The sequence below is a fragment of the [Clostridium] scindens genome (genome assembly GCF_019597925.1).
In the GTDB taxonomy this organism is placed as follows: domain Bacteria; phylum Bacillota; class Clostridia; order Lachnospirales; family Lachnospiraceae; genus Clostridium_AP.
Window position 1 is genome coordinate 17501 of record NZ_CP080442.1, and the last position, 57671, is coordinate 75171.

Below are 57671 nucleotides of genomic sequence, written 5' to 3' on the forward strand. Positions count from 1 at the left end.
TATCTAGATCAAGACATCCGAGGTAATCGCGGAAGCGATTATTCATAACAAACCAGATTCGAGGCAACGAATAGAAAAAATGCCGACTGGCCAACGCCGGCAACGCTATGCCGACGTAGGACGCAAGGCGACGCCCGTGCGCCGCTGTCCGCTTGGTCATGCTAGAAAGAGCATATGGTGGATGCCTTGGCACTAAGAGCCGACGAAAGACGCGATAAGCTGCGAAAAGCTTCGGGGAGGGGCAAATACCCTTTGATCCGGAGGTGTCTGAATGGGGAAACCCGCATGAGAAGCCCTCATGCATCCCTGCGCCAATCCATAACGCAGGGAGGGGAACCCGGCGAACTGAAACATCTAAGTAGCCGGAGGAAGAGAAAACAACAAGTGATTCCGTAAGTAGCGGCGAGCGAACACGGAAGAGCCCAAACCGGGGCGCGTGCGCCCCGGGGTTCGGACCGCATAATTGATCCGCGAGAGGTAGCAGAACGGCTTTGGGAAAGCCGGCCAGAGAGGGTGAAAGCCCCGTAAGCGAAACCGGGAGCGGCAAGGCGGGATCCAGAGTACCACGAGACACGAGAAACCTTGTGGGAAGACGCGGGGACCACCCCGCAAGGCTAAATACTCCTTAGTGACCGATAGCGCATAGTACTGTGAAGGAACGGTGAAAAGAACCCCGGGAGGGGAGTGAAAGAGAACCTGAAACCATATGTTTACAAGCTGTGGAAGGGCCTTACGTGCCCAACCGCGTACTTTTTGTAGAACGGTCCGGCGAGTTACGCCGGCTGGCAAGGTTAAGGGCCTTAGGCCCGGAGCCGAAGGGAAACCGAGTCTGAATAGGGCGAGCGAGTCAGCCGGAGTAGACCCGAAACCGGGTGATCTATCCATGTCCAGGTTGAAGTTGCCGTAAAAGGCAATGGAGGACCGAACCCACATCCGTTGAAAAGGGTGGGGATGAGGTGTGGATAGGGGAGAAATTCCAATCGAACCCGGAGATAGCTGGTTCTCCTCGAAATAGCTTTAGGGCTAGCCTCATACGAGTCTTGCGGAGGTAGAGCACTGAATTTCCTAGGGGGCGTCAAAGCTTACCGAAGAATATCAAACTCCGAATGCCGCGTAGATGATGTATGGGAGTCAGACTGCACGAGATAAGTTGGGCAGTCGAAAGGGAAAGAGCCCAGACCTGCGGCTAAGGCCCCAAAATGTGTGTTAAGTGGAAAAGGATGTGGGATTTCGAAGACAACTAGGATGTTGGCTCAGAAGCAGCCATGCATTCAAAGAGTGCGTAATAGCTCACTAGTCGAGAGGTCCCGCGCCGAAAATGTCCGGGGCTGAAACACACTGCCGAAGCCCAGGGATGTACGAGGTACATCGGTAGAGGAGCATTGGATGCGGGAGGAAGCGGCACCGGAAGGAGCCGTGGACCGCATCGAAGAGAGAATGCCGGAATGAGTAGCGAGAGGAAGGTGGGAATCCTTCCGGCCGAATATCCAAGGTTTCCAGAGTAAAGCTGATCTGCTCTGGGTAAGTCGGGGCCTAAGGCGAGGGCGGGAGCCGTAGCCGATGGACAACAGGTTGAGATTCCTGTACCGCGATATGACAGAACTGTGGGGACACGCGTGGAAAGCATAAGCCGGGAATGGAAAGACCGGCGCAAGCGGGGTAGGGGCTGCATAGGCAAATCCGTGCAGCGCAACCCGAAGCCGCGACGCGAACCGAACTACGAGTAGGGAAGTATGCGAGCCATGCGTCAAGAAAAGCCGCTATCGCTCATATCGCGCCCGTACCGCAAACCGACACAGGTAGATGAGGAGAGAATCCTAAGGCCGACGGGAGAAGCATTGTCAAGGAACTCGGCAAAATGACTCCGTAACTTCGGGAGAAGGAGTGCCATAGAGATATGGCCGCAGAGAATTGGCCCAAGCAACTGTTTAGCAAAAACACAGGTCTATGCGAAGCCGCAAGGCGAGGTATATGGGCTGACGCCTGCCCGGTGCTGGAAGGTTAAGGGGAGAGGTTAGGAGCGATCCGAAGCCTTGAACTTAAGCCCCAGTAAACGGCGGCCGTAACTATAACGGTCCTAAGGTAGCGAAATTCCTTGTCGGGTAAGTTCCGACCCGCACGAAAGGCGTAATGATTTGGGCACTGTCTCGACAATGCACCCGGTGAAATTGAAGTACCAGTGAAGATGCTGGTTACCCGCGCCAGGACGGAAAGACCCCATGGAGCTTTACTCCAGCTTGATACTGGGATCCGGTATTGCATGTACAGGATAGGTGGGAGGCTAGGAAGCGATGACGCCAGTCGTCGCGGAGCCGCTGTTGGGATACCACCCTTGCAGTGCTGGGTTTCTAACCAGCAGCCGTGAACCGGCTGGGGGACAATGTCAGGCGGGGAGTTTGACTGGGGCGGTCGCCTCCGAAAGGGTATCGGAGGCGCTCAAAGGTCCTCTCAGAATGGTCGGAAACCATTCGCAGAGCGCAAAGGCAGAAGAGGGCTTGACTGCGACACCGACGGGTGGAGCAGGTACGAAAGTAGGACTTAGTGATCCGGTGGTATAAAGTGGGATTGCCATCGCTCAACGGATAAAAGCTACCCTGGGGATAACAGGCTTATCACTCCCAAGAGTTCACATCGACGGAGTGGTTTGGCACCTCGATGTCGGCTCATCGCATCCTGGGGCTGAAGTAGGTCCCAAGGGTTGGGCTGTTCGCCCATTAAAGCGGTACGCGAGCTGGGTTCAGAACGTCGTGAGACAGTTCGGTCCCTATCCGGCGCGGGCGCAGGATATTTGAGAGGAGCTGTCCTTAGTACGAGAGGACCGGGATGGACTGGCCGCTGGTGGATCTGTTGCGCCTCCAGGCGCATGGCAGAGTAGCCAAGCCGGGACGGGATAAACGCTGAAGGCATCTAAGCGTGAAGCCCCCCTCGAGATGAGATATCCCTGGCGACAAGCCAGTAAGACCCCTTGAAGACGACGAGGTGGATAGGATAGAGGTGGAAGTGCAGCAATGCATGGAGCTGACTATTACTAATCGGTCGAGGGCATGACCAGAGAGGCCGGAAGGCAGAAGGAGGCTCGGGCCTGGGGCGTTTGGATGGAAGTATTTCCCGTATGCGGTTTTGAAGGTATATATGTACCTTTTAATAAGGCCCAGTGGCTCAGTTGGTTAGAGCGCCGCCCTGTCACGGCGGAGGTCGAGAGTTCGAGTCTCTTCTGGGTCGTTTAAATGGGATCATAGCTCAGCTGGGAGAGCATCTGCCTTACAAGCAGAGGGTCATAGGTTCGAGCCCTATTGGTCCCACTTAAACAAAATGGATGGATTCCCGAGTGGCCAAAGGGGGCAGACTGTAAATCTGTTGGCGACGCCTTCGAAGGTTCGAATCCTTCTCCATCCACTAAGATGTAGAATATACATCTTTTAAGCCAAAGGCTTGTGCCGATGTGGCTCAATTGGCAGAGCAGCTGATTTGTAATCAGCAGGTTATCGGTTCGAGTCCGATCATCGGCTTAGTCTTTCATAAGACATTAAATATAATATCGCGGGGTGGAGCAGTCTGGAAGCTCGTCGGGCTCATAACCCGAAGGTCGTAGGTTCAAATCCTGCCCCCGCAACTCGCACGAATGTGCATAATTGAATACTTTATGTATTAGCCCAGATAGCTCAGTCGGTAGAGCAGAGGACTGAAAATCCTCGTGTCGCTGGTTCGATTCCGGCTCTGGGCATTTTATTTACCAAATATTCGATATGGGCGTGTAGCTCAGGTGGTAGAGCACTTGACTTTTAATCAAGTTGTCCGGGGTTCGAATCCCCGCACGCTCATGGAATGAGAGGGAGACAGATACCAAATAGGTACTGTCTCTTTTTACTTTAATAAGTAAATGTGTTGACATAAGGAATATTTTCTTGTATATTAGGTAATAATAAAAGGGAGTAACTGGCGCTTAGGTCTAATAGTCCGGCGTTTGCGATGTCGTCAGTACGATGAGCAATCATCCGTATCGTAATGAAATGGTGAGACTTTTATTGCATAGTAATTCTGTGCAATAGGGGTCTATTTTTTTTATCCCATTGCAGGAGGAAAGAGAGGGCAAGCAATGCTAACAAGTGAACAAGCAAGAAAAAACCAAGAGATTTATGGATTTAATGAACTGGTAGAAGGCAAGAAAAAAAGCATGGTCCAGATATTCCTGGAGCAATTCAAAGATTTTCTTGTCATTATTCTGATTATTGCAGCAATCGTATCAGGCTTTCTGGGAGATGCAGAGAGCGCGGCCGTTATATTTATCGTCATTACTATTAATGCGATTCTAGGGACCGTGCAGACGGTAAAGGCAGAGCAGTCGCTAAACAGTCTAAAACAACTGTCAGCGCCTGAGGCAAAGGTAATCAGAGATGGCGTGGTGATACAGATACCATCCAGAGAAGTAACTGTTGGAGATGAGGTAGTAATTGAGGCAGGTGACTGTATTCCTGCGGACGGAAAACTTTTGGAGTGTGCAAGCCTCAAGGTCGATGAGAGCGCGCTAACAGGAGAGAGCCTGTCCGTGGAGAAGTCGTTGGAAGAGGTGCCGGAGGGCGCTGCATTGGGAGACCAGACGAACAGAGTGTTCTCTGGAAGTTTTTCCACATATGGAAGAGGGACATTTGAAGTTACGGCAATTGGAATGGAGACGGAAGTAGGAAAGATTGCCAAACTATTGAAGACAACATCGGAAAAACGAACGCCCCTCCAGATAAATCTGGATGATTTTGGAAAGAAACTGTCTATCATTATACTTGTATTCTGCGCAGTTCTATTTGCCATCAATGTGATAAGGGGCGGTTCTGCGGTAGATGCATTCTTATTTGCGGTAGCCCTGGCCGTAGCAGCGATTCCGGAGGCGCTTAGTTCTATCGTAACGATCGTACTGTCATTTGGCACCCAGAAAATGGCCAAGGAGCATGCAATTATAAGAAAACTTCAAGCGGTTGAGGGCCTGGGGAGCGTATCCATCATCTGCTCGGATAAGACAGGAACTCTGACGCAGAATAAAATGACAGTGGAAGACTATTATGTGGATGGAAAGAGAATCTCCGTGGCTGATATTAATCTTGATAACAGAAACCAGAAGATGCTTCTTAATTGCAGCATGCTCTGTAATGATTCCACTAATACAGATGGACAGGAAATAGGAGATCCGACGGAAACGGCATTGATCAATCTTGGAAGCAATCTTGGCATGGAAGCGGCTATGACCAGGGAACGGTATCCTCGTATGTCGGAAGTCCCATTTGACAGTGACAGGAAATTGATGTCTACAGCACATGTCTTCGATGATCGATATGTGATGGTAGTCAAGGGGGCGGTAGATGTCCTTCTGAGGCGTATGAGCCACATCAGGATTGGCGATACTGTTAGGGAGATAACGGACGAGGATCAAATGCAGATCGAGATACAGAATCTGGAGTTTTCCAGAGACGGGTTGAGAGTCCTGGCATTCGCATATAAAGAACTGGATGGAGAGAAAGAATTATCTATAGAAGATGAAGAGGGCCTTACATTCCTGGGATTGATCGCAATGATGGATCCGCCGAGAGAAGAATCCAAAGCGGCGGTAGAAGAATGTATAAAAGCAGGAATCAGGCCTATAATGATCACCGGCGATCATAAGATTACCGCGGCGGCAATTGCAAAAAGGATCGGCATACTGAAGGATGAATCAGAGGCTTGCGAAGGCGCTGTGATAGAAGAAATGTCAGATGAAGAACTGAAAGATTTTGTAGAGAAGATATCAGTATATGCCAGGGTATCCCCGGAGCATAAGATCAGAATTGTGCGGGCATGGCAGGAGAAAGGAAATATCGTAGCCATGACTGGGGACGGGGTAAATGATGCGCCGGCTCTGAAGCAGGCCAATATAGGCGTTGCCATGGGAATTACAGGAAGCGAAGTATCCAAGGACGCGGCGGCAATGGTTTTGACGGATGATAACTTTGCAACAATTATTAAGGCAGTTGAGAATGGACGAAATATATATCAGAATATCAAGAATTCCATACAATTTCTGCTGTCTGGAAACTTTGGCGCAATATTGGCCGTACTGTATGCATCAATTGCCGGACTTCCAGTACCATTTGCGCCAGTGCATCTGCTTTTTATCAACCTTCTGACCGATAGTCTTCCAGCCATTGCATTGGGACTGGAGCCGCATTCCAAGGAAGTCATGAAGCAGAAGCCGCGCCCCATGAATGAATCTATCCTTACAAAGCAGTATCTTCTGAGCATAGGCACTGAGGGGCTTGGCATAGGCATTATGACGATGGCGGCATTTTTGATTGGATACAGAAGCGGTGATGCCGTTCTGGCAAGCACGATGGCATTTGGTACTTTGTGCACCAGCCGGCTTGTCCATGGATTTAACTGTAAATCCAGCCGTCCGGTATTATTTACGAAAAGATTTTTTAATAATATCTACCTGATCGGAGCATTTTTAATTGGGCTTGTGCTGATTACAGGCGTACTGATGATTCCGGGGCTGCAGGGAATATTCAAAGTAGCAAGCCTAAATATTGGGCAGCTGCTTACAGTATATGGACTTGCATTATTGAATCTGCCTGTGGTACAGTTGTTGAAATGGATTAGAAATTCTAGATAGGAACAGGAGATTTTATGGAATTAAGTAGAGAGACGGTAAAAAGAATAAAAGGATTGATTGTGTTTGCCGCATTGGTTGTAGCCTGTCTGTGGAAGTATGATGTGGTGGTATCGGTTCTTGCATTTATCTTTCATGTCATATTTCCATTCGTGCTTGGCGGAGCGATCGCATTCATTTTGAATGTGCCGATGAATTTTATACAGAGGCATCTATTCGCGCCGGAGAGGGTAGAAAGGCATAAGATACAGAAGAAGATTGCCCGTCCGGTCAGTATGCTGATCGTAATATTCGGAGTGTTTGGCATTGTGGCACTTGTAATGTTTGTTTTGATTCCACAATTAGGGGATACATTCTCTAATCTTGGAAGCAGCATTCAGGCTTTTATCCCAAAAGTACAGGAATGGGCGGAAAAATTATTCCATGACAATAAGGAGATTATGACCTGGGTCAACAGCCTGAAATTCGATTGGAATAAGATCATGGACGCAGGCATAGATTTCTTCAAGAATGGGGCAGGGAGCGTGCTTGATTCTACGATTACTGCCGCAAAGAGCATTGTGAGCGGGATTACGACCTTCTTTATCGCATTTGTATTTGCGGTCTATATCCTGCTTCAAAAGGAAAAACTGGGTATTCAGGCTAAAAAGGTCTTATTTGCCTTTGTAAGGAAAGGCCGGGCTGAGGCTGCAATGGAAGTATTGTCTCTGACCTACAATACGTTCTCAAACTTCCTGACCGGCCAGTGCCTGGAGGCCATTATCTTAGGAAGCATGTTTGTCATAACCATGACGCTTTTCAAACTACCCTATGCTTTGCTGGTGGGGATTGTGATCGCGTTTACGGCCTTGATCCCAATATTCGGCGCATTTATCGGCTGTGCCTTGGGAACCTTCCTGATATTTATGGTAGATCCATTTAAGGCGCTTATGTTTGTAATCTTGTTCCTGGTACTCCAGCAGATAGAGGGGAATCTGATCTATCCTCACGTAGTAGGTAATTCAGTAGGACTTCCATCCATCTGGGTATTGGCGGCAGTCAGCATCGGAGGAAGCCTGTTGGGGATCGTTGGAATGCTGATTTTTATACCGATTATCTCTGTAGTATATGCGCTGTTCAGGGAAATCGTCTACTTGAAATTAAGACAAAAGAAGATTAATCCCAAAGAACTTGAATAACCGATCCAAGAAAATCTGTTATAATATTGTAGTGTTAAAAAATTTTAGCGTTGCGAATGGGATCGTGCGGCAGGATATGGTACAGATATATTATGTACATCAATAAAGAAGACAGACGGAGCAGGGCCATAGGCAAGGGTCCTGCTCTATATTACTCTATTGCGCCTGCTACGAACGGTCCATAATTTTACAGTAAATGACGGCAACAGCCGTACTTATGGCAGTGGAAATGATTCCGGCGCCTACGATGGCAGCAGGATTGACGCTTCCATACTGGCTCCGGTAGGCAATGACATTTACCGGAATTAATTGCAGGGAGGAGATGTTGATAATCAGAAAGGTGCACATCTCATTACTGGCAATTCCCTTTGGACGTACCGGACCTGGAAGCCGGTGGCTTCGCCTGTCTTCCTCTAATTTACCGAGTTCGTCCATGGCGCGCAGTCCGGCTGGCGTTGCTGCCCAGCCCAGGCCCAGGACATTGGCTATGATATTGGTGGTGATGTGTTCCTCGGCAGGGTGCCCGGCGGGGAGTCTTGGGAATAAGAAGCGTATAATCGGACGGATCTTTTTGGAAGCGCCCTTAATGATTCCGGCCTTCGTCGCAATCTCCATAAGACCCACCCAGAAGGACATGACGCCCATCATAGTGATGCACAAGGTAATGGCCTCTTTGGAAGAGTCAATGGCTGCATTGGTAATATCCGGCATGCGTCCGGTAAAGGCGGCAAAGATAATGCCAATCAGTATCATGCCGGCCCACAGATAATTCAGCATATAAAATCCTCGTCTGGCTTTTTAATATAACGTATGAGCCGGGATGGATATTTATCACAAAGACATAAGAAAGAGGCGGAAGCAATTGGTTCCTTGCTTCCGCCATCCTTTATGTCTACTATTTGATTACTTCTTTGATAATTCTGTGCCAGTTCTTATAGGCAATCTTTTCAATCTCATCTTCGTGGAATCCGACGCGCTTCATTTCTTCAATGACATTTGGTACATAAGAAGCATCCTCAAGTCCGATGGTAAAAGGAGTAGACTGGCTGCTGAAAGAGCCCAAGGTATCTCCCTCCAGGAATTCAGAAAAGTCAAATCCGAAACCGACATGATCAATGCCCATTACTTCCACCATATGGACAAGATGTTTTACCAGGTTTTCCAGAGTCTGCTTATCTTCCTCCATATGAACGAATTCGTTGAATGAATTGAGCCCGACTATGCCGCCTGTGCGTGCCAGTTCTTTTAACTGGTCATCCATCAGATTCCGCGGGCGGTTGCACAGTGCCCGGCAGTTCGAGTGGGTTGCTACAACAGGGCCTGTGGCAGTGTCAAGGAGATCCCAGAAGGACGCATCATTTAGATGGGATACATCCAGTATCATTCCCAGATCCTGAATCTTTCTCACCGCCCTGCGTCCTACGTCTGTTAACCCACGCTCCGGGGTGCCAAGGGCTCCGGTAGCCAGAGGATTTTCCTCATTCCAGGTAAGCCCTGCATGCCTTGCGCCAAATTGGTAGAACTCGTCGATAAGGTCTAAGTCTTCCCCAATGCTCTTTAAACCTTCCAGTCCGATAAATGCATACATCTTTCCTTCGCTTCTTGCAGTCATCATATCGGAGTATGAGCGCGATACCTTAAGGATATCAGCACAATCAGGCTCTTCGCAGGCAATGGCCTCCATCATCTGGCGGGTACGCTTCAGCGGGTCCTTGTCATAGGGAGGATCATTCCATATTACGAAGATGCCTCCTTCGATCTGCCCTTTTTTCAGCCGTTCATAATGATATTTACGGAAGATATCACGTTCTCCCTTTAGATGGTGCTGCGTTACATCGGTCCAAATATCAGAATGTGCATCAAAGTTCATAAAAACACTTCCTTTCTTTTGTGTAGATAAGTCTAAATAAATCAGGGACGGACAGTTGTCCGTCCCTGATCATTTTCCTGGATTCAGGATGTTATTCAGTTTTATAATCCTAAGATGCTGCCTACAATCAATCCAAAGTATGTTCCAAGCACATATCCCAGAGTACCAATCAGTACGATAGGTCCTACCAGCTTGGTCCAGCCCTTAGATACAGCCATAGCAACGGCCGTTGTTGGTCCGCCGATGTTAGCATTGGAAGCAAGGATAATATCTTCCAGATTGAACTTCAGTAACTTTCCAGCGATCAGGCTGAAAAGCATATTTACGATTACGATGATAGCCGCAAATAAGAGCAGTAACGGCGAATTCTTGATAATCATAGGTACGGATGCCGGAACACCGATTACGAAGAAGAACAGGTAGATTAAGAATGTACCCAGTTCCTGCGTACCTTTGATCTCGCCAAAGAACTTAGGTGCAAATGTTGCACAAAGCATGGCAATTGTCGTAATCCATAAGTACATATTTCCGAACAGCGTATTGATTATCTGCAGGAATGTATTAGATGTCGGTATCACGCCTGCAAGTCCTGTAGATATTACGTTAGACAGCGCAACAATGACAAATCCTGTTGCAGCGGCCAATGCGATATCTTTCAGGGAGATTTCTTTTCTGCCCCAGAACGCAGAAGCATTTGTCTCATTTTCCTTTACATTGGCTCCGGCAGCCGCTTCCACTTCATCCACATATGGATGCTTGAAATGCTTGCGGAAGAATCCGATAGATGGCATTGCTATCAGTACGAAGAAGTACAGTACCATCAGCAAGTTATCTGCAACCGTTGCAGCAGATATCATGTCGCCAGATACATCGAATGCTGCTCCAAGAGCGGCAAAGTTTACCGTGCCTCCGATATAGGTTCCGGTAAATACGCCCGCAAGTCCGGCAAGTTCCGGAATAAATTTGTGGAGCGCCGCATAAGCAAGAAGCGCGCCGCAAGCGGTACCTACCGAGCCGATCAGGAATATAATCAGGATACGTCCGGATTCCTTTCCGATCTTTCTCATATCGCACTGCAGTAATAACAGAGGAATGGAAAGTGGTACAACGTAACCCCATACGGCATCCCATACAGGAGCGTCCATTGGAATAATTCCAAAGTTCGATAAGATGATTGCGAAAATCAGTGCAACGATGGCACCGGTCATTTTTGCTGCCCATTTATATCTCTGCTCCAGATATATTGCGGCAGCGGCGCCGGTAGCACAGATAGCCCACAGCACCCATGTGTTATCCGCTCCAACCAGCGGATTTTGTAGATCGAATATATGTCCCCACATACTCTCGTCCTCCTTTCAAAAATCCTTTTTTGAAGAATTTTCGTCAATTTTTACAATTGAACTAATAACAGTATACAAAAATTGTCAATAAAAGTCAATGAATGTGAAGAAAGGACAGGATTATGCTTGGAAAATCAAAGGAAATCATTGAATTTTACAGAAAATTACTTTCGTTTGTCCAGAGTCCTCCATACAGTCAGAAGCATGGTGACGAAACAGGCCGTTCCTCCGATAAAATTAGATACAGGCTCTGCAAGGAATACTCCGTCTGTACCAAGACTGGCTATGGTAGGAAGCCATAACGTCAGAGGAATTACGATGATAACCTTGCGGAATAAGGAAAAAAATACAGCCTGCCTGGATTTGCCAAGCGCTACAAAGGTTGACTGGCCAGCAAACTGCAAGGCCATCATAAAGATGCCGAAGAAGTACAGATGCATGGCAGGCACGCCTTCTTTTAACAGTTTCGGATCGCTATTGAACATCCGGATGAAGACGTGCGGGAAAAAGAATAGGAATGCCCACATTACCAGAGTAAATACAATACAGGATATAGCAGTAAAGGAAATGGCAGACTTCACCCTTCCATATTTTTTCGCCCCATAATTGAAACTCATAATGGGCTGTGCCCCGCTGGTAATTCCCATGACTGGCATGGTTATAATCTCCCGAACGGAATTGATTACCGTCATGATTCCTACATACAGGTCGCCTCCGTATCTCTGCAGGGTAGCATTGCACATGATCTGGACAGAACTGTTGGTAATTGACATGACAAATCCAGATAAGCCCAGGGCGGAGATTTCCCTTATAAGCGAGAAATTTAAATGTAATTGTTTTCTTGTTAATTTTATAATTGCTTTTTTCCTGTAAGAAAATGAAGTACCCAGATGCAGGAGACACATTGGGATAGGATAGTGGCGGTTGCGGCGCCACGGACGCCCATATGAAATACGAAGATAAACAGTGGATCCAGTACAAGATTCAAAAGCGCTCCGATTGAGACGGTCAACATTCCTGTTACGCCGAATCCCTGAGCGTTAATAAAATTATTCATGCCAAGACTGACCATGACGAACAAGGTGCCCAGAAGATAAATACTAATATAGGCATTCGCATATGGATAGGTCACGTCGCTTGCTCCAAAAAGATAGAGGAGCGGATGCTTGAACAGGTAGCAGAAGACAGCAAGAAGAGCGCCGGATGCAAGGAGCATGGCAAAAGAATTCCCCATAATCCGTTCTGCCCTCTCTGGCTCGTCTGCTCCGCGCGCCATGGAAAACAGAGGCGCACCGCCCATTCCGAACAGATTGGCGAATGCGGTAATAATAGTGATGACAGGCAGGGTAAGACCGATGCCTGTCAATGCTTGCGTGGATGTATGCGGAATGTGGCCGATATAGATGCGGTCCACAACGTTATATAAGACATTAATTAACTGGGCCAGCGTCATGGGAATGGCCAGACGCAGAATATTGGCCGAGACGCTTCCCTGGCCAAAGTCCTTTTCTTTGTTCATGAAATCACCGCTTTTTCCAGAGCCAGAGTGCAGCAATGATTCCAATCGTATACAGGATGCTGACTAGGATGGAAGGATTATCTTTTAATAAATAAGTAACTGCAACGACGGCTGCAAGAGAAACCGTTAGCTGGAATGCAGTGAAGATACGTTTTTCGCGGGTTTCTTTTGCCTGCTGGCTCATTTCTGCTCTCTTCTGCTCTAATTCCAGGTATTTCATAAGATCCTTTTCATTGAGGTGGGAAAGGATCCATTGATCCCTGGAAAATCCGTCCTCATCGTCTTCCGATGAATAAGAATCCATTATTTTTTTATCTGGCTTTTCCTTTTTGAAAAAATGAAAGTCTTTTTGCCGATCAGATTGTGGCTCGTCAGAAGAAGACTTTTCCTCTTTCACTTTGTCTTCTTTGGCTTCTGCTTCAGGCGATGTGGCTGCCTTTGGCTCATCAGAAGTATCAGGGGCAGTCTTTGGTTCTTCAGATGCCTTCACTTCTCCAGTGGTCTCGGGTGCTGCGTTCTTTTGTTCTTCAGTCATAGGATGTTCCTCCGTTAGGTATTTTATATATGCTACATGTATTGCAGATTTATCTTCATGATATAGATTGTAGACGTTTTTCCACATATTTTCAAGGCTATTCAGCATATATTGGGAATAGACTTCACACGGAAATGAGGATACCCGATGAAATTATTCATGTATGTCACGGATTTTATCGTTCCGCTGGTAATATTCGGAATTGTCAGTTATGGAGTGCTGATGAAGGTAAATGTCTATGATACCTTCATCAAAGGAGCCAAAAGCGGCTTTTTCACGGTAATTAAAATAATGCCGACGCTGATTGGGCTTATGGTGGCAGTAGGGGTGCTGCGCGCTTCGGGATTCCTTGACTTTCTGTCAGGAATTATCGGGCAGTTCACGGAATACATCGGATTTCCAGGAGAACTGGTGCCGCTTACGGTGGTAAAGATGTTTTCATCTTCGGCGGCCACGGGGCTGCTTCTGGATGCGTTCAAGGAGTATGGAACGGACTCGTACATAGGACTGGTGGCATCCATCAGCATGTCCTGCACGGAGACTATATTCTACACCATGAGCGTCTACTTTATGACAGCCAAAGTCACGAAGACCAGATATACTCTGGGGGGGCGCCATGCTTGCGACCTTTGCCGGGCTTGTGGCCAGCGCGGTGCTGGCTGGTATGATGGTGGCCGGGTAAAGGGGTGCCTGTCTTTCATCAGGGAATCCGGCATAAAGACGCTTTTAGGGACTCTACGAATAATTGGGCCAGATGAGTAAGATAAGCATCCTTTTGATATACGGCGGCCAAGGACCAGGACAAGTCAGGAAGATCAAGGGCGAAGTAAGTAACGTTTCCAGGATGATTGCAGACTTTGGCCCCTTCTTCTGGAACCAAGGTACAGGCAATACCGGTGGCCACCAGGTTAATTGCGGTGGTCAAATTGCCAGTTTCCAGGAGAATCTCTGGTTCAATGTGATGCTTTCCAAGAATATGGTTGATTTCATGAGTGAGATTCTGCCCTGGCTTAGTCTTTATAAGCGGAAGCTGAAGAAGCGTCTTGGCAGGCGCGATGGGATACCCATCGGAAATGCGGGCAGCATCCAATAAGGTACGAATGTATGGATGCCGTGTAGGCGCCGCCAGAAGAATTCGTTCTTCAAAGATAATATCGCTGGTCAATTTTCGGTAATCCAAGGTATGGGGGAGATTCATGACCGCAATATCCAGTTTTCCATTCATCAAAGCTAAGGCAAGCTTGTCAGAATGATCTTCCATCAATTCAATGCGGATGCCAGGATACTGACGATGAAATTCAGGAAAGATATCTGGAAGCAGGCAGGCTCCGCGCCAGAAAGCGACGCCAAGCCTCAGACATCCGCTTTCCTGGTTCTTGATATCCTGGAATTCTTTTTTTATATTTTCTTCTAATCTCATCATCTGTTTTACAGACTCATAATATCGTTCTCCCGTATAAGTCAATTTTAATGGAGATGTCCTGTGGTTAAACAGCTCTACACCAAGTTCAGATTCCAGACGCCGCAGATACTGGCTGAGGGAAGGCTGGGAGACATATAGGATTTCTGCCGCCCTGGTAAGGCTTCCAGCTTCTGCAATTGCAACAAAGTATTCATAATTCCGAAACATCATGACACATATCCCTTCTAATAATTATAATATTAATATTATAATCATTATATCACTTTATGTCTTTGACTGAAAGCAATATAATGGGTAAAATAAGAATTGAAAACAACATTGTGCACAAAATACTGTTGTATAATTAATTAGAGATTAGCAAAATGACAAAAACATAACAAAGATTAGTAAATTAATAAATATAATATTTTTGTTATGAACAATTGTGAGGGATAATATGTTTGATCTGATCATAAGTAATGGGCACTTGATGGATCCCCGCTGTAATCTGGACAAGCAGGCGGACATTGGAATAAAAGGCCAGCATATTGCGGACATTGGGAATCTGGCAGACAAGGAGTGCTTACAGTCGATAGATGCCGATGGCTGTATGGTGGTACCTGGATTCATTGATTTCCATGCCCACGCAGCATATGGAATCAGTGATTTTTCTATGCCGGCCGATCTCGTACAGATTCCAAGCGGAGTTACATCTATGGTGGATGCTGGATCCACGGGAGTCACAGATTTTGAGGCGTTTTATCACCGTAATATTATTACCAGTATAATGACGGTCAAAAGTTTTCTGCATGTGGCAAGCGAAGGGCAAAGGACGCATCTGAAATACGAAAATCCGGACCCTGCACGATATGACCGGGAAAAGATAAAAATGCTGTGTGAAACATATAAGGATAATATTATAGGCTTAAAACTTCGGCAAAGCAGGGACATAGTAGGGGAACTCGGACTTAAGCCGCTTAAAGGCGCGCTTTTACTGGGAGAAGAAGTAGGGCTTAGACTGTCGGTACATGCTACAGACTCGCCGGGAGATATCAGGGATACGCTTAGTCTGCTGCGCCCGGGGGATATTTTCTGTCATATGTATCATCAGAAGGGACAGACAATCCTGGATGAAAAAGGGAATGTGCTGCCGGAAGCCTGGGAAGCCAGGGAAAGAGGAGTCCTGTTTGAGTTAGGGCACGGGGCGTTTAATTTTTCGGGAAAGATAGCGAAGGCTGCTATAGAGCAAGGATTTCTGCCGGATATTATTAGTTCGGATTTGAGCCTGCTGTCTGCGTTTAAAGAGCCGACGTACTCATTTTCATATATCTTGTCAGAACTTTTGAATCTTGGAATAGGATTGAAAGATATTATTACCAGATGTACAGACATCCCCGGACGCCTGATGGGGATGGAGCAGGAGGGATTTCTGATGGCAGGAGGCATTGCGGACATAGCAGTGTTTAAAATTATAGATAAAGAGCTTCATTATATAGACCGCTACCATAACCAATATGAAGGTAATCGGCTGATCAAGCCGCAGTTAACGGTCAAGGAAGGACATATCGTATACCGCCAGGCAGATTATGTATCATCCCTTGCAGATAAAAAGGAGGAAACCAGAGAATGAAAAAAGCAATCAGCATTCTGACGGTCATCTGCATGATGCTTGCGCTGGCCGGATGTAACAGCAAAACCGTACTTTCAAACGGAGAAACAGTCACGGCGAAGCGAGTATATCAGCTGGGACATGTCAATACCAGTGCAGAGGATGACCAATACCAATATTTTGCTATGGTCTTTGCAAATAAAATAAAGGAACTTTCAAAAGGAGAGATCGCAATTGATATAGTGACGGACTCCGTTCTGGGTGGAGAAAGAGATATGATGGAAGGCATGAAACTTGGAACCATCGATATGGCGCTTATCACGAACTTCAGCTTGGGTTCTTTTTCTACCGAATGGGAGATATTTGATCTGCCTTATATCTTTCAGGACAGAGAGGAGGCATATTCTATATTGGATAATGAGAAAATTATGGGACCAATGGAGAAGAGGCTGTATGATCAATGGTCAGTAAAAGTTCTGTCGTATGGAGATGGAGGATTTCGCCATACCATGAATAACGTGCGTCCGATCAACAAGGCTGAGGATATGAAGGGAATGCGGCTGCGTCTTCCAGAGACAGCGATATATGTGGACGCATTTAAGGCTATGAACGCGAATCCTACGACATTGGCATTTAGCGAGACATTTACTGCGGTGGAGCAGGGAACTGTGGATGGCCTGGAATTGCCAATCTCCTCATTCCACTCTACCGGCTATGGAGAAATCTGCGATTATCTTTCGCTGACAGGCCATTTTTATTCTCCTTACCAAATGGATGTTTCCAGTTTTGTATGGGAAAACCTGACGAAAGAAGAGCAAGGATGGTTCGAGGAGGCAGCAAAAGAAGCCATGGAAAAGGAGAGGGTGTTTGTACAGGAAAAGGAAGAAGAGTTCCTCGCACAGATGGCGGATAATGGCCTGAAAATTAATGAGTTAGAGGATAAAGACTCCCTGGCAAAAGCAGCCACAGCAATTTATGAAGATTATCGTGATGAAATAGGTTCTGACCTTTTAGATAATGTACTTGGCGAACTTGGCCGTAACTGATGAGAGGAGAGAGAATATGCTGAATATAATGAAGAAAGCAAACGCCATGCTGAATAAAGTCTTTACCGGCCTGTCCGTAGCATTGCTGGCGGTGGTGATAGTGGCGACGGCGCTTCAGGTCTTTACCAGATATATTATGAATGCATCCTTATCTGGAACAGACGAAGTAGCCAGATTCGCATTTGTGTGGATGAGTATGATGGGAGCCAGCCTGTGTGTCAGAAACCATGGACATGCAGTCGTCTCCGTTTTGACTGATTCGCTTAAGAATAAGCCAAAAGCGCAGGCCATTCATAGTGTTGCGGTTCAGATACTGATTATGATAGGCGCTGCGGTACTAGTCGTATGCGGCATTCAGCTAGTGATCGCTACGGGAGAACAGAGCAGCGCAGGCCTTGGGATACCGATATCCTACACGTATGCCTGTATTCCTGTGGGCGGAGCAGGTATGGTAATAAATAGTTTTGTAAACATTTTGGAAGAGATATCTTGCAGGAAAGGGGGAGATGCTTCATGAGCCTTACATATGCATTGATTATATTTGCGATCTTACTGATTTTAATATTCTTTGGCGTGCCAATTGCATACAGTATTGAACTGTCCGTGGTTGTGCTGCTTGTCATTACGCATTTGAAGCCACTGATCCTCATTCCCCAGAAATTAGAGATAGGAATGGATACATTCGTCTACCTGGCAATTCCTTTATTTACTCTGGCAGGGTATCTGATGGAGCAGGGAGGGCTATCTGACCGCCTTGTAGACTGTGTGGAGAAGTTGTTTGGCTGGTTTCCTGGAAGCATGGGAACGATAACGATTATATGCTGTCTGTTCTTTGCATCCCTGACGGGATCCGGTCCGGCAACAGTCGCTGCTATAGGCGCGATTATGGTTCCTACGATGCTAAAAAACGGGTATTCCCGGCGGGAAGCCGCCGGACTTCTGGCCGCGGGAGGGGCCCTGGGACCGATTATTCCACCGAGCATTGCGATGATCGTCTATGCGACAACGATGGGCTTGTCCGTACCGGAGATGTTTATGGCCGCCCTGCTTCCAGGCATTCTTCTAGGAGCAGCATTTATTGTTACAAATACGGTGCTGGTAGTCCGCAAGGGAATGAAAGGAGAGCGGCCGCATTTTACGGCAAAAGAACTGGGGAGATCTATCTGGAGGGCGCTGGGGGTTATCTTTCTTCCTATTCTGGTTCTAGGAGGCATCTACGGGGGAATCTTTACGCCTACAGAAGCAGCAACGATTGCTGCCGTATATGCGCTGATACTGGGACTGGCATACCGGGAACTGAATCTCGGGAAGATTATCACTGCCATGAAGAAAACAGTAACGACATCAGCAATGGTTATATTTATTGTCGGAATATCCAATGCATTTGGAACTGTGCTGGCAGCAGCGAATATTCCCAAGACGATTGCCAGCGTGATCATTCCATATCTGAATAGCCGGGTTGTCTATCTGCTGCTTTTGATGGTGCTCCTCTTCCTGGTCGGATGCGTTATGGAGACGGTATCTTCTATTGTAATCCTTGCGCCGATTCTCGTTCCCATCGGCATATCTATGGGAATCAATGAGATGCACCTGGGAATCTTATTCAGCATCTGCCTGATTGTAGGATTTATCACGCCTCCATTCGGACTGAACCTGTTTACATCAGCGGCGACTTCAGAAGTAAGCTTCCAAGAGGTGGTAAAGGGAGTCCTTCCCTATCTGGCGGCGGCTCTGGCCGTGGTAGTGCTGATAGCATTCATTCCGCAGATATCGCTGGCATTGCCTGAACTTTTGGGATACTAAATATTAGAATATATACATAAGGAGTTTGAATCATGAAAGCAATTGTAGTAGATAAAGATTATGGGAGCGTAAGCGCCCGGGAACTTATGGAAGTGCAGGAATCCTATAAGCAGGCTGGCATTGAACTCGAAGCATATCATTTTCAGACAGAGGAAGAAATCATGGAAGGATGCAGAGGTGCAGACGCAATTCTTGCAACGGGCAATCCTCCTATAACCAGAAAAGTTATGGAGGCGCTGCCGGAATTAAAGTTTATACAGAGATTTGGGGCAGGGGTTAATTCCATAGATCTTCATGCAGCGGCAGAGATGGGGAAGATTGTCCTTAATCTTCCTGGATTCTGCGCGAAAGAACTTGCAGATCTTGCAACTGCGATGATTCTGGGATTGATCCGCAATACGGCATATTATGACCGTGAAATTCGCAAGGGAAAATGGCCGAAGTGCCAATATCTTCTTCCGGGGGATGTTCGGGAGATGACCCTTGGCCTATATGGATTCGGCGCGGCAGGACGTTATCTGCATGATATTTTTCATGGAGGATTTGGGACAAAAGTAATCGCATGTGACCCATACGTGACGGAAGACGTAAAAAGACGGTATCCGGATGTAGAATTCGTGGAATTCAATCGAATGCTTAAGGAAAGCGATATCATATCCATTCATGTGGTCCTGACGCCTGAGACAACGCATGTGTTCAACGAAGATGCGTTCCGGCAGATGAAGAAGACATCGATGATTATCAATGTATCCCGCGGCCCGGTGATAGATCAAAAGGCGCTTGCATGGGCGCTTGACGAAGGAGAAATTCTTTATGCGGGACTTGATACGGTAGAAAAGGAGCCGATTGATCCGGATGATCCGCTTCTTCAAATGGATAATGTAATACTTAGCCCTCACAGCGGCTCTTATGGAGCAGGCGCAAAGAAGACACAGATTCAGATGGTGTGCGGCCTGCTTCCGGAGGCAGTGAAAAATGGAAGGATTCCCGCCAGAAATATAGCGAATAAGGGCGTAATAGAAAAAATAACGGAATATGAGTTTGTTTAGAGGAGGAGAGTATAGATGGCAGCAGGATGTAAGATTATAAAAGAGTTTTGCAGACCAGAGAAAGATCTGGTTATGCGCTTTAAAGATATGCCGGTAGCGAATATTGATGATAACATGGGAAGGGTAGCAGCTGTAGACAATTCTATCCTGCCAGTGGGAAAAGGACAGCTTCTTGGTACCGCGTTTACAGTGAGGGTTCCCCAGGGAGATAATCTGATGTTCCATGCGGCTATGGATTTGGCAAAACCCGGGGATGTAATTGTCATTGATGCAGGAGGCTTTGAAGACCGCGCGATATTTGGAGAACTGATGGCATCCTATTGTAAGAAACGAGGAATAAGAGGCATTGTATGTGATGGAGCGATTCGCGACAGAGGAGGCCTTGCGGCAATGGAAGATTTTCCGGTATATGCCAGGGCGACGACGCCTAACGGGCCATATAAGAACGGGCCGGGAGAAATTAATGTGCCAGTATGTATTGGCGGAAAGGTAGTATATCCCGGAGATATCGTGGTGGGAGACGAGGATGGAGTACTCTTTATACGCCCTCAGGATGCCGGCAAAATTGCTGATGCAACCCTTGCAGTTGAAAGGAAAGAGGCAGATATTATGGAACATATTATAAAAGATGGGACCTATATAAGACCTTGGGTGAATAAGAAGCTTGAAGAGATTGGATGCGAGATAGTCGAATAGTCAAAGGGTAAATTTAATACAATGTGGCAAGTCAGGGATGGAGACCTATTAAAAAGGCTTCATCCCTGCTTGGCATTTATCCAGACTATAACGGTAGAAATAGTCCGGCAAAAATGATAAAATTAGAAAGATCTATGAAATCAAGGACAAATTGGAGAATACATATGCAGTTACGCAATGAGATCCCGGATACGTTCTGGGGCCTGTTCCGGTCCGTGAACCGGGAGATATACATTGATGCGCTATTATATATCAATGAAGAATACCAATATAATAACTATTTCCTTACCAAAGAAGCATGCATCCAGGTTTTAGGCGATATGAACGCCAGGAAGCGGTACGAGCTTCAATGGGAAGAAAGCGAGTCGGAATTTGATATGCTGGAGACGCCGTCATCCCGTATCTTGAACTGGCTTCTTCGGACCGGATGGCTTAAACGGATAGAGGATTATAATACGCTGGTGACCAATATCGTGATCCCGGACTATTCCGCCATATTTATTGACGCTTTTGAACGTCTTAGTTCCGAGGATATGGAGGAGACAGACATCTATATTCAGAATGTCTATGCCACGTTATTTTCCTTTCAGAACGATGCCAGAGCCAATCTGGGCATGCTTCGCACTGCCTTGGTGAATACACGCAGGCTTAATAAGGCGCTGCAGGATATGCTCCATAATATGGACAAGTTTTTTGCACGGCTGTTGGATCAAAAGTCTTATGGCGATCTTCTAAGAGAGCATCTGGACGGGTATGTGGAGGAAATCGTCAGGAAGAAGTATCATATCTTGAAGACTTCGGACAATTTCTATATCTATAAGATGGATATTAAGAAGTGCCTGCGCGATATGCGGGAAGATGAAGCGTGGATAGAGCAGGTAAGAGACCGTTCAAGGGCCATGGGAGATACAGGAGAGGATGTATTGGAACTTCTGGATCAGATCGAGAGGGGATTCGATGATATCGAGCACAGAATCGCCAACATGGACAAAGAACATACCAAATACGTCCGCGCGACAGTAACCAGGCTTAACTATCTGCTGAGCGGAGAGTCGGATACGAAAGGCATGGTCATAAAACTTCTGAACCGTATGTCAGAGAGCGCGGATTATGATGAGGTGCTGGCAAAGACAGGGGAGAAGATGAATCTCTCCCTGCTGGAGATCTTATCGGAGAAGTCCTTGTATAAAAGGCGGAAGGGCCGAAGAGACTTTATCAGCCAGATGGAGCCGGATGAAGAGATTGCGGACCTTGACAAGGAAGATGTGCTGAAGCTTAACCGCATCCAGGTACGCTATACCAAGGAACAGATAGAGGCATTCATTGAATCCCACATGAATCAGGACGAGATTATGGATGCGGCTCAGGTAGATATCATGGATGAGGAAACCTTTGAAAAACTGATCTTGGCCTATGATTACAGTACCAGAAGGAGCAGCAAGTACATGGTGCTGGAAGAAGAGCCAAATATGATAGAAAAAGGGCCGTATAAGTATCCGGCGCTGAAGTTTGTAAGGAGAAGATTATGATAGACTATTTTGAACAGCTAAGCCAGGAAGAGCAGGAGGATATCACGGAGGTAATCCAGATCCTGTACCGCCAGACATTTCTGCTGGAGAGGAAGTATGACAAAAGATCCGGGCGCATGCAGTATGTGCGGGAGTATCGGATATGCAGCAAGCATATGGAATTCTTAAGGGCATATTATAAAGTCGCGGGAATTACCTTGAAAGAGAATGCCCATATGGGCCTGATCTATATCCAGGGGGAGGCTTTGTGGGGAGAGAAGTTGCCAAGGCTTGCAACCATCTATCTGCTGGTATTAAAACTCATCTATGATGAGCAGATGGCGGCGGTATCTTCCAGCAGCCATATTGTCACCACGCTGGGGGCAGTCAATGGAAAGGCGGGAGACTTCCGGGTGCTCCACGGTCTGCCTTCTCCTACGGAAATGCGCCGGACCATCGCGCTTCTTAAGAAATATCAGATCATAGAGCCGCTGGACGTTCTGGAGGAATTGAACGAGCACACGAGGCTTATCATATATCCCTGCATTCACGCGGTGCTGATGGGGGATGATATTAAGGAACTGTTAGAGACATTTGGCGAGGAGGAGAACATTGGAGACGAAGCAGCCATTCAAAGCACTCTCGAGGATATGCCTGAATAACTGGCATTATATAGATAAGAAGATACTGACTTTAAGCGAAGGGATTAATTTCTTTACCGGCCATTCTGGAAGCGGCAAGTCTACGGTGATCGACGCGATCCAGATCGTTCTGTATGCCAATACGGATGGCCGCGGGTTCTTTAACAAGGCGGCGGCAGACGATTCTGACCGGAGCCTGATCGAGTACCTGCGGGGCATGGTAAATATCAGTGAGAATAATGAATCCCAGTATCTTAGGAATAAGAACTTTTCCAGCACCATCGTACTGGAACTGGAACAGACCAATACAAGAGAAAAGCAGTGCGTGGGCGTCGTATTTGACGTGGAGACGGCTACCAATGAGATTAGCAGGCTGTTCTTCTGGCATACGGGAGAACTTTTAAATAACCATTACCGTACGGAAAAAAGATGTCTGACGACCATAGAAATGCGGGAGTATCTGCAAAGGACATTTCCGCCGGAAGGATTCTACTGCGGTCCCAGCAATGAGAGATTCCGCCGCCAGCTCTATGACATTTATCTGGGCGGGCTGGACATGGAGAAGTTTCCCAGGCTATTTAAACGGGCGATCCCGTTCCGCATGAATATCAAGCTGGAGGACTTTGTCAAAGAGTATATCTGCATGGAACAGGATATCCAGATTGAGGACCTTCAGGAGAGCGTCATGCAGTATGGACGGATGCAGAATAAGATCGAAGAGACGCAAGAAGAGATCAGAAGGCTTAATCTGATTCGGGAGCAGTATGAGGAATTCTGCAAAGATCACCGGGAAGTGGAAGCCTGCACGTACCAGATTGACCGGCTGGAAGAACTCTGGCTGGAAGCAAAGATCCAGGAATGCCGGGATAAGACGCTGGGACGCCAGGAAGAGATCGGCAAACAGGAAATGGTTAAGGAACAGCTGGAATCACAGGCCAGAATCCTGCAGAAGGAATATGAGGATATAATTCTCAGGATCGCCGACAGCGGATATGCCAATCTGGAGTCAGAACTGGCTGGCATTAATGAGACGCTTGAGAGGCTGGGTGCCAGCAAGGCACGCTGGGGGCAGACGGCCGACCGCCTGAAAGAGTGGAAGCAGCAGGATGTGACGCCCAACCAGACCATCTGGGATATCGACAAATTCGCGGACGGAAGCATTTCTGAAGGAGAACTTGAGAGGCTCAAGGAGAGCCTTCTGGACATTCAGGAAGAATTAGAAGAGCAGTGCCGGGAGGCAGACTCCGACCTGCGCAAGATCAAGAAGGAAGAAAAGGATGCCAGAGAGGAATTGAAGGAACTGAAGCAGGGGAAGAAGGCATATCCCAGGGAACTGGAGGAGGCCAGATACGAACTGCGCAACCGTCTCCACGAGCGATGCGGGAAATTCGTCAACGTACAGATACTGGCAGACCTTCTGGATATTAAGGATGAGCGGTGGCACAATGCCATCGAAGGCTATCTGGGCGGCAATAAGCTGCTGCTTGTGGTGGAGCCGGGCTATGCCAGGGAAGCCATGGACATCTACCAAGGGATGGACAGGAAGAAGTATTACCGTGCGGCTGTTCTGGACACGGAGAAGGTCATGGAGGATGGGCACCAGGCAAAGGCAGGTTCTCTCGCAGAAGAAATTGTGGCAAAAGAGCCCTATGTCAGGGCCTACATCGACTTTTTCCTGGGAAATGTGATGAAATGCGAATCCATAGAGGAACTGCGGGAGCACCGGATTGGAATTACGCCGGACTGCGTCTTGTATCACAGCTATCGTCTGCAGCATATCAATCCGGAGAATTATACCAGAAGGGCCTATATCGGAGAGACGAGTATGCGAAAGCGTATCCGCCAGCTGGAAGAGAAATGCCAGAAACTACAGGAAGAGCGTCTGCCTCTGCAGGAGATGCTGGAGGAAATCCGAAAGACTATGCAGCTGGAAATGCTGATGCAGCCGATCTCCGATTATCTGGGCTGGCTGTCTGATATGGAACAGATTCCGGCAAAAGAACGAAGGAAGAAGCAGATCATAGAGAAAATGCAGCGCTTAAAAGAAGAATCCGTGGATACCTGGAATCGTCAGAAAGAGGAAATCCAGCGGCAGCAGGAGGATAAAAAAGCGCAGATCGATCAGGTGCAGAAGGACATCTGGAACAACCAGAGGGATATTGAACGATTCCGGGAGGAACTTATACAGTCCGAGTCCGCATTGGCGCAGCAGAAGCAAAAGACCGTGGAAAATCCTGTATATGAGCAGGAATTCCAGGAGTACCTTGCAGGGAAGAAATCTTCCAATTATGAATATCTAAAGCGGCAGAGGATTGCGGAGCGCTATCCGAAGCAGGAACGGGAGGAGCAGGCATACCAGAAACTGGTGGACATCCGGGGCGAATACCTGAGGAATTATCCGAACCGTACCTACTCCGCGGCAATCAAGAATAACGAGGCTTACGACAAACTGCTGAACACGCTGCAGTGCGATGATCTGGAAGCCTACCGGGAGTCGGCGAAAGAACAGGCGCGCCAGGCGGTGGAACACTTTAAGGATGACTTTATCTTTAAGATACGAAGCGCCATCCGGGAAGCCTACCAGCGCAGGGACGAGCTGAACCGCATCATTAGCAGGCTGGACTTCGGAAAAGACAAGTATCAGTTCGTAATTACCAGAAATAAAGGGGCCGACGGGAAATATTACAAGATGTTCATGGACGATTCGCTGCAGATCAATCCAAGCCAGCTGACTAATACTATAGACAATCAGCTTAATATGTTCACCATGGAGCATGAGGATCAGTACGGGGACCTGATGAATGAACTGATCAACATCTTCATCCCGCCGGAAAACGCAACCAAGGAAGAACTGGACGAGGCGAAGAAGAACATGGACAAGTATGCAGATTATCGCACCTATCTGTCTTTCGATATGCAGCAGATCGTAAGAGGCGATAAAGATATGACCATCGGTCTTAGCAAGATGATTAAGAAGAACTCCGGCGGCGAGGGACAGAATCCGCTGTACGTAGCGCTTCTTGCCAGTTTCGCGCAAGTTTACCGCATCAACCTATCGCCCAAAATCCACAGAAGCCCCACCATACGGCTGGTCGTACTGGACGAAGCCTTCTCCAAGATGGACGCGGAAAAAGTGGCCAGCTGCATCTCGCTGATCCGGGGACTCGGCTTCCAGGCCATCATCAGCGCCACCAATGATAAGATACAGAATTACCTGGAAAATGTAGATAAGACATTTGTGTATGCCAATCCGAACAAGCGGCATATCTCGATACAGGAATTTGAGAAAAAAGATTTTGGGGAACTGAAAGATTGAAAGATAACACGTAACAATATTAAGATGTGCACGTAACACTTTTCAAAAGTGTTACGTGCACATCTTAATTTTGTTACGTGTCAAACCGCACTAACTGGTGTGTAAAATTGAAAGGAGCGTGCCAGAATGTATACGGTGGAAGTGCCGGAGTTTCAAGGGCTGATAGGCCGTATGCTGGAGACAGGACTTGTGATTGGGCAGGAAAGTTTTTTGATTTAGCTATCTTTTGAAATAAAGAAACTGGAAGAGGTATTGGAAGAAGAACCGCTGCCTTCACCAATGGCAGCGGTTCTTCTTCAATAAGGAACTTTTGAGAGAGGGAAAAACGTTATACGCTTTCTGCGATTTTTTTTGTTATTCTCAGGAATTCATCGATATCTTCCGTGCTGTTGCAATGCAGCGGGGATACGCGGATCGCGCCTTCGATCCCGAGGGCTTCTACGATTCTCTTGGAGTACATGCTGCTTCTTAAGCGCTCGAATACGGTAACGCCGTGATCGAGATATTTCTGTACGCATTCAGAGTACTCGATTCCTTTAATGCCCATGGCGACAATCAGGTCTTTATATGTAAGGTCTTCCATATCTACATATACTTCGACATTATCAATGTGTCTTAAGCCTGGAACTTCGTCGGTTCCTTCCAGCATGCGGTAGAGAAGCGCTCTTTCCTGGAGATGGATCCGGTTCATGCCTTCCACATACAGGGCCCGCTTATCAGCCTTATCGGCATCCTCTAAGAAATGCGCGCCGATGTCGCATACATAGTCGATGACAGCCATCATTGCCGCATAGTTTGCCGGCGCAGGGGTTCCGAGATTCCATACATCCGCTTCTTTATGGATCAGCTTGTGGTGGGGCAGTTTTGCAACACGGTCGGATACATAGGCATAGCCGCAGCCGCGGATTCCGAAGAACTTGTAAGGCGCGAAGTTTGCCACATCTACGCCCCAGTCTTCTACATCAATGACCGCATGCGGCGCATGCTGAACGGCATCGCTGATGACATAGATGTCTGGGTTGATCTCCTTTGCACGGCGCGTGATCTCCTTGATATCCATGATATTTCCGGAAATGTTTGAGGCAGCCATAATGCTTAGAAGGCAGGTGTCTTTATCTACATACTTCATGACTTCGTCAGGATCGATGCCGCCGGTCGCCTTGTCGGCAGGAACTACCCGGAATTCCCGGCCAGTCTTGTTGCAATAGTACTCCACCGCATCATGGGCGGAAGGGTGCTCCAGGGAAGATGTGACCGCGTTGGTTCCCCATTTCACATTTTCCATGATGGCGCCCACAGCCTGGTACATTGCCTGGGAAGCTGAGAGTTCCGTCACCAGCGCGCCGCTTTTTGCGCCGAATACAACTTCCAGAATTTCCTTTGTGCCGTCTTTTACATAAGATTGTAACTCATAGCCTCTTCCACGGACACGCTCCGGACAGTCGGGAAACTGTTCTACCGCGCATTTGACCTCTACCGCCTTTTTAAGCCTTAAAGAGCCGCCGGAGTTTTCAAAAAAGAGCCGGTGGCCATATTCCGGGTCTTCATCCCCATAGTAGAATTGTTCTTTTAAGCTTTTCTGATATTCATCTGAGAATAAGATTCCATGTTCAGTATTCATTTTTCATCCTCCTTATCTGGACGTTTTCATTAACTTTAAATCCATCATAGCACGTAGAATATAAATTGAGAAATGAATAATTTCATTGTATAATATTAATAAAATTTATATTTAACCGTTAATTGGAAAATGTGCAGGATATCGTAGGAGGAAAAAGATGAATCTGTCTGAAATCGAAACTTTTTTAATGATTGTGAAAACGAAAAATATTACAAAAACTGCGGAGAATCTGTTCTTATCCCAGCCCACGGTCAGCCACAGGCTTAAGTCTCTGGAGAATGAGCTTCAGGTGAACCTTATAACAAGGAAGAAAGGCTATAAGCAGATCGAGCTTACCACGCAGGGGGAGGAGTTCATTCCGATTGCAGAGCGCTGGGTATCCATCTGGCAGGAAATGCAGCGTCTCAAGGACAGCCAGGAAAAACTATATCTGACGATCGGATGCACGGACACGCTGAACAGCGCCATTTTATTTGACCTGTACAGGGATATGCTTAATGACAAGGATCAGGTCATGAACCTGCATATCAAGACCCACTATTCCTATGAGGTCTACGGGCTGCTGGAAAACCATGACATAGACTTGGGATTCGTATACCACCATCTGCATTTCAAGAACATCGTGGCGGAGCCGGTCTTAAGGGAGAAGATGTTCCTGATCCAGGCGGCAGATACGGAATTGAAAAAACCAATCATCTATACGGACGAACTGGACCCTGAACGGGAAATATTCGTCAGCTGGGAGGCAAACTATCAGATCTGGCACGACCAGTGGGTTGGCAAAGGAGAGCGGCCACGCCTCCAGGTAGATACCTTTGAATTGTTATTCCACCTTCTTTCCAGCGAGAAAATGTGGGCGATCGCGCCAGTTTCCGTGGTGGACCGCATCCGGAGCCTGCGGCCGGTATATGTAAGCGAGATTGGAAATCCGATCCAGCCGCCAGAGAGGATTACTTATAAAATCAAGCACAAATATCCGAATGAGGCGACCTTGAAAGCAGTACAGCTTTTTGAAGACAAGATGGATGAATATCTGCGCGAAAGGGATTGGGGATATGTTGGATAAATATAGAAAAAGTTAATATATTATAGTTAAATAATTTATTTTATTAAATAATGCCCCTATGCTATACTGTAACCAATCAATAAAAAAGAGCGAAAAAAAACGGGTAAAATAGTAATATTATACAAAAAGGAGGATGCCGGATGGAAGCAAAATTTCTAATATCAGGTGATTCAGCTATTTCTGTCCAGATGGGTAGCGAGATCAGCCTGGAAGTAAACCAGCTGGTGCGCATGCTTTTTCTGGACCTTACGAAGAATCCTATAGAAGGGATTGTGGAAATGGTTCCTACATACGCTTCTTTGATGGTTCATTACCGGCCTGAGAAGATTCGGTACGATCAACTCAAAGAAGAGATAGAGAGACGGCTTCTTAGCATGGAGCAGGTGGAGGAGGAATCCCATATTGTCAAGGAGATACCCATCTGCTACGGCGGAGAGCTGGGACCGGATCTTGAGGACTGCGCTGCTTATGAAAATGTATCCGTTGAAGAATTCATCCGCATGCATTCCGGGCACGAATACTATTCGTATATGTTAGGCTTTGCGCCGGGACATGCCTATATGGCAAGATTCGAAGAGCCCTTTCATTTTAAGCGAAGGGAGACGCCAAGAGTCAGAATTCCGGGACAGTCCATTGTAGTCCAGTTGAATCTGTCTAACCTGATTCCTTTTGACCAGCCCTGCGGATGGAATATCATAGGCGCAACGCCGCTTACAATCTGTGATTATACAAAGGAAGACCCGTTCCTGGTACACGCTGGGGAGTGGGTAAGATACGTGCCGGTAAGCCTGCGGGAGTATCACAAGATCAAAGAGGATGTAAGAAAAGGAACCTATCGTCTGAAAACATATACAAAGGCGGTGAGATAATGGGAATTATAGTTGAGAATCCAGGGATACTGACTACGGTGCAGGATGAGGGAAGGTTTGGCTTCCAGCAGTTCGGCGTATCGCCGGCAGGGCCGATGGACACCCAGTCCTTTTATCTGGCCAACATCCTGGCAGGGAATAAAAGAAGCGAAGGCGTGCTGGAAATGACGTTTTCCGGCCCGACGTTAAGGTTTGAAAAGGATAATATCATAGCAATTACCGGCGCGAGCATGTCGCCCTGCGTGAATGGGAATCCGATACCGATGTACCGGGCGGTGCTTGTAAGAGCCGGGGAAACGCTTTCCTTTGGCATGACCAATGGGAATGGAAGCAGGGCTTACCTTGCATTTGCAGGAGGCCTGGACGTACCGCTTGTCATGGGAAGCAAATCCACGCTGATGAGAAACCAGCTGGGAGGCATAGAGGGACGGAAACTGGAAAAGGGAGACTCCATTGGATTCGTAAGTCCGAAGACAACGCTTCCGAATATGGAGATGCGTAAGCTTGAGCCGGAAGTATTTCCGAAAAAGGAATTGACTCTCAGAGTAGTGACCGGCCCGCAGGATACGGATTTTACCGAGGAAGAGTTAAGGCGCTTCTTCTGGTATGGTGCAGAGATCACCAATGAATTTGATCGTATGGGATGCAGGCTTCAAAGGGAAGAGCCGCTTAAGCACATCGGCGACGGCAATATCATTACCGACGGAATCGCATTTGGCTCGATCCAGGTACCTTCGAATGGGCAGCCGATCATTATGCTGGCAGACCGGCAGAGCACGGGCGGCTACAGCAAGATCGGAACCGTCATTTCCGTGGATTTGCCGAAACTGACACAGAGCGTGCCGGGATACAGAGTGCGTTTCGTAAGGATCGGCATTGAGCTGGCGCAGAATCTTTATATAAGGCGGCAGCAGAAATTAAGGAACCTGGAGAAGCAGTTAGGAAAATAGGGTTAATATTGGAGACTGAGAAGATCATAGATTTGATTCATGAAATAGAGAGTTCCAGTATCACGGACTTTGCACTTCAGAAGGGAGAGTTCCGGATCTCAATTAAAAAGGAAGGGACTAAGGAACCGAAGGCAGAGGATGACAGGACAATAGATATAGAAGAAAGAGGCAATCGCAAGCGAGAAACTCAGGAACAGGATGTCCTGATAGAAGAGGGCACGATGATAAGGTCCCCGCTGGTAGGAGTCTTCCATGCAGCCAAAACACAGGATGGTGAAGCGCAAGTGGCGATCGGCAGCCATATTGATGAGGGGCAGATCCTGGGAGCGATAGAAGCAATGAAACTGATGAATGACGTAGTGGCAGCTTGTTCCGGTACTGTAGCGGAGGTCCTGGTTAAGGATGGAGACTTGGTGGAGTACGGACAGCCATTATTTGTGATCGAGGGATAAAAGTCATGTTTAGAAAAATACTGATTGCCAACCGGGGCGAGATAGCGGTGCGGATTATCCGCGCCTGCCGGGAAATGGGAATCCGTACGGTGGCGGTATACTCGCAGGCGGATGAGGCGGCAATGCATACAAGGCTTGCAGATGAAGCGGTCTGCATCGGGCCGGCGGCCCCTCTTAAGAGTTATCTGGATATGAGCCAGATTCTCGCGGCAGCCATAGCCACAAAAGCGGAAGCAATACATCCCGGATTCGGATTCCTGTCGGAAAATGCAGAGTTTGCAAAACGGTGCGAAGAATATGGAATTGCCTTTATCGGACCGAGCGGCCATCTGATTGAAAAGATGGGAAATAAGTCTGAGGCGAAAAGAACTATGAAAGAGGCCGGCGTGCCGGTGGTGCCAGGGACGGAACTGCCGGTGTATGAAGAAGCGGAAGCGATTGCAAAGGCCAGGGAGATCGGATATCCGGTCATGATAAAGGCCTCTTCCGGCGGAGGGGGCAAGGGAATGCGGCTTGCCTATTCTGAGGAAGAGTTTGCGGCGGCATTTCATACGGCCCAGCAGGAATCGATCAGCGCATTTGGCGATCATACCATGTACCTGGAACGCTATATCCAGTCCCCGCGCCATATCGAGGTTCAGATTATGGCGGATAAATATGGGAATGTAGTGCATCTGGGAGAACGTGACTGTTCCATACAGAGGCGGCACCAGAAGATGATAGAAGAATCACCCTGCGCCTTTATTTCCCCGGAATTAAGGGAGCGGCTGGGAGATACGGCAGTACGCGCTGCCAAGGCAGTGGGGTATGAAAATGCTGGAACGATAGAGTTTCTGGTAGACCGGTCCGGAGAGTTCTTCTTTATGGAGATGAATACCAGGATTCAGGTGGAACATCCGATCAGCGAGCTGGTTTCCGGAGTGGACTTGATCCGGGAGCAGATCCGGGTGGCGGCAGGCCTTACGCTCAGCGTAAAGCAGGAAGATATCGTTCTTCGAGGGCATGCCATCGAGTGCCGGATCAATGCGGAAGACCCGGTACACAACTTCATGCCCTGCCCGGGGACTATAAGGAAGATGCATCTTCCGGGAGGAAATGGCATCCGGATGGATACGGCCATATATCCCGGATATACCATACCGCCTTATTATGATTCCATGATCGTCAAAGTCATTGCCTATGACAGCGACAGGCAGGGAGCGATCCGCAAGATGATCAGCACGCTGGGAGAATTGGAGATTGAAGGGATCCAGACAAACTTGAATTTCCAGTACGATGTGCTGAATCAGCCGGATTTCCAGAATGGAATGTTTGATACGGATTTTATAGCCAGTCATTATGACTTGTAAATAAAAAATAATACGAAAATGGATATGTGAAAATGGAGGGAATCAGAATGAAAATTGTAGTATTGGATGGTTACACTTTAAACCCTGGCGATATCAGCTGGGTAGGATTGGAGGCATTGGGAGAGGTTACCGTATATGATCGTACCAAGCCGGAAGAAGTGGTGGAAAGAATCGGCGACGCAGAGGTGGTATATACCAATAAGACGCCTATCACAAGGGATACATTGGATCAATGCGGGAATATTCGTTTTATCGGGGTCCTTGCAACCGGATATAATATCATAGACATAGAGGCTGCAAAGGAAAAAGGAATTCCGGTATCCAACATCCCTACATATGGAACTGCAGCAGTATCCCAGTTTGCCATCGCGCTGCTTCTGGAATTATGCCACCATATCGGGGAGCATTCCGATGCAGTGAAGAATGGAGAATGGACCAGCAATCCGGATTGGTGCTTCTGGAAACATCCGCTGGTAGAACTGGCAGGAAAGACCATGGGAATTATCGGATTCGGAAGAATCGGGCAGGATACGGGAAAGATCGCACAGGCGCTTGGAATGAAGGTGCTGGCATTCGACGCATATAAAAGGCCGGAGCTGGAGAGCGAGACTTGCCGCTACGCAGACCTGGATACGCTGCTTGCCGAGTCGGACGTGATCTCTCTTCATTGCCCGTTATTCCCGGATACCGAAGGTATCATCAACAAGGATACGATTGCCAAGATGAAGACCGGAGTCATGATTATCAACGATTCCAGAGGGCCGCTGATCGTAGAAGAGGACTTAAGGGATGCGCTTAACAGTGGAAAAGTGGCAGGAGCCGCACTGGATGTAGTATCTACAGAACCAATCAAGATGGATAATCCGCTTCTTAGCGCCAAGAATGTAATACTTACTCCTCATATCGCGTGGGCTCCGAAGGAATCACGCCAGAGGCTGATGGATATCGCGGTTGAAAATCTCCAGTGCTTTGTGGATGGAGCGCCGCAGAACGTGGTGAACAAATAGATTGCTGTAAATGCTCGTTAAGAAGAAAGGAGTCAAGGATATGTACAGTGTGGATTTGAACAGTGATATGGGAGAAAGCTTCGGAGCATACAAACTGGGTGGAGATGAAGACATCATCCAGTATGTGACGACGGCAAACGTAGCCTGCGGATGGCATGCGGGAGATCCCATGGTTATGGATAAAGTAGTGCGTATGGCGAAGGAACGGGGAGTCATGGTGGGTGCTCACCCGGGATACCCGGATCTCATGGGATTTGGACGCAGGAAGATGGTATTATCCTTCCAGGAAGTAAAGAACTATGTGAAATACCAGATCGGCGCGCTGTCCGCATTTACCCAGAGCCAGGGAATGAAACTGCAGCATGTGGCGCCTCACGGGGCAATGGGAAACCAGTGCCAGTACGATGAGGAGATATCCACGGCGATCGTAGAGGCAGTGGCTGAATTCGACAAGGATCTGATCATCTACTACTGTGCAGGCGCAGTGCTGGGACAGATCGCCGAGAGCAAAGGGCTGCGCACGGCTTCCGAAATCTTCGCGGACCGGGCATATATGGATGACCTGTCCTTGGTGCCAAGAAAGATGGAAGGCTCTATGATCACGGATGAAGAGGTTGCGATCAGCAGATGCGTCCGTATGATCAAGGAAGGCAAGGTGACTTCCATTAACGGCAAAGAACTGGATATTAAGGGAGATACCCTCTGCGTGCACGGGGACGGCCCGAAAGCGCTGGCATTTGTCCAGAAGATCCGGGAAACGTTTGCGAAAGAAGGCATCGAGATTAAGCATTTGTAGGAAAACGATGCAGAAGCACCGGAGTTAAATCAATGAATATATAGTTGAAGGAATATCAACGTTGATTAATTCCGGTGCTTTTTGCAGCCTTTTTTCCTCAAAAATACATAAAGATGATGAAGGAGTGAAACAAAAAATGAGTAAAGAAACTACCAAAAAAGAACCAATGTCCGTGGTAAAGAAAATGATGATCGCCCTGGTTGGCGGCTTGGTCGTAGGCATAGGCTTCCTGCTGCTGCGCCAGCATCTGACGACTTCAGGAAATGAAGCCGCATGGACGGTTATCAACAAGCTTCTCTTCCAGGATATCACGGTGGAGGAAGGCGTCGGGGCGGTCGGCATCTTCTATATCGTAGGCCAGGTATTCATGAGAGGCCTGCAGCTTGCGATCGTACCGCTGGTTCTGGTGTCCTTAAGCCTTGCCATGTGCAGCATTTCCAACTCTACGAAACTTGGAAGGATCGCCGGACGTACGTTGGCAGGATTCTTCAGTTTCTATGTATGCGGCGCATTTCTTGGATGCGCGGTAGCGTATGCGGTAAAGTCTCTTGGATTTTTCGATGTCACGCTGCCAAGCGAGGCAGTTACGGAAGCATCCACGATCGATGCATTTAATCCGCTGGCGACCATCGTAAATGCAGTGCCCTCCAATATTACGGAGGCATTCAGCACCAACAACAGCATTCTGGCGGTCGTAGTCGTGGCGATTATCATCGGCCTGTGCATGAACAAGCTTGGAGAGAAAGCCGAGCCGTTAAAGAAAGTGCTGGAGAGCGGAAATGAAGTAATCCAGATGTACCTGACCTTCCTGATCAACAAAGTAGGGCCCATCGCAATCTTCTGCCTGATCTCCCGGACATTTGCGATATACGGCGTGGAATACCTTGCGCCGGCTGCCGCTTATGTTGTGTCAGCAATGGCGACATTACTCCTGCTGGTTGTTACGCTCTATCCAGTCGGCATATACCTGACAACCCGGATGAATCCGTTCAAGTTCCTGAAGAAGATCGCAAAAGTCGGCGTATTCGGATTCTCCACCAATTCTTCCGCAGCATGCCTGCCGCTAAATACCAGGACCTGTATTGATGAATTGGGATGCAGCGATGAGATTACCAGTTTCGTGCTTCCGACGGGTATGACCATCAACATGAACGGAACCACCGTTATGCATATGTTTGCAGTTACATTTATCGCGACCTCCGCAGGAATCAATGTTACGCCTGCCAACCTGGTTGTCATGGCATTCCTGTCCATCTGCGCGGCAGCAGGAACACCGGCCATCCCAATTGCGGGAACAACGATGATCTTCACCGTATTATCCGGCATGGGCTGGACCACGGAAGCCTGCCTGATCGGATACGCATTGGTAGTCGCTATCAACCGACCGGTTGAAATGGCGCTGCTACCACTGAACGTTATCGGCGATGCAGCGACGAACGTGATCGTTAATGCGAAAGAAAAAGAACTGAATAAAGAAGTTTACAACGGGTAAAGAGGAAAGAGATGACACGTAACATTTTTAAGTTATGCACGTAACAAAACTTAAAAGTGTTACGTGTTAACTATATATAAAGGGTGTGCCAAACTGACAAATACCCCGTGCAAAATTGAAAATACTGGTGTGTCAAATTGATAATTTAAGTGAAATAAATCATATCGTCGCAGGAAAATTTAGTTGCTAGGTCATTTCTGCAAAATTTTATTTGGATAAATATTTCTATTAAACTTAACAATCAATTTTGCGCAGGAGTTTTTCAATTTTGCACGGGGTATTTGTCGTTTTGGCACACCAGTTATGTAGGGAGTTCACGTAACACTTTTGCATTTTGTTACGTGTAAAAGTGAAAAATGTTACGTGTCCTCTTGTAACGCATTCCTTGCCGGGGGTCTAATAAGAAAGACCATACATGGGAAGGAGGAAGGGAATGGCGGTTATATTGCGATTGACATGGCGTTACATGAAGCAGAACCGGAGGCGCACGATAATCACCACGCTGGGAATCGCTCTGGCGGTATGCGCCTTGACGGCAGTGGTGGTATTTACATCTTCGTTTACCAGGATATCAAGAGAGATGGTGATTAAAGACGAGGGTGGCTGGCATGTGAGATTCCACCAAGTGACGGAAGCGCAGGCAAAAGAACTGGCAGAGTGGAAGAAGGCAAAAAAAAGTTCGCCTGCCAAAGACTGCGGCGAGCATGCGGGAGAACTGTGCATGGATGTGGAAATGCGCCGTCCGGGCATAGGGACGCTGGCGGCCGCGCAGAAGTATGCAAAGGAAATCGGAATGGAGGAACTTCCCAAGGGGGAGTGGAGCGAATTATCCGACCATACGACAGCGAAGTATGAAGTAAGTTATCACGACGAACTTTTGCAATACTACGGCGTATTTTCTATGGGACCAGAAGGCGTCGGGGCTCTGTCTGTAAATATCCTGGTTGTAATTATCCTGCTATCCAGCGTTTTTATTTACAACGCTTTTGCAGTCTCTGCATTTGAAAAAATGCGCTATATTGGCATGCTTGGAAGCGTGGGCGCCACAAGGCTGCAGAAATCTGCCTGTATCCTGCTGGAGGGGGCTCTGGAAGGGATTGCAGGAACTATTCTCGGAATTGCCACAGGGAGGAGCATTACGGGAAAGGTAATAGAGGTGGCAGTAAGAGCATTGAGCGCTAGCGAAAATGTAGCCGTCGTGCTGGGAATAAAAGAACTGCTTATCATACTGGGATGCTCTGCGCTTATCATCCTGGCGTCCTGCACAATTCCATCTTCCCGGGCGGCAAACGCAACGGTGATTGACTTGCTGATCCGCCCTTACCCACCGAAACTGGATGGTGAAAGAATCACATCTTTGAAAAGGGAACACAAGATTATCGGCGTAGAAGGAGCAATCGCGCTGAAGAATATCTTTCTAAAGGAAAAGCAGTATTCTGCTTGTATTGGAATCCTAAGCCTTAGTCTGTGCATTCTGCTGAGCGGGACGGTGGCGCTTAAGATACGCGCGGGGGATTACTATGTCAAGGATCTGCGGGAGCGTCCCGAGACAGCCATGTGGACAGAACTGGATTGCAGCGGCGGGAAAATGCAGGAATTCTATGAGAGGCTGAAAGGATTTAAGGAAGTGCAAAGCATCTCTCTGCAACGGGCGCTTGATTTTTCGGGAATCCTGGTGGATGAGGCCGATACTGTTTCGAAAGATTTTAGCGAGATGCAAGTAAAGGACGAAAATGGCAGAGTCGAAGGCGGCAATCTGGCGGAAGTTACGATCATTGGACTGGATGAACGAACCTTCTCTGACTATGCCCAAAAAGCTGGCATAGACCAGGAGAGGGATGACGGGGAATCTGGATATCCTGTCATTCTGGAGGACTATATGCTGGGTATGGAGATATCGGAAAAAGACGGGCAGGAAAAGGATGTCCGGTACGAATACAGCAGCCACCTAAAGAAAATGGATCATGAGAACTTCAATTTTGTATATAGCAAATACGGCGATATGTACAATTGGGGAATGAATTACGACTCTGCAAAGAATCAGTTCGAAATAGCAAAACTGCTGGATGGCAGTTTCTACGTCTTAGGCACCACAAAAGAGACGCCGCCCTATCCCTCTTGTAAAGAATATATGGACGATACCGAAGAAAATAATGGATTTTATGGCAGCAGCCGGCTCAAAGCCTATATGAAAATGGAGGATTTTGAGAGATTCCTGGAGGATCCGGCCTACCAGGATACCTATGGCAGCCATCCCAAAGATGCAGCGGTATCCGGCAACGATGAGCCGAAAAAGATATCGGCTTGTATGACATTTGACATTGCGAGGGAATCTTCCGGTAAGAAATGGTCCAAAGGGGATGTCCAATATCTTCATAAAGATGTGAAGATGCGTGCGCGGGAAGATCGGGCATTTCAGCCTAAAGTATCACAGGCAGCAAAAGATTCAGGGATTTCAGGAAAGGAATATATCTTTGGAAGCGCCGCCGTCTACGAATTGGAGAAAAGCCAATGGTCACAAGGATCTATTGTACAGATCTTGGGATATGGCGCGATTGCGCTGATCGTGGCATTTTCCCTGACTAGCATATTGCAGAAAATATCAACATCAACCAGAACAAGGCGGAAGGAATTTGCAATGCTGCTGTCAATGGGAATGACGAAGAAGAGCCTGAAGAAGATGATAGTTATGGAGAACTCCATCTATGGGCTGATGACAGGAATACTGGGGATTCCGTTCAGCATTTTCCTGATGCATACCCAGTTTTCGGAATATGCGGGGATTGTAAAAAAGGTGCCTTATCATCTTATTGCGATGGAATTCGTAATTGTAATCTTGCTGACGGTATTTCCGGCCATATACGGCATGCGGCAGCTTAGGACGGTGAAAATCATAGATGGCATACATGACGAGGCCTGCTAGAAAAGATCAAAGGAGTAAAAGAGACAAGGTAACCCAATATGGCATAAGTTAGGAGGGCATATGGAAATATTAAGAATAGACAATGTAACAAAGACATATGGGGAAAAGGACACCGCCGTACATGCCCTGGATCGGGTTTCCTTCTCTGTAGAAGAAGGAGAATTCGTGGCGGTAACAGGCCCTTCCGGTTCCGGGAAATCCACCTTGCTGCATATTTTGGGCGGTGTGGATAAGCCGGATAGTGGGACCGTGCAGGTGAAAGGGACGGATATTTTCCGGTTAAATGAGACAAATCAGGCGATTTTCCGCAGACGTCAGATCGGCCTTATCTACCAGTTCTATAACCTGATTCCTATATTGACGGTGGAGGAAAATATATTGCTTCCGTTGCTCCTGGATGGGAAGAAGCCTAACCCGAAGAGGCTGGCGCAGATTCTTTCGATCCTGGGGCTGGAGGATCGGAAAGAACATCTGCCAAGCCAGCTCTCGGGAGGCCAGCAGCAGAGAGTATCTGTGGGCAGAGCGCTGATCACGCATCCGGCAGTCATCCTGGCGGATGAGCCCACCGGCAATCTGGACCAGAAGAATACGAAAGAAATAATGGACCTATTCTGCAAGCTGAACAGGACATATAAGCAGACGATCGTCATGATCACCCATGATATGAGGCTTGCGGCCCAGTGCGACCGGGTGCTCGCGATCGTGGACGGGAGACTTGCGGCTGGACGGACATTAATGAATCAGAAGGTACCTCTGGACAATTGAGTAAAGAAGAACAGAGGCTGAACAGGAGGAATATGAATGAAAGAAAGGATATATAAATTATTCCTCACCCTGCTGGTGAGCCTGTCCCTGGGTGCGGGTCCCATAGCCCAGCATGAGATAGCCAGGATGCTTGAGATGTTTGTGGAAACAGGCGATGCGCAGATTCAAGAACTTGATGATGAAGAAAATGAGTCCGAAGAAATAAGAAAGAAGAAAGATTGGTAATATATCGATTCATAGCCAAAATACAAATGGGGTGTCGTACTTATGTGATAGGTACGGCACCCCTTAATTTTGCTTACCATTAAAAATTCTAATGGAATCCATAGAATGTTTAATAATTAACAAGCGGAAGAAGCCAAACGCGTGCCATTAATTTTTCTGATGATAAGAATAAGGGATCCGGAATAGTTCAAACGAAACATGAAAGATACAATCAAGACAAGGATCAAAAGAAAACTATCAAGGAGGTAAATTATGTCAATATCTGTAGAGTACGCAAACGAACACAAGGATTCACCGGCAGTGCTTTGCTGCAGGGCAGAAGAAGGCACTGTGCTGTCAGCTCATAATCTGGAGGATCCGGCTATATTTGATGATTTGGAGGATTCCGGCCTGCTCAGTTTAGAAGGAGCCTTATCGATCGGCCAGGTTCTGGGAGCCAGGCTCACAAAGACAGCAGATTCTCTGACGCCTGTTACTTTAGAACTTGTGGATCAGATTCAGGAGCAGGAAGAAGAAACAGAGGGAAAAGAAAAAGAAGAGGCATATGCGCAGGATCTATCCGAAGCGGCGGCCCAGGCAGCCTATCCATATTCGGGAACCCAGGGTGCCAATACGCTAAAACTACATATCGGAGAAGGGAAGGGAATTGATATTGAACTTCCATTAGGAGGCTATCCTACTGCGGACGTGGCAACACTTTCCAAAAAAGCAGCAACGCAAGAGAAGGAAACAGTGGAAATGGCAGGGAAGGACATCCTGGCACATGAACTGACCAAATACATCTTCCCAATCCATAAAGTGATTCTCGGAAATGAGACGAAGATCGAGGATGGCGTGCTTACGGTAAGAAAGACGCTGGAAGAGGACGCAAAAGGCGCAAGTCCGATTATCAAGGATGTGAAGGTAGACCTGATCACGCCGGATAATCAGGATGTCTATACCAACAGCATGATGGATATCTGCCCTATCGCGGTAAAGAAAGAGGGCAAATTAGGAGAAGGCGTTACCTACGAGGCCGGAGGCGTAGTCGTTATGCTCACCGGAGTGGAGGAAAGCGGCAAGCAGTGCTCAGACGCGGCTTCATCCGATGGCATTTTCAGCGAGAAGGTAATATTTGGCCGTCCGGGGGCGCCGGATAAAGATGACATTGTTATCCGGGTACATGTAGTAATAGAAGATGGATACCAGATGGAGCGCCCAGGCCCGATGGCCGCGCACAAGGCCGCGGATATACTGACGCAGGAGATCCGGGAAGCATTGAGGGAACTGGATAAGGAGAAGGCAGCAGAAAAGCAGGTGCTGGATGACATCAAGCATATCGGAAAGCCGAGAGTCCTGTATGTAAAAGAAATCATGGGACAGGGGGCAATGCATGACAACCTGATCCTTCCGGAAGAGCCATGCGGATATGTAGGGGCGAGACCCAATGTGGATCTTGGAAACGTGCCGGTATTCTTAAGGGTTAATGAGGTACGCGACGGCGGCATCCATGCTTTGACATGCATTACGCCGGATACCAAGGAGACAACAAGGCTGTACTTTAGAGAGCCAATCATTGACCTGCTGGCTCATGATCCGCAGATTCACTTCCTGGGTGTACTTTTTGTGGGAAGCCCGCAGGCATGCACGGAAAAGTTCTATGTATCCGAGCGAGTCGGAGCAGTAGTGGAATCAATGAACATTGATGGATGCATTGTAAGTACAGAAGGATTTGGCAATAACCACGTAGACTTCGCCTCCCATATCGAGCAGATCGGCAGGCAGGGCATCCCGGTAGTGGGAACTTCATTCTGCGGAATTCAGGGCGCGCTGGTAGTAGGCAATAAATATATGGACACCATGGTAGATATGTGCGTCTCCGAAGATGGATGGGAGACTGATAACCTCTGTGAGAACCAGATGACTCCGGAAGTGGCGCAGCGCTGCGTAGCAATGATGAAGAATAAGATGATGGGCAGATCATTTAAAAAGGCGGAGAGGCAGTGGAGCCAGGCGGTTGCCGATTCGAATGCAGAAAAGATCAAGGAGGCGTAGCAGAGATGCTGATGATTAATGGAATTAAGGTGAATAACGAGGCGGTACTGTATTCGGGCGTTATTACAGACGTAAATGAGACGGAAGTCACCATCAGGATCACCGCCCGTATGGGGATTATCAAAATGCCGCTTCGGGCAATACTGGGAAATGAGTATCCAAAGATCGGGGATAAGGTAACCTGGAAGATGAGTTTGATTGAAATGGAAAATATGAGTCAATATAGGGAGGACTAAGGTATGCAGCTAACTACTTATGAAGAACTACAATCAGAAATATTTACGCCGATCACGCCGGAGGCTGTCTGGACGCCGCTTAAGAAGCCGGTAAAGGACTGCGTCGTAGGATTCGCAAGCGCATGCGGCGTGCATCTGAAAACGCAGATTCCATATAAGACATCTGGAGACAGGAGCTGGAGAACCGTTCCTAAAGATGTTTTGCCAGATGAACTTATGATTACGCATGGCGGATACGATCACACAGATGTCAACAAGGATATCAACTGCATGTGGCCATACCAGAGGATGCAAGAACTGGAAGACGAAGGATTCATTAAGAAATTCTGCGACAACAATGCCGGATTCATGGGAGGCGGCGGATACGTAGAACTTTTAAAAGAGAAGATTGGCCCGGAGATTGCGGAGATGTTTAAAGAGCAAGGAACGGACATTGTTCTTCTCACCGCGGGCTGAGGCACCTGCCACCGCTCTGCAGTAACGGTGCAGAGAGCGATTGAGGCAGCCGGGATATCTACCTGCATTATTGCCGCCCTGCCTCCTGTGTGCAGGCAGCAGGGAACTCCCAGGGCGATCGCGCCTACGGTGCCTATGGGTGCCAATGCAGGCGAGCCGAATAACCCTGCGATGCAGACGCAGATTGTCAAAGAAGCATTAAAGTTCATGGAGGAAGCTGACCAGCCAGGGCTGATTAAGCCGCTGCCGATAGAATATCACGCAAAGATATAAGGGAGGAATGAGACGTGGCATTAAGAATTATTCAGATAGTCCTGATCACTTATGCGGTTGTTGTTGGAACCATTATTATCAGGGACTTTATTAAAAACAGGGAAAAAGATATGTCCGTAAAGATGCAGGTCGCCCATTATATCCTGGGGTTTGTCGTCAATTTCTTTGACGCGCTGGGAATCGGATCCTTTGCTCCTACATGCGCGGCCTATGCAGGATTCAAAATGATTGATGATGACCGGAAGGTTCCGGGAACCATGAATGCGGGAGTGGCAATCCCGGTCATCTTCGAGGCGCTTTTATTCATCACCGCGGTAGAAGTGAAATTGACGACGCTTGTACCTATGGTGCTCTGCGGCATCATCGGATCTTTGGTAGGAACGAGATTCCAGACAAAAGTATCCGAACGGATGATACAGTTCATTCTGGGCTTAGCCCTGTTCCTTGGAGCAATCCTGATGCTTGGAAGCAAGCTGGGAATATTGCCGGGAGGCGGAATGGCAGTAGGACTGGTGGGAACAAAACTGGTAATTGCCTGTATCTGCAACTTTATTCTGGGATTTACCTTATGCTTTGGAATCGGAAACTATGCGCCGTGCATGTGTATCGTATACTTCCTGGGGATGAGTCCTCTTGTGGCATTCCCGATCATGATGTGCAGCGGGGCTATGGTATCGCCAACTACTGGAATCCTGAATATTAAGGCAGGCAATGTAAACCGCAATGCCATTATGGGAATGGCTGCAGGCGGCGTTATCGGAGTGGCAATAGCGGTCTACATCGTTAAGTCTATGCCCATATCCGTGCTGCAATGGCTGGTGATCGTAGTGGTTCTGTACTCTTCGGTTACGATGGTAATCCGGGCCAGCAAGAACAAGGCTGCGGCTTGATCATGGAAGTTCCAAAGCCTGCTTGCGTACGAAGTCAATGAATTTTAAGGTTGCCTTGGATGCATATTTTTCGTCTCTTACAGCAATGCCAAGAGAACGGTAATAATGCTCTTTCAGAGGCCGGCTGCATACATGATTGCTGACGCTGTCGACAACAAGACGGGGAAGCAGCGTTATGCCAAGGCCGGTCTCGACCATTGCAAGGGATGCGGCGTCGTCGGATGATAAATATTTATGGTGGGGATGAATCCGGTTTTCGGAAAATATTGCCCCAAGATCCGCATCCAGGCCTTCGCCAGGCATGATGAATGTCTCGGCGTTCAGAAGCTTCAAGGGAACGCAGGCCATACGGGAAAAGGGATGATCCATTGGGCATATCACCATATACTCATCTTTATACAAGGGCGTAAAACAAAAGTCCCTGGCGGTGGTTGAGGACAGGAAGCTGCAGTTTAGATCTCCTTTTTTTAGCAGAGTGATCAGATCATTATAATTGCCGGAGATCAGCTCAAATTGAATGTTGGGATACAATTCGTTGAATTCCTTCATGAACTTTGGAAGCCAGAGGATGGAAACGCTGGTAAAGGCACCCACGCGGATGGTGCCGGAATGCAGCCCGCTGACGCTGCTGCTTATCTCCTGAATCCGCTCTTCCTCCTTGATGATCCGCTTGATGGAATCAATGATTCTTAAGCCGTCGGCAGTAGGAGAGACTCCGGATTTCGAACGAATAAAGATGGCAAAGCCCAGTTCTTTCTCATAATTGTTGATGGCCTGGCTGACAGCGGACTGTGTGTAGTTCAAGGATTCAGCTGTCTTGGTTATGTTTCCTGTCTCATATGCTTTTAAAATGATCTCATACTTATTCATACAGCGCTCCTTTGAGGTTAGATAATAAAATAACGAAGTTGTTACGATGATTCTAGCATTTTGCAGTAAATAATACAATGCAATATATTATTGGAATATAGTGGAAGGAGTAAAAAAATGAACGTAATACCTAATATAGACCTGTCAAACTATGAACGGGCCTTTACTGTTATAGACACCCACACGCAGGGAGAATTTACCAGAATCGTGCTCGATGGCATGCCGAAGATCGAAGGAAGCACGATGGTGGAGAAACGCAAGTATCTTCAGGAGCATTATAGTCACTTAAGAGAGGCGCTGCTTCTGGAGCCAAGAGGGCATAAGGACTGCTTCGGAGCGATTATCACTGAGCCATGCGACCCAAGGGCCGATTTTGGAATTGTGTTTATGGAGAGCACGCTCTTTACTAACATGTGCGGCCATGGCACGATTGGGTTTTCAACGGCAGCGATCGAAGCAGGGCTGGTAGAAGTCAAGGAGCCGTACACCTATCTGACGCTGGAAGCGCCGGCGGGGCTTATAGAAGTAAAAGTTAAGGTGGAGAATAAGAAAGCCGTTGAAGTCACGCTGACGAATGTGCCGTCATTTGTCTATAAGGAAGGTCTCACCATGCGGTCAGAAGGCCGGGACATCCAGTATGATATAGCCTTTGGCGGACAGTTTTTTGCCATGATTGACGCCGCTCAATATGGTATGGAAATCAATAATAATACGGTAAATGAATTTATTAAGATCGGGTATGACATCATCCGCAGGCTGAAAACAGATCCCGCCGCAAAGGTCCGGCATCCGGAATTGGATATTGCGAGCATTGACGCGATTGAATTTTATGGCAAGCCGGGCCGGGAAGATGCAGATGTCCGAAACGTGGTCACATTCGGTCATCTGCAGGCGGACCGCTCTCCCTGTGGGACAGGAACAAGCGCGAAACTGGCATGCCTGTACAAAGCCGGTAAGATAGAGATTGGCCAGGAACTAAGGAACGAAAGTTTCATGGGTACTATTTTCAAAGGTAGAATCAAAGAGATCACGAAGGTGGGCGAATTCACGGCAGTAGTGCCGGAGATTACCGGAAGCGCCAACATAACCGGAGTCGGCAAATATATCATAGATCAGGATGATCCGCTAAAATATGGGTTTACCGTGGGAATCGGGGATTAGCCTACGGTAAATGGAATATTGTCTTGCATAGCAGGAAGAAAGGCAAACCGTCTTTCTTCCTGTCTTCTATTTATGGAGTCACATATTCGCACCATTTAGAATATATGCTTTCGGATCACATCAAAGGATGCCGGCCCTACATCCAGTACGGCCTTGTGGAACCGCTTCTGGGTGAATCCGTCTCCCTACTTATCCATGGCATCTTTTTTCAGTTCCAGGAATTCCACATAGCCGATGTAATATTTCAAGTAGTTGGCAGGGTCCGCAATGATCAGGTCATAGATGTCTTCTATGGTATTCGTATCCGTGATGCCATAGCCGCGGAAGAAGGAGACCGTATCTAACAGCGTCCATCCGTCATAGTGGATGCCCATGTCCGCCAGCGCATACAGGCCCAGAATGACGGAGGTATTCTTCTGCATCAGGGTTGCCTGCTCCTTGGTAAGCGGCGTATAGTAGTAGCTCATCATTTCGCTGTAAGTAGCCCAGCCTTCCGTATATCCGCCATAATTAAGAAGATTGCGGATGGGGTCCGGCTTTCGGCTCGCATAGTAGACTGTCTGGTACAGATGTCCGGGATATCCTTCGTGAGCCAGGGTTGTAAACAAAGAGATGTCGTCGGGCATGTGTCCCTGGTTGATGTAGATGACGTTATTCTTGGTACTGTCGATGGCAGGCACCATGTAGAATGCAGGGCTTAGATATTCTTCCATAGACTTCTGCACGTATTTAATCTGGGTGCTGACTTCGGGAGGAGCAGGGAATGAGTCCTTAAGCCTTCCTTCCAGGTCTGCCAATATGGAGGCAGGATTTGAATCTTCCAGTATCGTGCCCTGGGTCTTGAAGACATCGGAGGAGATAGAGGAACCCTGTGTGGAAGCAGCCAGCACAGTCTGCATGGCTTTCAGGTCATCCAGCATCTGTGCCTGCGTCAGCTGCTGAAGCTGCGGGATCGTACGGCTGGAGCCGGTTTCGCTTGCAACGACGTTTTCATAGTATTCACGCCCCTTTGGCAGATAGCACAGTCCGTTATTGTTCTTGCCGCTGGTGCGCAAGGCAGCCAGGCCATTTTTTAACAGGCTGTAGGAGGGAAAGATAGACTCTTTGATGGCGGAAGCGTTCTTCTCGATGTAGGACGCCTGCTCTTCCGCTGTCAGTTTTAAGGACTTCAGACGTTCCTCAAAGGAGGAATACAGGTAGTTCTCATCTCCCATATCGATAAAGGCCTGACATTCCTTCATAATATCGTCGGCAGAATAGGAGGCCATAAAAAGCCCGGCCTCGGACTTGGCCTTCTCGAATTCAATGATGGACTGGAAGTACTCGGGCGTCTTGGACAGCAGTTTTAAATATGTATCGACATCAGAGACGTCGTAGAACTGATACTCTGATAAAAGCACCGGAAGCTGGGACTGGGTACCGGTAAGCGGAGCCAGGGGCTCGTCGTACAGAGAGAATTTGGCTTCCTTTACCGAAGAAGAGAGATAATCTTCCAGTACATCATAAGTGAGCTTGTTCTTGGAGGAAAGTTCTTTGCGGTCGTAAGACTGAAGCAGCGCCAGCGCGTTTTCCACAGAAGCGCATATGGCTGAAGTATCCGTGCTGCAAGCGCCATATGTGACGGGGGTATCTTTGATCCCATAGGCAGAAGGATCCTTTAAGGTATAGTGGAGGGTGATCGTGCTTCCGGATACCTCCTGGCAAAACAGGGATCTTGTATAGTTTTCAAAGCGCTGGTCTTCATCGTGGTGAAAATGCCGGAAGACTCCTACAGATAGGAAAATGGCTGCTAAGAAGAGAGATACTATGATGGCAGAACGTTTTTTTGACATAGTGGTCCTTGAGGTTTTTTTACATTTATATGCCGATAAAACAGGTATCATGCCGGGAAGCCATAGAATTCCTGCCAGTCCTGTGATAAGATTAAGAATTAAGAGATGGTATGGGGGTGACGATATGCTGCACATATCCATATGCGACGACGAGCAGATGGCAGCAGAGAGGATACAAGGACTGATCGAGAAGGAACTTAAGGAACAGAGAATTGCATATCAGATGGATCTGTTCAAAAATGGGGAAGAATTTCTCAGCCAGTATCAGATCCGCAGCGAGGAACTGATTTTTCTGGATATAGACATGCCCGTCAAGTCAGGGATAGAGGTCATTGAAGAATTAGAAGAGGTCGGAAAGAACAAGGATGTGATCCTGATTACAAGCCACGACCATCTGGTGCTAAAGTCCCTTACCTATGGGCCGTTCCAGATCATCCGGAAGATGAGCATGGCAGAAGATATTCCAAAGGCTGTCCGGCGATATCTCCGGGAGAAGAAGCAGGAAGATATGGTCATAGAATTTGCGGGAAAAGGATTTGTCAGGCATGTGAAAAAGGAAGATATTGTCTACCTGGAAAAGTACAGGCACAATATTACCGTTCATCTAAAGAACAGAGAGAATCTGTCTATCCGGGGAAATATGCAGGATTACGAAATTATGCTTGCCAGACAGGGATTTGTCAGGATTCATCTGGGGTATATCGTAAACCTGCGGCAATGCTATTCTATAGAAAAAAGCGAGATGATCATGACAGACGGAGCCAGGCTCCCCATCAGCCGGGAACGTCACAAGGCAGTCAAAGAGCAGTTTATGATCAGCAGGAGAAATTAATATGAATCAGGGTATGCTATTCATTGGAGAGGCTGCGAATATAGTAGAGACAGGAATCGTGGTATATTTTCTCACCCGGTGCTTTCCTTGGAAGGAGAAGTATACAAGCCCCAGAGTGCTCTCGGCAATACTGTGGATCCTACTGTTTGCGCTAAGCCAGTTAAATGGATATTTTGTTTACAGCCATTATCTGGTGATCCTGGCGGATATCGTTCTGGTTTTTGCGTTTACAGGGATCTTTATGCAAGGGGACATCCATCTGAAGCTGCTGGGGTGCCTATTACCCTTTCTGACGGTGAGCATCATCAACGTTCTGGTGATGCAGACATTGGCAGTCTTAAATTTGCAGCCAGCAGGGAAGTTCATGGCTAGTTATACGATTCCCTTCTGTATAGGGGCGGTGTTATCCAAATTTCTGCTCTGGCTTATGCTAAGCAAGGTCAGCGCGGTGATACAGGATGAGAATCTATATCTGTCGAAGCGGTATTATGCCATTATCAATGTACTGATGGCATCGGCAATGGGAATTGAATTTTTCCTTCATTATGTAAGCAATACCTATCTGTATGACCTGGCTGCCAGCAGGCTGATGCTTGCGGCGGCTGTAGGATTCGCGCTGATCTGCCTGTACATTGGCTACTCCATCTTCCGCATCGGGCAGCAGAACAGCCAGCTGTTAAGATATGAGCTGCAGCAGTTTAAGAGCCGGGAAAATGAACGCCAGATCCAGGAAGCAGAGCGGGCCGGACTCAGAATTCGCCAGCTCCACCATGACTATAAGAATCATTGCCTGAATATGCAGCAGCTGCTGGATAAGAAGCAGTATGCGGAACTTGAGGACTATCTACAGAAACTTACGGGAAGATACCTCACTCAGAACCAGGACTGCGTGGATACGCATAATGCGGTGCTGGATGCTGTGATCAACACGAAGATACTGGAGTGCAGGGAGGCGGGGATCCAATTTGGCTGCTTTGTCACCGGAGACGTAAGCGAAGTAACAGGCCTTAAGCTGGGGATCATCTTGTTCAATCTGCTGGATAATGCTATAGAAGCAAGCAGGGAGGAAGCGTGCAGGAAAAGAATCGAGCTTCGGATAGAGAAAGATAAGGACGTGCTGAATATTACCATTAAGAATGATATTGTAGATTCCGTTCTAAAGGACAATCCTACGCTTGAGACGAATAAGCCCCATAAAGACCTGCATGGCATCGGCCATTTGACGGTAGAAGAGATGGTGGCGGAGGCCCAGGGCATGGTAGAATACTATGAGGAAGAAGACCGGTTCTGCGTCCATGTATTCCTGCCGGTTCGTAACAGTTGAGTCAAAGAAGATGGCAAAGCGTGCCGTTTCAGCAGCTTTTTAAGCCGAGGATATTGAGCAGCCGCAGAAATTTGGTAAAATTGTCATAGGAATGCGAATCCTTTGAGAAGAAATGACATTCCGGAGGGAGGATGTATGATGAAAAATATGAAAAGATGGCTGGCGGCAGCGCTTGCCGTTATGCTGTGCTTAAGCCTGGCAGCCTGCAAAGGAAAGGACTTTGACGCGAAAGGCTATGTAAAGAGCGTGCTGGATGCGCACTATCACGGAGAGTATAAGGACTACGCGAAATATCTGGATATCTCTGAGGAAGAGGCAAAAGCCGATCTCGACAAGGATGTGGACCAGCAGATCGATCAGGAGGTTGCGGCTATCATTGACCTGGGTGATGAAGGCAAGGCCAGATACAAGGAAATGCTTGAAAAAGTTGAGAAGCTGGCAAAATATGAAGTGAAAGATGCCAAGAAGCAGGACAATGGCAACTACGTAGTGACCGTGGAAGTAGAGCCTTCCAATATATACCAGACGCTGGAGCAGAATTCCACTTCCGTGACGGAAGAGAAAGTGAATCAGGGACTGATGCCGTCAGACCCGGCAGTATTTACTGATATCCTGGTTGAAAGCATCCAGAAGAGCATTGACGGCAATACATATGGAGATGCGACGACGGTCGAGGTAAACGTGACAAAGGATGACAACGGCGCCTATGGCCTGGAAGAATCCGAAGTGCAGAAACTGGCAGACGCATTATTTCCACAATAGAGAATAGAATATGTGACGATAACCAGAGGATATTTCCCGGACTTGCGCTATGGGGGATATCCTCTTTCATTTTACCGTTAATGGCCTATAATAAGCCGGTTCATTCATATACATTCCAGGAAAAATATGGTATAGTAGAACTATATTTACTTAAGCATTTTCTTTTGAAGATGCGGAAGAGAGGTAAGGCATGGAGGGGATGAAACAATTCTTTCTGAATCTTGGAGCATATGCCGGACCCATCATTATTCTATTAGCAGAAATACTCATTGCGGGGATCCTTCTGGGCTGCTTTGCGCTCTTAAGCCGGAAAAGGAAGGAAAAGAGAAGAGAATGGGAGGGCGAGCATCTTTACTATACAGCGATCTCCCAAGGGCAGCAGGAGGTGCATGTCCTAATCAGGCGGGAAGATTTCTGCCCGATATTCATTACAGATAACTTCGAGAATATGATGCATATAGATAAGGAACGGTTCCTGGGAGATGTAGAAGTCCTTAATGGCATGACGGATCGTAAGACAGGGAAGGAATTCTGGAGTTCTTATGGAAGCTGGGATGGAAAAAGCGTGCTAAACAGGGAATTTCGTGTGAATGGAAGAGAGCAGTGGCTGGGATTAAGCGTGTCACGGCTAAGCGACCAGAAGCACGATTTGTTTGTGTTCCGGGATATCACGGAAGAGAAGGAGCGGTTCAAGGAACTGGAGCAAAGGCTTCAGGAGGCGGAAGATGCCAGCAAGTATAAGACGACCTTCCTGTCTAAGATGTCCCACGAAATCCGTACGCCGATGAATGGAATCATCGGCATGATGGCCCTTGCCCAGAGCCAGTTAAAAGAGGATAGCCCTGCGAAGCCGTATCTTTGCAAGGCGGAGGAAGTCTCCCAATATATGCTGTCTTTGATCAATGATATCCTGGATATGTCCAGAATCGAGGCTGGCAAGATTGAATTGGAAGAAAAGGCGTTTGACTTAAGGGAACTTGGGGACAAGCTGCGTGTCATGTTCCAGAAGAATGTGGAGGCAAAAGGCGTCCATTTTGCATTGGAGTTTGTGGATTTTGACGTGAACTTTGTAATAGGAGATGAACTGAGAATATCGCAGATCCTCATTAATTTCCTGTCAAATTCCGTAAAATTTACCAGCGAGGGCGAGATTAGGGTAACGTTCCGCCAGATGCTTAAGGAAGACGGAAGGATAGATTTGATGGTGCGCGTCCATGATACGGGAATTGGAATGGAGCCGGAATTCATCAGCAGGATATTCCGTCCCTTTGAGCAGGAGAGCGCGGATATTATCAAGAAATATGGAGGCTCCGGCCTTGGCATGGCAATCGCCGATCAGATGGTGCGCCTGATGGACGGCGAGATCGTCATAGACAGCATGCCAGGACAGGGCTCTGATTTTATGGTATTTTTGAATCTTCCGATCGCAGATGAACAGGAAGCGGAAGCAAAGGATGAAGAAGAGGCGGCGCAGACGGAAGATTCGGAAGACTTTTCCTATGAGGGCCTTAATATCCTTATGGCTGAGGATAATGAGATGAATGCAGAGATTGCGGTAGGCATTCTTGAGATGAGAGGCGCCCAGGTGGATGTGGCAGCTAACGGCCGGGAAGCGGTAGAGAAGTTCGCCAGCAATCCGCCGGGACACTATGACTTGATCCTGATGGATATTCAGATGCCAGAGATGGATGGCCGGGAAGCCACGAAAACCATCCGGTCAATACAGAGGCCGGATGCAAAAGAAATTCTCATATTCGCGCTTTCCGCGGACGCATTCGTGGAGGACCAGCGGTATTCAGCGGAAATAGGGATGAACGGCCATTTCGCGAAGCCGATTGACTTTGAAGCCATGCGTGTAAGCATAGGCAGGATTATGAAAGAGAGAAAGCAGATATGAAGCGAAGCAGTCTGTGGGGATGGATAACAGGAAAGGCAGCCTTAAAAAGAATCATAGCCGCAGGCGCGGTGATCGTTGGCCTGCCCATCGTCTGGCATAGTTACCAGAACGGCGGAATATTCGACCCGGATAGTTATGCGAAAAACCAAAAAGTACAGGATAACCAGGTTATTTTCCCGGAGGAGGATGAGTACAGCCAGGAAGACGGCGGGAAGGGAGACAGCGATCTGTGGGAGAAAGACCACAAGGCAGAAGAGAAGCTGAACCCGGAAGATATGCCGGACTCCTCCATCCTGTTTGAAACGAAGGGAAAACTGGCGGAATTTGGAAGCGCCGATCAGATGACCTCTGATGCGAACCAGCCAGGAGGCATTCCCGGAAGCCCGGACGGAGATGACGGGCCGACGATCCTGGTTCCGGGAGGGGACGGGAGTATCACAGTACCTGACGGAACATTTGGGCCAGATGGGAACCACAATGGGAACGGATCCGAAGGAAACGGAGGCGGGGATGATTCCCATCCATCCGTGGATCCTGATCCCATTATTCCAGACCCGGATCCCAGGCCGGAACTGCCGCCCGACATCTATGAAGGATTAATTCCGGTAGAGACATTTCCGGATGGAGGAATATCAGGGGACGGCAGCAATGTGAAGATTACCTTAAGGCTCACTGAGGATATATATGAGACAAACCCCATCTATTACGGGGAGGTACTGGATGACTGGAAGCTGTTCTGTGCTGTCTGCGTCTATGTGGATGTGGATAGCGGGGAAGGCATGTCAACAATATACCGGATAGAAGACTATAATGAGAACTTTAAAATCGGAAGTTTTCCCAAGGTGGCTAAGGAAGACTTTTCCGTTGATTTTTACTTTCGGCCAAATAAAGGAAGCAAATGGCAGAAGGAAACCTGGAATTATAAGGTAAAGCCATTCAAAGTCATGTTCAGCGGATGGGAAGAGGGAACCTATTCATCACCGGCATGGTATCCACAGATCGGAGAGACCAGGAATCTACTGAATTACTATCCGGACGTACTTCCAGAAGAGTGGGTGGATATCCGGTCCCTTCCCATTGACCTGCCGGAAATGTTCCCGGGATGGTCGGAGACGCCGCAGGGCGAGCCGGTACCGCTGATATACGCTCCGATGCTTCCGGGACGTCATGTGCTGTATCCTCTGGAATTGGTTCCGGTACCGGAAGGAATGAGCGTCAGTATGGAAATGAACTGGAACTATTGGATGTGCCTGCAGACGCTGAATGAATATACCGGCAGCAGGGAGATGCTGGAGGTGCCGGATGGTATTGGAATGATTGACCTGTATGGGGTAAGCGTGGATGCGATCAAGATTCCCAGTTCCGTGCTGGAAGTGAACCTGGATGCTTTTGGGCTGGAGGTTAGCCAGTCTTACCAAGTGGATGAGGAGAATCCTAATTACGCTTCCTTTGAAGGCATGCTTCTTAACAAAGATAAGACGGTCCTATATGCGGTCCCGTCAGAAAAGAAGACGGTTACCGTACCGGAAACCGTGACATATGCGGAGATATCCAATAATGCGATCGAAGAGATGCATTTTCAGTCCGGCATGCCAATCAAACTGGAACTTGAAAACCTTCACGATGCGTCTCTATATGTTCCGGCGGAGGCGTATTTCACGTATCTTGCAGCCTGGGGAGACCGGCTTGGAAGCAACAGGCTTCTTCCGGATAATGGCGCTGATGCAGAGTTTATTATCCAAGACGGGGCGATCTTATCTAGAGATGGCAAGATTCTGTATGGGCTGCTGGATTCTGTGGGTGGCATCTATGCGGTTCCGGACAAAGTGGAGTACATAGAGGAAGGAGCATTTGCAGGCAGCGCCAGCCTGTCTACAGTTATCCTGCCAGATAGCGTGAAGTCTCTGAATGCCCAGGCAATGACGGGCAGACAGATATCCTGTATTATCTGCCTGGGAGCTGAGCCGCCTGCTATTAAGGGGGACAGTTTTGATAATCTGGACGTTCTTCAAGTACAGGTTCCCAAAGGAGCCGGAGAATCTTATGTGGACGCGTGGACGCAGGCGCTGGGCAGGGAGAAAGCTGAGGCGATCGTGACGGAGGCGTTCAATCAGATGGAGAGCAAGGATGGATATACTTATCTGACGCAGGAAGATGGGGCGGTTCTTCTGAAAGTGCCGGAGGATCTGGTGTACTTTAACGGAAATGAATTGCAGGATGTTACGATCAAGGAGATTGGAAGCAACGTATTTTCCAATTGCGGACAGTTGCTGGTGGCAGAACTGCCAGAAAGCGTCAAAAGAATTGGCGAGGGCGCATTTGAAAAATGTAGAGAAATCCAGGGTATTGTAAGTTATTCCACCGATACGGTGACCGTGGGAGAGAATGCATTTGCAGGCTGCAGCAAGTTAAGGTTCCTGGCATTCAATGCTGCTTCGGCCACCTTTGAAAATGAATATTGGCCAGGAGGAGGCATGAAATACTGCGTACCGGAGGGGGCAAGCGGATATAACGGCAATCATGTGCCGCCAGGCTGTGCTTCATATTTCCTGGAAAGCCAGAATGAAGGCCGGCTGCTTTATGGAGAGGATGAAGAAGGCAGGTATCTGCTAGCCGCTACCGATAATATTACAGGAGAGGTGCTGTTGCTGCCCGATACCTTGGAGATTGACGACGAAGCCATGTCTGGCTGCGGAGAATCATTTACCTTAGATTCGGCAGGGATGGCAAGGCTGCGCTATATAGGGGATTATGCCTTCATGGATTCCGGGGTGACCGGGGATATCATACTTCCAGATACGCTAAGATATCTCGGCGGTTATACGTTCTATGGATGTACAGGCATCTCATCCATCCATATAGATGGCCCTCTTGACTGGTACAAGAATGAATTTCATGGCCCGGAACTTAGAAGCAGCGTATTTTCGGGGTGTACAAATCTGGAAACAGTGACCTTTGGAAGCGAATGCGGAGTGAAAACGATCGGAGAAGAAGCATTCTGGAATACGGCGCTGAAGTCTATCGACCTTCCGGAAGGAGTCACAGGCCTTCTTTCAGGCGCGTTTGGCTGTACACAATTGACAGAGATCAAGATTCCCGCCAATATGGAAAATATATATTACTCCGTCTTTGATAGCTGCTCGAAACTTAAAAAAGTAGAGTTTAGCAGTGACATTCCGCCAAGCCTGATCCTATATGGGGTAGGATATGGATATCTCTTTGGCATGGATCTGCCGGATGACTTCCGTATTGTGCTATCAGGAAATGCGGCTGGAAAAGAGGAAGCCTATATTGAGGCATGGAAATATGCTATGATAGGCTACGGAGCGGATGATCAGAATGAACTGTCGCAAGACCAGATAAGAGAAGGCGAGAATATCGTGCGGAGACTGCTGGGGCTTGAGGCGGCGCGCATTGAGGCGGCTCCTGCACCGGTAGCGCCGGATGCCATGCCAGCGCAGGAAGAAGAGAACGAGAGCGAAGATGCCGGGGGCGAGCCGCAGATTGACGATGTACAAGACAAGGCGGAAGATGCTGGAACCGGCAATGGGAACGCCGGGACAGATGCAGAGGCCGACCATGCAGAGCCGGAGTCCGGCAAGGCAGAGAATGAGGGGGAAGAAGAGTTATGATTATCGAACAGTCGGAACATATTGTCCGGGAAGTCAGGAAGGCTTTTATCGGAAAAGACGAGATTATAAAGAAGGTGCTGATGACGATATACGCCGGAGGCCACATTCTTCTGGAAGATTCTCCGGGGGTGGGAAAGACCGCTCTGGCGCTGGCGTTTTCCAGAGCCATTGGACTGGATTATAAGAGAATCCAGTTTACGACGGATACGCTTCCGTCGGATATTACCGGGTTTACTATGTTCAACCGGCAGGCCAATGAGTTTGTATATCATGAAGGCGCGGCAAACTGCAACCTTCTGCTGGCGGATGAGATCAACCGTACTTCGCCGAAGACGCAGGCAGCCCTTCTGGAGGCCATGGAGGAGAATAATGTTACCGTAGATGGAGTGACCCATATGCTGCCTTCGCCGTTTATCTGCATCGCGACCCAGAACCCTTTTGGAACGTCAGGCACCCAGCCGCTGCCGGAATCTCAGATGGACCGTTTCATGACAAGGCTGTCTATCGGGTATCCGTCAGCCGAAGATCAGATGCAGATCCTGAAGGCGCACCGGTACGCCAACCCACTGGAAGACATTCAGGTGGTGGCAACCAGAGAAAATATCCTGGAGGTCAGGAATTATCTGTCCTCCGTGCGGCTAAACGATGATATGCTCCGCTATATTATAAAACTGTGTGAAGAGACCCGGCAGCTTCCACTGGTGGAACTGGGCATCAGTCCCCGTGGAGTGCAGGCGTTGACGAGGATGTCCAAGGCTCATGCGATTCTGCATGAAAGAGGCTATGTTGTTCCGGAAGACGTGCAGGCTGTCTTTGTAGACGTGTGTGCCCATCGTCTGGTACTGAGGCCTCAGGCCAGGGTAGAAGGCGTGACGGAGCGTGATCTTTTGGCGGATATCCTCAAAAGATTCCAGGCGCCTGCAATGAATAAGAGGTGGAAGAATGAATAAAAGCCGGAAGATATATGGGAGTATCTTTCTCTTCTCCCTTTTCATCCTCCTTCTGTCCGGCAGCCGGTATGTCTTAGCGGCAGTGGCAGCAGAGGCCGCCCTTTTGCTCTTGCTAAGGATACTTCTGTCTGTTGATGCAAAAGGCATCCAGCTAATGCAGAAAATGCAAACGGCATGCGTTGCCGGACAGGAACTGGAGATATCTATGGAGGCACTTTCGAAAAGGCGGCTTAGGGCAGCCGGAATTCTGGAAGTTACTATGGCATACCGTAATGTGCTGTTTGGGTTTACAGGGAGGCAGCAGATTCAGATTCCCCTTGCAGGCAGACAGGAATCCTTTCTGATACCGTTTGGCTCTGAACTGTGCGGGGAAGTGCATGTGAAGGTAGAAAAGGCTGTCTGCTATGACCTTTTCGGCCTGTGCAGGGCGGAATTGGAATGTCCGGGCGAGCAGATGCTGACGGTGCATCCCGGGAAGGTGCCGATACGCCTGCTGCTCAAGCGGCAGCCCCAGGGATATCTGGAAGGGGAACAGTATTATCAGAGCCGGAAGGGCAATGATGTAAGCGAGGTCTTTGACTTGAGGGAATATTACCCGGGAGATGACATCCGCTCAATTCACTGGAAACTGTCCAGCAAGATGGATTCTGTGATTGTCAGGGAAGGAAGCGACACGTCCCATTATGATACGATTCTTCTATTTGATGCCGGGCTTGGAGGCAAAGAGAAGCAGTGGGATAAGAAAGTATTGTCATCTGCCGTAGAACTGGGGATCTCTGTAAGCGGCAGGCTAATTGAGCTGGGAATACCCCATTATATAGGAATACCGGCAGGGGACAGGATTTTGCGGCTTCAAGTGTC

At 48.0% G+C, this 57671-nt stretch carries 41 protein-coding genes, 7 tRNA genes, 1 rRNA gene and 3 pseudogenes (1 of these 52 cut by a window edge); 43 read left to right on the top strand and 9 right to left on the bottom strand.

Annotated elements, in window-relative coordinates; translation table 11 throughout:
- Nucleotides 1-154: 154 nt before the first annotated feature.
- From K0036_RS00105 to K0036_RS00150, 10 genes are all read left to right on the top strand, one after another.
- Nucleotides 155-3052: ribosomal RNA gene (locus K0036_RS00105) — 23S ribosomal RNA — on the top strand.
- Nucleotides 3053-3148: 96 nt separating this feature from the next.
- Nucleotides 3149-3222, top strand: a tRNA-Asp gene (locus tag K0036_RS00110).
- A 7-nt stretch (nt 3223-3229) separates the two neighbouring features.
- Nucleotides 3230-3302: transfer RNA gene (locus K0036_RS00115), tRNA-Val, on the top strand.
- 12 nt (nt 3303-3314) lie between these two features.
- Nucleotides 3315-3396: transfer RNA gene (locus K0036_RS00120), tRNA-Tyr, on the top strand.
- A 40-nt stretch (nt 3397-3436) separates the two neighbouring features.
- Nucleotides 3437-3509: transfer RNA gene (locus K0036_RS00125), tRNA-Thr, on the top strand.
- Nucleotides 3510-3539: 30 nt separating this feature from the next.
- Nucleotides 3540-3613 (top strand) — tRNA-Met (locus K0036_RS00130).
- 38 nt (nt 3614-3651) lie between these two features.
- Nucleotides 3652-3724, top strand: a tRNA-Phe gene (locus tag K0036_RS00135).
- A 24-nt stretch (nt 3725-3748) separates the two neighbouring features.
- Nucleotides 3749-3821, top strand: a tRNA-Lys gene (locus K0036_RS00140).
- A gap of 275 nt (nt 3822-4096) precedes the next feature.
- Entirely contained in the window at nt 4097-6637 is a 2541-nt protein-coding gene (locus tag K0036_RS00145) for a cation-translocating P-type ATPase (protein WP_220430414.1), read from the top strand.
- Nucleotides 6638-6651: 14 nt separating this feature from the next.
- The gene (locus K0036_RS00150) at nt 6652-7812 is read left to right on the top strand and encodes an AI-2E family transporter (RefSeq protein WP_220430415.1); all 1161 of its coding nucleotides are present in this window, start codon (nt 6652-6654) and stop codon (nt 7810-7812) included.
- A gap of 168 nt (nt 7813-7980) precedes the next feature.
- Here K0036_RS00150 and K0036_RS00155 read toward each other — a convergent pair whose 3' ends face one another.
- The 5 genes and pseudogenes from K0036_RS00155 to K0036_RS00175 all read right to left on the bottom strand — a co-directional run bounded on the left by K0036_RS00155 (nt 7981) and on the right by K0036_RS00175 (nt 13184).
- The gene (locus K0036_RS00155; RefSeq protein ID WP_025646360.1) at nt 7981-8589 is read right to left on the bottom strand and encodes a nucleoside recognition protein; all 609 of its coding nucleotides are present in this window, start codon (nt 8587-8589) and stop codon (nt 7981-7983) included.
- A gap of 118 nt (nt 8590-8707) precedes the next feature.
- Nucleotides 8708-9682 carry a dipeptidase gene (locus tag K0036_RS00160; RefSeq protein ID WP_025646359.1) on the bottom strand — a complete coding sequence of 325 codons (975 nt, stop codon included), beginning with the start codon at nt 9680-9682 and terminating at the stop codon, nt 8708-8710.
- A 101-nt stretch (nt 9683-9783) separates the two neighbouring features.
- Nucleotides 9784-11022, bottom strand: coding sequence for a DUF819 domain-containing protein (locus tag K0036_RS00165; RefSeq protein WP_025646358.1), 1239 nt, complete (start codon nt 11020-11022; stop codon nt 9784-9786).
- A 164-nt stretch (nt 11023-11186) separates the two neighbouring features.
- Nucleotides 11187-12541: pseudogene (locus K0036_RS19480) on the bottom strand (MATE family efflux transporter).
- Nucleotides 12542-12545: 4 nt separating this feature from the next.
- Complete coding sequence (locus K0036_RS00175; protein WP_259283353.1) at nt 12546-13184, bottom strand: hypothetical protein; 639 nt, start codon at nt 13182-13184, stop codon at nt 12546-12548.
- A gap of 39 nt (nt 13185-13223) precedes the next feature.
- On the opposite strand from K0036_RS00175, the pseudogene K0036_RS00180 reads away from it, so the two are divergent.
- A pseudogene (locus tag K0036_RS00180) lies at nt 13224-13758 on the top strand (spore maturation protein).
- An 18-nt stretch (nt 13759-13776) separates the two neighbouring features.
- On the opposite strand, the gene K0036_RS00185 reads toward K0036_RS00180, so the two are convergent.
- On the bottom strand, nt 13777-14709 hold the full coding sequence (locus K0036_RS00185; RefSeq protein ID WP_025646351.1) for a LysR family transcriptional regulator: 933 nt from the start codon (nt 14707-14709) through the stop codon (nt 13777-13779).
- 226 nt (nt 14710-14935) lie between these two features.
- Between K0036_RS00185 and K0036_RS00190 the strand changes: the two genes are divergently transcribed.
- The 9 genes from K0036_RS00190 (at nt 14936) to K0036_RS00230 (ending at nt 26146) form a co-directional block, all read left to right on the top strand.
- The gene (locus K0036_RS00190) at nt 14936-16108 is read left to right on the top strand and encodes an amidohydrolase family protein (protein WP_220430416.1); all 1173 of its coding nucleotides are present in this window, start codon (nt 14936-14938) and stop codon (nt 16106-16108) included.
- A complete protein-coding gene (locus K0036_RS00195; RefSeq protein WP_220430417.1) occupies nt 16105-17133 on the top strand; it encodes a DctP family TRAP transporter solute-binding subunit in 1029 nt (342 codons plus the stop codon). Before K0036_RS00190 ends, K0036_RS00195 begins: the two co-directional genes overlap by 4 nt.
- Nucleotides 17134-17149: 16 nt before the next feature.
- A complete protein-coding gene (locus tag K0036_RS00200; protein WP_220430418.1) occupies nt 17150-17650 on the top strand; it encodes a TRAP transporter small permease in 501 nt (166 codons plus the stop codon).
- A complete protein-coding gene (locus K0036_RS00205; protein ID WP_220430419.1) occupies nt 17647-18936 on the top strand; it encodes a TRAP transporter large permease in 1290 nt (429 codons plus the stop codon). Before K0036_RS00200 ends, K0036_RS00205 begins: the two co-directional genes overlap by 4 nt.
- 32 nt (nt 18937-18968) lie before the next feature.
- Nucleotides 18969-19985, top strand: coding sequence for a C-terminal binding protein (locus K0036_RS00210; protein WP_220430420.1), 1017 nt, complete (start codon nt 18969-18971; stop codon nt 19983-19985).
- Nucleotides 19986-20000: 15 nt separating this feature from the next.
- Complete coding sequence (locus K0036_RS00215; protein WP_220430421.1) at nt 20001-20681, top strand: RraA family protein; 681 nt, start codon at nt 20001-20003, stop codon at nt 20679-20681.
- A gap of 164 nt (nt 20682-20845) precedes the next feature.
- Nucleotides 20846-22210: a Wadjet anti-phage system protein JetA family protein gene (locus tag K0036_RS00220; protein ID WP_220430422.1), complete on the top strand. Its 1365-nt coding sequence runs from the start codon at nt 20846-20848 to the stop codon at nt 22208-22210.
- Complete coding sequence (locus K0036_RS00225) at nt 22207-22851, top strand: DUF4194 domain-containing protein (protein WP_025646341.1); 645 nt, start codon at nt 22207-22209, stop codon at nt 22849-22851. The genes K0036_RS00220 and K0036_RS00225 overlap by 4 nt, the downstream gene beginning before the upstream one ends.
- Entirely contained in the window at nt 22802-26146 is a 3345-nt protein-coding gene (locus K0036_RS00230; protein ID WP_220430423.1) for an ATP-binding protein, read from the top strand. The genes K0036_RS00225 and K0036_RS00230 overlap by 50 nt, the downstream gene beginning before the upstream one ends.
- 328 nt (nt 26147-26474) lie before the next feature.
- Here the strand turns inward: K0036_RS00230 and K0036_RS00235 are convergent, their stop codons facing one another.
- On the bottom strand, nt 26475-27767 hold the full coding sequence (locus K0036_RS00235) for an aminotransferase class V-fold PLP-dependent enzyme (protein ID WP_220430424.1): 1293 nt from the start codon (nt 27765-27767) through the stop codon (nt 26475-26477).
- A gap of 157 nt (nt 27768-27924) precedes the next feature.
- Between K0036_RS00235 and K0036_RS00240 the strand changes: the two genes are divergently transcribed.
- From K0036_RS00240 to K0036_RS00310, 15 genes are all read left to right on the top strand, one after another.
- A complete protein-coding gene (locus K0036_RS00240; protein ID WP_025646334.1) occupies nt 27925-28833 on the top strand; it encodes a LysR family transcriptional regulator in 909 nt (302 codons plus the stop codon).
- 140 nt (nt 28834-28973) lie between these two features.
- On the top strand, nt 28974-29702 hold the full coding sequence (gene pxpB / locus K0036_RS00245) for a 5-oxoprolinase subunit PxpB (protein WP_025646332.1): 729 nt from the start codon (nt 28974-28976) through the stop codon (nt 29700-29702).
- Nucleotides 29702-30652, top strand: coding sequence for a biotin-dependent carboxyltransferase family protein (locus tag K0036_RS00250; protein WP_220430425.1), 951 nt, complete (start codon nt 29702-29704; stop codon nt 30650-30652). Before pxpB ends, K0036_RS00250 begins: the two co-directional genes overlap by 1 nt.
- 32 nt (nt 30653-30684) lie before the next feature.
- Entirely contained in the window at nt 30685-31104 is a 420-nt protein-coding gene (locus K0036_RS00255; protein ID WP_220430426.1) for an acetyl-CoA carboxylase biotin carboxyl carrier protein, read from the top strand.
- A gap of 5 nt (nt 31105-31109) precedes the next feature.
- On the top strand, nt 31110-32453 hold the full coding sequence (accC, locus tag K0036_RS00260) for an acetyl-CoA carboxylase biotin carboxylase subunit (protein WP_220430427.1): 1344 nt from the start codon (nt 31110-31112) through the stop codon (nt 32451-32453).
- A gap of 47 nt (nt 32454-32500) precedes the next feature.
- The gene (locus K0036_RS00265; RefSeq protein ID WP_220430428.1) at nt 32501-33460 is read left to right on the top strand and encodes a D-2-hydroxyacid dehydrogenase; all 960 of its coding nucleotides are present in this window, start codon (nt 32501-32503) and stop codon (nt 33458-33460) included.
- Between the two features lie 40 nt (nt 33461-33500).
- On the top strand, nt 33501-34256 hold the full coding sequence (locus tag K0036_RS00270) for a LamB/YcsF family protein (protein ID WP_220430429.1): 756 nt from the start codon (nt 33501-33503) through the stop codon (nt 34254-34256).
- 136 nt (nt 34257-34392) lie between these two features.
- Nucleotides 34393-35748, top strand: a complete 1356-nt coding sequence (locus tag K0036_RS00275; protein ID WP_173694684.1) for a dicarboxylate/amino acid:cation symporter — start codon at nt 34393-34395, stop codon at nt 35746-35748.
- A gap of 433 nt (nt 35749-36181) precedes the next feature.
- Nucleotides 36182-38671 carry an ABC transporter permease gene (locus K0036_RS00280; RefSeq protein ID WP_220430430.1) on the top strand — a complete coding sequence of 830 codons (2490 nt, stop codon included), beginning with the start codon at nt 36182-36184 and terminating at the stop codon, nt 38669-38671.
- 60 nt (nt 38672-38731) lie between these two features.
- Complete coding sequence (locus tag K0036_RS00285) at nt 38732-39436, top strand: ABC transporter ATP-binding protein (protein WP_220430431.1); 705 nt, start codon at nt 38732-38734, stop codon at nt 39434-39436.
- Between the two features lie 36 nt (nt 39437-39472).
- The gene (locus K0036_RS00290; RefSeq protein ID WP_025646311.1) at nt 39473-39661 is read left to right on the top strand and encodes a hypothetical protein; all 189 of its coding nucleotides are present in this window, start codon (nt 39473-39475) and stop codon (nt 39659-39661) included.
- Between the two features lie 252 nt (nt 39662-39913).
- Entirely contained in the window at nt 39914-41695 is a 1782-nt protein-coding gene (prdA, locus tag K0036_RS00295; RefSeq protein WP_220430432.1) for a D-proline reductase (dithiol) proprotein PrdA, read from the top strand.
- A 5-nt stretch (nt 41696-41700) separates the two neighbouring features.
- Entirely contained in the window at nt 41701-41931 is a 231-nt protein-coding gene (locus K0036_RS00300) for a CBO2463/CBO2479 domain-containing protein (protein WP_025646307.1), read from the top strand.
- A 3-nt stretch (nt 41932-41934) separates the two neighbouring features.
- A complete protein-coding gene (gene prdB / locus K0036_RS00305; RefSeq protein WP_220430433.1) occupies nt 41935-42660 on the top strand; it encodes a D-proline reductase (dithiol) protein PrdB in 726 nt (241 codons plus the stop codon).
- A gap of 14 nt (nt 42661-42674) precedes the next feature.
- Nucleotides 42675-43550, top strand: a complete 876-nt coding sequence (locus tag K0036_RS00310; RefSeq protein WP_220430434.1) for a sulfite exporter TauE/SafE family protein — start codon at nt 42675-42677, stop codon at nt 43548-43550.
- Here the strand turns inward: K0036_RS00310 and K0036_RS00315 are convergent, their stop codons facing one another.
- Nucleotides 43551-44420, bottom strand: a complete 870-nt coding sequence (locus tag K0036_RS00315) for a LysR family transcriptional regulator (RefSeq protein ID WP_025646300.1) — start codon at nt 44418-44420, stop codon at nt 43551-43553.
- Between the two features lie 117 nt (nt 44421-44537).
- Between K0036_RS00315 and K0036_RS00320 the strand changes: the two genes are divergently transcribed.
- Entirely contained in the window at nt 44538-45581 is a 1044-nt protein-coding gene (locus tag K0036_RS00320; RefSeq protein WP_173694688.1) for a proline racemase family protein, read from the top strand.
- A gap of 95 nt (nt 45582-45676) precedes the next feature.
- Here the strand turns inward: K0036_RS00320 and K0036_RS00325 are convergent.
- Nucleotides 45677-47413: pseudogene (locus K0036_RS00325) on the bottom strand (DUF885 domain-containing protein).
- A gap of 124 nt (nt 47414-47537) precedes the next feature.
- Between K0036_RS00325 and K0036_RS00330 the strand changes: the two are divergent.
- From K0036_RS00330 to K0036_RS00360, 7 genes are all read left to right on the top strand, one after another.
- Nucleotides 47538-48245, top strand: coding sequence for a LytR/AlgR family response regulator transcription factor (locus K0036_RS00330; protein WP_025646293.1), 708 nt, complete (start codon nt 47538-47540; stop codon nt 48243-48245).
- Between the two features lies 1 nt (nt 48246).
- On the top strand, nt 48247-49569 hold the full coding sequence (locus K0036_RS00335; RefSeq protein WP_220430435.1) for a sensor histidine kinase: 1323 nt from the start codon (nt 48247-48249) through the stop codon (nt 49567-49569).
- A gap of 135 nt (nt 49570-49704) precedes the next feature.
- Nucleotides 49705-50331, top strand: coding sequence for a hypothetical protein (locus tag K0036_RS00340; RefSeq protein WP_227036236.1), 627 nt, complete (start codon nt 49705-49707; stop codon nt 50329-50331).
- Nucleotides 50332-50521: 190 nt separating this feature from the next.
- Entirely contained in the window at nt 50522-52228 is a 1707-nt protein-coding gene (locus K0036_RS00345) for an ATP-binding protein (protein ID WP_025646287.1), read from the top strand.
- Nucleotides 52225-55860: a leucine-rich repeat domain-containing protein gene (locus tag K0036_RS00350; protein WP_220430436.1), complete on the top strand. Its 3636-nt coding sequence runs from the start codon at nt 52225-52227 to the stop codon at nt 55858-55860. Before K0036_RS00345 ends, K0036_RS00350 begins: the two co-directional genes overlap by 4 nt.
- Nucleotides 55857-56810 carry an AAA family ATPase gene (locus K0036_RS00355; protein WP_220430437.1) on the top strand — a complete coding sequence of 318 codons (954 nt, stop codon included), beginning with the start codon at nt 55857-55859 and terminating at the stop codon, nt 56808-56810. Before K0036_RS00350 ends, K0036_RS00355 begins: the two co-directional genes overlap by 4 nt.
- On the top strand, nt 56803-57671 hold the 5' portion of the coding sequence (locus tag K0036_RS00360) for a DUF58 domain-containing protein (protein ID WP_025646281.1). The gene runs 304 nt beyond the window's last position; the window shows 869 of its 1173 coding nt (coding positions 1-869); the start codon lies at nt 56803-56805; its stop codon lies off the right edge, out of view. Before K0036_RS00355 ends, K0036_RS00360 begins: the two co-directional genes overlap by 8 nt.

Excerpts from the sequence above, each read along its gene's own strand:
- K0036_RS00145 (WP_220430414.1), top strand. The coding sequence starts at position 4,097 with ATGCTAACAAGTGAACAAGCAAGAAAAAACCAAGAGATTTATGGATTT.
- K0036_RS00150 (WP_220430415.1), top strand. The coding sequence starts at position 6,652 with ATGGAATTAAGTAGAGAGACGGTAAAAAGAATAAAAGGATTGATTGTG.
- K0036_RS00155 (WP_025646360.1), bottom strand. The coding sequence starts at position 8,589 with ATGCTGAATTATCTGTGGGCCGGCATGATACTGATTGGCATTATCTTT.
- K0036_RS00160 (WP_025646359.1), bottom strand. The coding sequence starts at position 9,682 with ATGAACTTTGATGCACATTCTGATATTTGGACCGATGTAACGCAGCAC.
- K0036_RS00165 (WP_025646358.1), bottom strand. The coding sequence starts at position 11,022 with ATGTGGGGACATATATTCGATCTACAAAATCCGCTGGTTGGAGCGGAT.
- K0036_RS00175 (WP_259283353.1), bottom strand. The coding sequence starts at position 13,184 with ATGCTGAATAGCCTTGAAAATATGTGGAAAAACGTCTACAATCTATAT.
- K0036_RS00185 (WP_025646351.1), bottom strand. The coding sequence starts at position 14,709 with ATGATGTTTCGGAATTATGAATACTTTGTTGCAATTGCAGAAGCTGGA.
- K0036_RS00190 (WP_220430416.1), top strand. The coding sequence starts at position 14,936 with ATGTTTGATCTGATCATAAGTAATGGGCACTTGATGGATCCCCGCTGT.
- K0036_RS00195 (WP_220430417.1), top strand. The coding sequence starts at position 16,105 with ATGAAAAAAGCAATCAGCATTCTGACGGTCATCTGCATGATGCTTGCG.
- K0036_RS00200 (WP_220430418.1), top strand. The coding sequence starts at position 17,150 with ATGCTGAATATAATGAAGAAAGCAAACGCCATGCTGAATAAAGTCTTT.
- K0036_RS00205 (WP_220430419.1), top strand. The coding sequence starts at position 17,647 with ATGAGCCTTACATATGCATTGATTATATTTGCGATCTTACTGATTTTA.
- K0036_RS00210 (WP_220430420.1), top strand. The coding sequence starts at position 18,969 with ATGAAAGCAATTGTAGTAGATAAAGATTATGGGAGCGTAAGCGCCCGG.
- K0036_RS00215 (WP_220430421.1), top strand. The coding sequence starts at position 20,001 with ATGGCAGCAGGATGTAAGATTATAAAAGAGTTTTGCAGACCAGAGAAA.
- K0036_RS00220 (WP_220430422.1), top strand. The coding sequence starts at position 20,846 with ATGCAGTTACGCAATGAGATCCCGGATACGTTCTGGGGCCTGTTCCGG.
- K0036_RS00225 (WP_025646341.1), top strand. The coding sequence starts at position 22,207 with ATGATAGACTATTTTGAACAGCTAAGCCAGGAAGAGCAGGAGGATATC.
- K0036_RS00235 (WP_220430424.1), bottom strand. The coding sequence starts at position 27,767 with ATGAATACTGAACATGGAATCTTATTCTCAGATGAATATCAGAAAAGC.
- K0036_RS00240 (WP_025646334.1), top strand. The coding sequence starts at position 27,925 with ATGAATCTGTCTGAAATCGAAACTTTTTTAATGATTGTGAAAACGAAA.
- pxpB (WP_025646332.1), top strand. The coding sequence starts at position 28,974 with ATGGAAGCAAAATTTCTAATATCAGGTGATTCAGCTATTTCTGTCCAG.
- K0036_RS00250 (WP_220430425.1), top strand. The coding sequence starts at position 29,702 with ATGGGAATTATAGTTGAGAATCCAGGGATACTGACTACGGTGCAGGAT.
- accC (WP_220430427.1), top strand. The coding sequence starts at position 31,110 with ATGTTTAGAAAAATACTGATTGCCAACCGGGGCGAGATAGCGGTGCGG.
- K0036_RS00265 (WP_220430428.1), top strand. The coding sequence starts at position 32,501 with ATGAAAATTGTAGTATTGGATGGTTACACTTTAAACCCTGGCGATATC.
- K0036_RS00270 (WP_220430429.1), top strand. The coding sequence starts at position 33,501 with ATGTACAGTGTGGATTTGAACAGTGATATGGGAGAAAGCTTCGGAGCA.
- K0036_RS00275 (WP_173694684.1), top strand. The coding sequence starts at position 34,393 with ATGAGTAAAGAAACTACCAAAAAAGAACCAATGTCCGTGGTAAAGAAA.
- K0036_RS00280 (WP_220430430.1), top strand. The coding sequence starts at position 36,182 with ATGGCGGTTATATTGCGATTGACATGGCGTTACATGAAGCAGAACCGG.
- K0036_RS00285 (WP_220430431.1), top strand. The coding sequence starts at position 38,732 with ATGGAAATATTAAGAATAGACAATGTAACAAAGACATATGGGGAAAAG.
- K0036_RS00290 (WP_025646311.1), top strand. The coding sequence starts at position 39,473 with ATGAAAGAAAGGATATATAAATTATTCCTCACCCTGCTGGTGAGCCTG.
- prdA (WP_220430432.1), top strand. The coding sequence starts at position 39,914 with ATGTCAATATCTGTAGAGTACGCAAACGAACACAAGGATTCACCGGCA.
- K0036_RS00300 (WP_025646307.1), top strand. The coding sequence starts at position 41,701 with ATGCTGATGATTAATGGAATTAAGGTGAATAACGAGGCGGTACTGTAT.
- K0036_RS00315 (WP_025646300.1), bottom strand. The coding sequence starts at position 44,420 with ATGAATAAGTATGAGATCATTTTAAAAGCATATGAGACAGGAAACATA.
- K0036_RS00320 (WP_173694688.1), top strand. The coding sequence starts at position 44,538 with ATGAACGTAATACCTAATATAGACCTGTCAAACTATGAACGGGCCTTT.
- K0036_RS00330 (WP_025646293.1), top strand. The coding sequence starts at position 47,538 with ATGCTGCACATATCCATATGCGACGACGAGCAGATGGCAGCAGAGAGG.
- K0036_RS00335 (WP_220430435.1), top strand. The coding sequence starts at position 48,247 with ATGAATCAGGGTATGCTATTCATTGGAGAGGCTGCGAATATAGTAGAG.
- K0036_RS00340 (WP_227036236.1), top strand. The coding sequence starts at position 49,705 with ATGATGAAAAATATGAAAAGATGGCTGGCGGCAGCGCTTGCCGTTATG.
- K0036_RS00345 (WP_025646287.1), top strand. The coding sequence starts at position 50,522 with ATGGAGGGGATGAAACAATTCTTTCTGAATCTTGGAGCATATGCCGGA.
- K0036_RS00350 (WP_220430436.1), top strand. The coding sequence starts at position 52,225 with ATGAAGCGAAGCAGTCTGTGGGGATGGATAACAGGAAAGGCAGCCTTA.
- K0036_RS00355 (WP_220430437.1), top strand. The coding sequence starts at position 55,857 with ATGATTATCGAACAGTCGGAACATATTGTCCGGGAAGTCAGGAAGGCT.